Source organism: Flavisolibacter ginsengiterrae DSM 18136 (assembly GCF_059568575.1).
Window position 1 is genome coordinate 115,343 of record NZ_JCANTR010000008.1, and the last position, 57,671, is coordinate 173,013.

A 57,671-nucleotide genomic window follows, 5' to 3' on the forward strand; every position below is an offset into this window, starting at 1 on the left:
ACAAGTGTAATGGTATGGCCCAGGGTAAAAGCCGTAACAAGCACTAAAACCTGTTTCCAGTCTTTAAGCATATAAACAGCAGCAAGAGCTGCGATGAAGAAAATATGGTCGAGGGCGTCTAAATTGATAATATGTTCCCAACCAATCTTAAAATAAAAACCAAAATCATTCATGCTTGTGAAAGTAAGGGACATGAAGGAAGGATATTTCTTTCTTCATGCTTTTCGGAATCAGACTATTTAACCTTTTTTAAAGTTGAGGCTTCAAAATAAACCAGACTTTTGTAAATGAAAAATAAACTTTGCTGATGGTTGTTAAATTATTTAAATGGTTTGCCTTGAGTATTCTTTGGTGGGGTACTGCGTTTACAACCGTTCCAGGTAAGCATGAACCTGCCAATTCACCATCTGCCATCGTTTCTCAAAAGGCTGCCTACCATCCCTTTTTTGTATCTGTGACAGAGATCAACCAAAACCTGAAGGAGAAAACCCTTGAGATCAGTTGTAAGTTATTTGCTGAAGATTTTGAAACAACCCTGAATAAGGAATATAAAACTCCTGTTGAGTTTACCGAGGCAAAAAGTAAGGCTGTTTTGGATATATTAATTCCTGATTATGTAAACAGGCATTTGAACATTGTTGTTGACGGCAAACCTGTTAAACTTACATATGTAGGTTTTGAAAAGGAAAAAGAGTCCGCATTTTGCTATTTCCAGGTAGAAGGAGTGGGAGCGTGTAAGAAATTGGATGTCACGAATTCGTTGTTGCATGATTTCAATGATGGCCAGATCAACATTGTGCATGTTGTAGTAAATGGCAAGCGTCAAAGCACCAAGCTGGATTTTCCGGCCAGGCAGGCCAGTTTTACTTTTTAAGTACTAATACCTCTTTACTCGTTTAGTACTTGTTCCCCATAATAAATACTATTCATCTTCATCCATTTCGTCTGTAATTTCCTTACCTGGAATTACCATGACCTTGTCTATCCGGTGACCGTCCATATCCATTACTTCTATTTCAAAACCTCTCCATGATAATTTGTCGCCCGTTTTAGGTATTCGTTCCAGTTCATGCAGAATACAGCCTGCTAAAGTATCAAAGGAATATTCTTCATTACTTGCCCAATCGGCCTTGCCAAAGCGGCTTAAGAAGTCGTAAAACGGGATCTGTGCATCCACCAGGTAGCTGCCGTCTTCTCTTGCTACGATCTCGTAATCCTGTACACCTGTCTGCGGAATATCGCCAACAATAGCTTCAAGAATATCATTCAATGTGATCATTCCCTGGAGGCTGCCATATTCATCTACTATAAAGCACGAATGGCTTTTTGTTTCTTTGAACTTTTCCATTACCTGGTAAGCTGTATTATTCTCCGGAACAAACATGGCTGGCTGCACAACATCTTTGAATAAGGTAAAATCATCAATTATGTAAAGGTCTTTTATTGAAACCATCCCTTTAATGTTATCAATTTCTCCGTCGCAAATTGGATAAACAGAGTGAGGCTCCTGGACGATCTTTTCCCTTATGCTTTCTTCATTATCATTTACATCAAACCAGATAATGTCACTTCTGTGGGTCATAAGGGAAGTGATATTCCTGTCACCCAGGTGAAATATCCTTTCAATCATTTCCTTTTCTTCCTCTTCAATTGTGCCCGATTCCGTTCCTTCAGAAATAATAGCCTTGATCTCTTCTTCGGTTACTGTTTCATCTTTGGTTCGGCGAATATTGAAAATGGTAAAGAAAAGATTACTTGTTCTATTCAGTAACCACACGATGGGGTGGGTGAGCCTGGCAAACCCATGCATAATAGGAGCAACGATCTTGGCTATGCGTTCAGCGTTGAGCAAACCTATCCTTTTGGGAATCAGTTCACCAAATACAATAGAAAGAAATGTAACTATTATTACAACAATAGTGGTGGAGATGGTTTTAGCATAAGGTTGTATGGCATCAATTTTTTGAAGCGTTGGTTCAAGGTAAACACTAAACCGCTCGCCGGAATATACACCTGTTAAAATAGCTATTAAGGTGATCCCGATCTGGGCTGCAGACAGGAATAATTCAGGGTTATTGGATAATTTTAAAGCTACACCCGCCTTTTTATCTCCTTTTTCTGCCATGCTCTCCAATCTTGGCTTCCTGGCAGAAACCAATGCAATTTCAGACATTACAAAAACTGCATTCAATATAATTAATCCCAGCAATATTAAAATTTCCATTATGACATTTGATTGTCTAAGTTAGGGCTAGCCCATTTTTTTTGATATATCCATGCAGTCAAAAGTCCTGCCATTACACCTAATAAAGCTCCACAAAAAACATCAATAGGGTAATGAACACCCACATAGAGTTGCGCATAGATAATAAGAAAAGCCCAGAGATAAGTCAGGTAGATCCACTTGCCGGCATAACGGTAAAGTGTAACGCTGGCAAAAGTTGCCAGGCCAAAATGGTTAGCGGCATGGGAGGAGGTAAAGCTAGAACTTTGGGGACAATAACTGGCCAAAACCCTGATAGTACCTATCAATGAAGGGTCCTGGCAAGGGCGAAGGCGAAATATATGGTTCTTAATGATGTGACTGCTTAAGACATCCGTGAGAGCCGCTGTGCACACCGCAAATAATATAAACCAACCACTTTTTGGGATATTGAACAGTGCAAAAACCAGGAGAAAAAGATACAAAGGGATCCAGAAATTGGCATTTCGAACCAGTGGCATTAAGGTATCAAATAAAGGATTGCTCCATTTATTATTGATCAATTGGAATAGGTACCTGTCCGCTTCGAATACTTTCTGCATGCACTTTAACTTAAGCCGTAAAAGTAATTAATTAAATTTGACGCTTTCGAGTTATGCCTAAGTTACCACGACTGATAAAATGGATTTCGAGTGTCATTTTGCTATTCTTGTTGTTACTTACCTGTTTCAGGCTTTTTTTTTATCTCTATTATAAACCTCACCAATACTCATTTCCGGCAGATGCTTTTTTAATGGGCCTGCGTCTTGATCTGCGGGTAGCATGTGTTCTTGGCCTTTTGATCCTGCTTCTTTGTGCATTGCCGTTTTTAAATCCATTTAAGAACAGGAATGCCAAAAAATTCTGGATCGTTTTTCTTTCTTTATTGTTTTTTCTGTCCCTGTTTTTATATATCACGGATTTCTTTCATTATGATTACCTGCACCAGCGTCTGAATGCTTCAGTCCTGAATTATATGCAGGATGCCGGCATCTCCCTTCATATGGTCTGGCAAACCTACCCGGTCATGCGAAGCTTTTTATTGATCATAATATTTGTAGTGGTTATTGGATATTTATTTTCAAGATTGCTACATATATTTCAAAAGCTACCATCCAGTACTTCGGGAAAGGCAAAGCTTTGGACTATTCCATTCATTGCTTTGCTATTAGCAGCCGTTTGGGGAACATTAGGTCAATTTCCACTTCGGTGGAGTGATGTTTTCACCTTAAAGGATTCTTTTAAGGCGCAATTGGCCTTAAATCCCATGCAAAGCTTTTTTAGTACACTTTCCTTCAGAAGTTCAACTTTTAATGAGAAAAAGGCCAGGGCCAATTATAAATTAATGGCATACTACCTTGGAGTGGCACAAATGGATAGTAATACATTGAATTATGCAAGGGCTGTTTTTCCGCACGGACCATTACAACCTGGTCAAAAGCCCAATGTTGTATTAGTAATCTGTGAAAGCTTTAGTGCTTACAAAAGCAGTATGTGGGGTAATCCATTAAATCCAACTCCCTATTTTGATTCACTATGCAAACAGGGGATTTTTTTTGATCATTGCTTTACTCCGAGCTATGGCACTGCCAGGGGAGTTTGGGCTACTGTGACTGGTATACCGGATGTTGAAGCGCCAAAAACCTCCAGCCGAAACCCTGTGATTGTTGACCAGAATACGATACTCAACTCATTTCACGGGTATGAAAAATTTTACTTTATTGGGGGTAGTGCCAGTTGGGCTAATATCCGTGGGTTACTTAAATATAATATTGACAGCCTTAAACTTTATGAACAGGATGATTATAATGCTGAAAAAATAGATGTTTGGGGCATAAGCGATAAGAATGTATTCCTGAATGCCAATAAAATTTTAGGACAGCAAAAGAAGCCTTTCTTCGCTATTATTCAAACTGCAGATAATCACCGTCCTTATACCATCCCTGCTGAAGATCTGAATGAATTTAAAAAAGTCACGCTGCCTGAAGATTCGTTAAAAAAATATGGTTTTGTCAGCAATGATGAATTCAATGCTTTCAGATACACTGACTTTTCTTACCTGAAATTTATTGAAGCAGCACAAAAGCAGCCCTATTTTAAGAATACCGTATTTGTATTTGTGGGAGATCATGGTATCAGGGGTGATGCAGGTAATATGTTTCCACAGGCCTGGAACCAACAGGCTTTGACGACAGTACATGTGCCACTTTTATTTTATTACCCTGGCCTTAAGGGTTACAGGAAAACAAATACCTGTTCTCAATTGGATGTAGTTCCTTCCATTGCAGGCTTTATTTCAGAGCCTTATGTTAACACCGGAATGGGGCGCAATCTTTTTGACTCTGCTTTGTATGCTGATCCTTTTCGATCTTCAAGTGCCTTTATTATAGATCCGGATGAAAAAAAGATAGGCATGATAGGTGGAGATTATTATTTAAGAAAGACCTTAGGAAAACCAGGGATAGAACTGGCTTCTATACGTAACAATGATCCCATACCTGCCAACGTAGCTGACAGTGTAAAAGCTAAACTGGAAAAATATACCGATGCTTATTATGAAACTGCCCGGTATATGCTCTATCATAATAAAAAGAATAAATAGAGTCCAAAACCATTTCCTTATTTGTAAACTGAAGTATTCAATACAAATGGAAAGCGTGTCTTTTCCTTTCTTTCCTACATCAAGATGTTAAACATTATGACAAATGGTCTTTAACAGGGTCTATTGGACGAATATTCATTGGTTTAGCCATTAAAAATTAGTTTTTTTGCAGGTCTGTTAAAACATCACGCTGCAATGCTCTTAAAATTAAGATTGCCTAAAACTTTACATTGGGTTATAAACCTCATGGTAGTCTTTTTGTTGATGTTCACTCTTCAGCGTTTTATCACCTTTATTGCATTTAAACCAGAAGGAAAGTTGTTGAGCGATCACCTTCCATCTTTTTTGTTAGGCCTGCGCTATGATCTTCGCTGGATAAGTTTCATCCTATTGCCATTAGTGATAGCAAGTTTCTTCCGCGAGTTATCTCCTTTTTATTCTGAAAGCACCAAGAAATTCTGGACCTGGTACCTGGCGATAGCAACATTTTTCATTTTCTTCTTTTTTGCTGCTGATTTTGGATGTTTTTCTTATAATAAAACCCGCTTAAATGCCAGTGCCTTAAATTTTGCAGAAGATCCCGGTATTTCAGCCGCGATGTTATGGCAATCTTATCCAATAATGTGGATGGTAGCAGGACTTATATTATCTGTTCTGTTGATTCGTAATATGTTTCGTAAGCTTCACGGCCAGGTTTCTTTAAAAACGCAGGGGAAAGCCATTCAATATGACAGGAAATGGTTCCTGGTAACAGCATTATTTCTTGCCATGATTGCTTACGGCAGCACTGGAAGTCAACCCTTAAAATGGAATGCTGCTTTCACCTATAATGACAGCTTTAAATCTTACCTGGCATTAAATCCGCTGCAAAACTTCTTCTCTACATTAAAATTCAGGAAGCCTGAGTTTAGTGAATCAAAAGCAAAGGAGCTATTTCCTGTAATGGCTGGAGTAATGGGTCTTGACAAAGACAATTTTTCCTATACCCGGGTTATACATCCTTCGGCACAAAGCCTTACCTCAAGGCCCAATGTTGTATTGGTACTCTGCGAATCATTCAGCATGTATAAAAGCAGCTTAAGTGGTAATGCCCTGAATACGACACCATTTTTTCAATCGGTAGCAGATAGTAGCATTTTCTTTAACCGTTGCTTTACTCCGCATTTTTCTACTGCGAGAGGTCTTTTTGCCACCCTTACAGGTATCCCTGACGTACAACTTTCAAAGTTTAGCAGCCGCAATCCACAGGCGCTTGAACAGCATACGATTATCAATAATTTTAAAGGTTACCAGAAGTTTTACTTTCTCGGGGGAAGCCCTAGCTTTAATAATTTTGAAGGACTCGTGAAAAATATTAATGGTGTAGACCTGGTTACTGAGGGTAAATTCAGGTCAAAACCGGTTAACGTTTGGGGCATCAGCGATATGGATCTTTTCAAGGAAGCTAATAATGTTTTTTCCCAACAAAAGGATCCATTTTTTGCCATCATTCAGACAGCAGATAATCACAGGCCATTTACCATCCCGGAGGGGGATTCTGAATTTGAAAAAAAGACTCCTTTGCCCGGTGAACTTGAAAAATGGGGTTTTGAATCGGTGGAAGAATATAATGCCTTCAGATATTTTGATTTCAGCGTGAAGCATTTTATTGAGTCAGCAAAATCTGAAAGTTATTATAACAATACCATTTTTGTATTTGTAGGTGATCATGGTGTTTCCGGGAATGCTAAAGCCATTTATCCCGCAGTTTGGACTAATGAGCGGTTGACCGAGGAACATGTACCGCTAATTATTTATGCTCCCAGGTTGTTAAAGCCTCAAAAAAGAACAGAAGTGGTTTCTCAGATAGATGTGTTGCCAACCATTGCAGGTATTGCTGGTGAAACATACCTGAATACAACTCTTGGTAGAGATTTACTTCGGAACAAAAGCAACCAGCATTATGCTTTTACTATTGCGCATGATGAAGGTAGAATAGGCATTATTAGCGATGATTTCTATTTCAACAAAAACCTGAATTTTAAAAGGGAAGAATTGCATTGCCTTAATGACAAAGTTCATTTTAACAAGTCCCAGCTTGATTCTATTCAGGGCAGGATGAGTGAGTTGGCAACTGCCTATTATGAAACAGCAAAGTATATGCTGATCAACAATAAGCCAATCGGCAACATGAAACACAAAAGGTTGCCTGTAATTCCTAATTAATTATTGATTCGTTGTCTTTTTGCTGGCAACAATGATCATTCTGGGAGTTCCTGAAACGCTGTAAGAATTCAATTGGTAATCACCAAAGACTTCCCTAACCTGTAAGTTTTGAAATGATAGCATTTCTGTAAAATCACCAAGGCTGAATTTGGCAACTTTTTCTGTGTATTCTGAGGGACGAGGTAGTGAACCGTCCTTTACTATGATCCTTTTATAAAAAAAATCATCATCGTGCCACCTGTGGATTTCATATTCCGTACCATCAACTTTTTTTATTTCATTATGAACCAGGCGTTCCTCTATATAATGGACATTCAGGTAATCTACCAGTATTTTGCCACCTGGTTTGATACATTGAGCCATGGTCCGGATAGCGTCGTCATGTTCCCTACGAGTATGGAAATAACCAAAGGAAGTGAACAGGTTAAATACATAATCAAAATAGTTGATCCAGGAAGGCAAACGCATATCATGCTGGAAAAAATGAAGATGGCTGTTTTCAAACTGAAGGGCATAATTAATACTTTCAGCAGAAATATCAATTCCGGTAACATCAAATCCCTTGGATGCCAGGTATTTGCTATGTCTTCCCCGTCCGCATGCCAGGTCTAACATCAAACTCTCCTTTGGGGAATTAAAATGCTCTATTAACCTGTCCATGAACTGCCGGGCTTCGTTTTCATCGCGTTCAAAATAGAGTTTGTGATAGAAGGGAGAATTAAACCATTCTTTATACCATTCCTTTACGGGCATTACCAATTTTTTACAAAAGTAACCTTAGGAGGGTTCACATCTTTCAGGGAGAAATCTTAAAACCGTATTTTTGCCACCCCTGATCTCCAACTGTTGGGGAGGGGGATTAAATCCGTTTTTGTGGCATTGATCAAGAGCATTTCAGGCATCCGGGGTACTATAGGTGGAAAACCAGGCGAATCCTTAACAGCGATAGACGTAGTGAAGTTTACTGCTTCCTATGGTAATATAATAGCTGAAAGAAGACAGGATAAGTCCTTCCCTGCTAAAATAGTGGTAGGCAGGGATGGTCGTATTTCAGGAAGCATGGTGAGCCAATTGGTTGTAAATACGCTTGTCAGCCTTGGAATAGACGTGGTAGACCTGGGTTATTCTACTACGCCCACGGTGGAAATCGCCACAAAACTGGAAAGTGCTAATGGCGGGATCATCATTACAGCAAGCCATAATCCCAAAGAATGGAACGCACTAAAGCTATTAAATGATGCAGGTGAATTTATTGATGCAGAAGTAGGTGCTGAAGTATTGAGCAGGGCTAAATCAGAAGAGTTGGGATTTGCCGTGGTAGATAAATTGGGAAGCATTATTTCCAATGACAGTTACCTTGAAAAACATATAGATCTTGTATTAAATTATCCCATTATTGATAAAGATGCTATTGCTAAGAAAGAATACAAGGTAGTTGTTGATTGTATAAATTCTACAGGAGCCCTGATAGTTCCACAGTTGTTAAAGCTATTGGGAGTTGCTGAGGTGATTGTTTTAAATGGTGAAGTAAATGGGAAGTTTGCACATAATCCTGAACCACTGCCGGAATACCTAACTGCTCTTAGCAATGAGGTAGTTAAGCAAAAGGCTGATTTTGGTATTGCAGTGGACCCCGATGTTGACCGACTGGCATTTGTGTGTGAGGATGGAAGTATGTTTGGCGAAGAATATACATTGGTAGCAGTGGCTGATTATGTTTTGAGCAAGAAGATAGGGAATACAGTAAGCAATATGAGCAGCACAAAGGCTCTGAAGGATGTAACCCAAAAACATGGAGGTGAATATTTTCCTTCTGCGGTTGGCGAGGTGAACGTCGTTAAGAAAATGAAGGAATCGAATGCAGTAATTGGAGGTGAGGGCAATGGTGGAATCATAGTACCCGATTTTCATTATGGTCGTGATGCTTTGATCGGTATTGCATTATTCTTAAGCCATTTTGCCAATTTTAAAAAAGGGCTTAAATCGTTTCGTGGTAATTATCCGGATTATTTTATCTCCAAGAATAAAATTGAACTTGAAAATGGCATTGATGTGAGTGCCATATTTGATAAAATAAAAAAGAAGTATAAGAATAATCCAATTAATACGGAAGACGGGCTGAAGATAGAATTTGACTCCGACTGGGTGCACTTGAGAACTTCCAATACAGAACCTATTATCCGTATTTATGCGGAAAGCAATTTTGAGACCACTGCCAATAATATTGCGAAAAGATTGATGCAGGATATAAAAGAGTGCAGTTAGAAAGGGCACCATTCTCAAGGATTGTCAATTGCCGTTCTTAAAATAACAGATCATGCCAATGACCATTACTGAAAAGGAATTTAAAAATAATTCATTACCCATGAATGATTTCCGCATTTATTTTGATAATGCTGCAACTACAGCTTTGTCTCCAGAAGTTTTGGAAGCAATGCTTCCGTATATGACCGAGCACTTTGGCAATCCTTCTTCAATATATTCTTATGGCCGTGAAACCCGACTGGCTGTTGAAAATGCACGGAAATCCGTAGCAAAGATCCTGGGTGTAAAACCAGGTTCTATTTTTTTTACCAGTGGTGGCACAGAAAGTAATAACACCGCTATTGCTGCTTCTATCAGGGATCTGGGTTGTGATCATATTATCACATCACCTATAGAACATCATGCTGTCCTGCATACTGTGGAACACTACGGTCACACTGCCAATGTTGAAGTAAGTTACGTTGCTCTTAAAGAGGATGGGCATATTGACCTGGATGATCTTGAATTGCAACTTGCAAAATACTCAGGAGAAGGGCGTAAATGCCTGGTTAGTTTGATGCATGCCAATAATGAGATAGGAGTATTATTACCTATTAAAAAAGTAGGTGAGTTATGCCAAAAGTACAAGGCGATATTCCATTCTGATTGTGTTCAAACAGTTGGGCATTATCCTATTAACCTCAGTGAGATTCATGTGCATTTCATTTCGGCTTCCAGTCATAAATTCCATGGTCCGAAAGGAGTGGGCATTCTGTATGTGAATGAGGATATCAATATCAAACCTTTTATATTCGGGGGTGGACAGGAAAGAAACATGCGCGCCGGTACCGAAAATGTTTATGGTATCGTAGGCTTTGCCAAAGCCCTTGAAATAGCGATGCAGGATTACGAAAAAGAAAGCAGTTACATTAGGGATTTGAAACTCTACATGGCCGACCAGTTGAAGCAATATATTCCGGGGGTGAGTTTTAATTGTGGTGCAGATGCCCTGTACACAGTATTAAGCGTATGCTTTCCCCGGACCGATCGGTCAGAGTTTCTTCTTATGAACCTGGACATTAATAACATCTGTGCTTCCGGTGGTAGTGCGTGCAGCAGCGGCGCTGATGCTGGTTCGCATGTAATGAAGGCTTTGAAAAAGGACGATCGTTATGCCACAGTGCGTTTTTCCTTCAGTAAATACAATACAAAAGAAGAAGTAGATAGGGTAGTGGAGAAACTGAAAGAATTGGTGTAAATAAAATCAGTAAAATTTAGGATTATCCTTCTATTTCAAAAATGGATATTTCTTCTAAAGAGATTCCTTTTTAAAAGTAACCTGCCTTAGTATGGTTTGGCCCATGGGAACTAATTCCACTCTTTGATATTTCCTTTCTTGCGGATCATATAATTCAGAAAAGAATAATAAAGAATTTTTCCTTTCCTGCGTTATAGGCTTGTTTCCATAACGGTAGATGATCAGAGAATCTGGTTTATACTGCCAGTCATAATAACCTTTTAATGGAAAACTCCTGGTTTTTACTCCATGCGCATGTAGTGGATGTGCCAAAACCAATGGGCCGTAACTGAAATAAACTTCCTCATTATTGTCTTCGTGAGCAACAGGTGATGGAAACAACCGTATCTTAATTGTTCTTTTTCCATCCCATTTTTTCCGGATAATGATAAAGCCATTTTCTTCCTTATAGTTTTCGCTGACAACAACTTTTTCAGACCATGTGGGCTTCCTGATCTTAAGATCAAAAATGGCTCCCTGGCCAGAAACCTCAAATAGAATATCTGAACTGAAAGGGTAGCTGGTTATTTCCTTAACCTGTATTTTTTTGCCAGATAATGTAGTAGTTACAACACATGGTCCTAATAATGTGGTAACCAAATTATTACCCTGCCTTTGCCACATGTTCTGAATATAATAAGGAGTAATTCTTCCGGCATTAGGTACACAGCAAACTGCTGCATCCTGGTGGACAGGTGAATATTTATACCGCGTTTGATTCTTAACTGAGGTATCTCCGTTCAATCCCCCGGTCATATAGTAAGAATTATCAGACTTGAGATAAGCAATGCAGTTTTCTTTGGGAAGTCTTGCACCCTGGGCAGCATTAAAGAACAACTTCTCAATTTTTTCCGCATAATTGGAATTACCTGATTTGATGAGTAATTCAGAATAGCTATGTAATAATTCCTGCAAGGAACAATATTCATAACCCGCTGATGTAGAATTGGCTTTTCTTCTGCCAATCCATTCATCTCCTATTGGACCCCCGGTTGCAGTGGTTGTTATTGAGATCTTATTCAGGTAGTTCTGAAGAGCCGCATATAAGTTGGGATTGCCTGAAATATAACTGGCCGCTGCCACTGCCCTGAGATGTTCATAGACATGCACGCCGTGGCCATTTAATGCAAGGCTGGGGTCCATAAGCTTTTTGTACTGTGCATCTTCGTTGAGTGTTTGTTCTGAAAAATCCTGGTACAAAAACAGGGTGTAATCTGCATAATTGCTATCCGCTGTTATCCGGTTTAGGCCCTCTAAAACATCAATGAACATCAAGCCATGGGAAAGCCCTCCCACATTGGGGTTTGTTGTATTGAAAGGGTGTGATCTGTTTATGGGGTAATGATCCATCACATTCTTTACAGATCTTTTTATGGCTGTTAGCACTATTTGATCCTTCGAGTATTCATACCAGGCTAAAAGCCCTCTTAACACAGTCGCCTGGGCCCACAATTCCCCATTTTCATTATTGAACTGGTAGCGCAGATCCTTATCATAAATGCCAATGTATCCATCATTATCCTGGGTAGACAAAATATATTCAACATGTTTTTTTACCCGCTCCAGGTGATGTTGATCTCCGCTTAAAATGGCACTCCTGATATATCCATCCCACCAGTTGCTTTGTGTTTCACTGTTCCACCACAAAAACTGAACTTGCCAGTCACCAGTATCTCCCAGGGCTCCTACATCTTTATGCTTTATATGTTTAGTAAGCCTGTCCTTACCATATATAGAGTCCTGGACAATAAGCCCGGGTACCAGGCTATCAAGTCGGCCAGTGAAGCCATCCAGGTTTTGTTGCACCTGTTCTTTCATCCAGCCCATTGGCTTTATTTCACCAAAATGTAAAGGCTGTAGTTTTTCTGAAATGGGCCTGGTCTTTTCAAATACGCCCGGCTGGCTATAGCCATGATTTATAAAACTGCCTGCAACAGCAAAGAATAAGAATTGCCTGTAAAATATCCTCAGTCTCATAGGTCCTATTTTAAAATCCTAATCTTGATATAATATAGGGTTAATTGGACTATTAATGATCTCGCCGATCCTTGCACAAGGACACCAGGTGTTCCAGTCCAGTTCCTGGTTTTTATTTTCGGGGCGTTTAAGCCTCATATCCCTGTCCATATAAATTATGGTCATTACGCGGCGCATGCTTTGGGACATATTTGAGCCTGCACGGTGAAAGATCCAACCTGAATGAAAACTGATCTCGCCTGCGTCAAATGGCTCAATGACATGCGTGAAATCGGTCACTTTCAATCTTTGTTGCATTATCTTTTCGCTTTCATCTCCTATGGCAAGTTCCCTGCCTTCAACAATGCGGTGACTTCCTGCACTAAATTCAAGTGGTCCCATTTCCAGTGGAGTGGCCTGGAGAGGTATCCAGGCTGTAATAGTTTTGTCGGTATCTAAAGGCCAGTAATATTGATCGGCATGCCATGGGGTAATACCACCACCGCTTTCCTTGTAAAGCGCCTGGTCATGGTAAAGTCGAACTCCTTCGACTTGCATCAGCTGCGCAGCTATCCTGGCCAGGCGTTTACTAAAAACCAGTTCTTTTATATTTTGATTTTCTCTCCATAGATTAAACAGTTGTAGGAAAGCTTTTCCATAAGTATCTCTTTCCTCCAGCTTTTTAACTTCTTTATTCATTTCATCAACCTGCTCAGAAATGATTTCGCTAAAATATTGGAGGACTTCAGGTTGTAACACCTGCTTTAGTTTTATATACCTGTTGGATTGATAAAAACCGATTTGTTCCGGTGTGAGATCATATGGTTCACCAAGGAATGTAAGGATCTCCCGGGGAATTGCAGGCATTTCACTCATTGTTGCGCTTTGCACAAACCTACTGACTATATTTTATTGTAACTCTTATTCCCGATAGGGCTACAACCAAACTTCAGACATTCCATGTAAATGCTAAAGCCATAAACTCAATGAATAGAAGTAAATTATACATTCCAGGGAATATTTCTCCCTAAGATGTTGAGGTGAAATCCAACGACCAGCGCCCTGGTTAAAGGTAACGTACCGGATTTCTGCGGGCTGCCAGGATATATCTTTTGATATTCATCCAAAAAGCAAGAACCATATAGACAATAATAGGGGATCCAAGGGTTAAAAAAGAGATATACATGAACCACATACGGATACGCGAAGTTGCTATTCCCAACCTGTCACCAATGGCAGAACAAACTCCAAAAGCCTGCCATTCAATAAATGTTTTAAACCTCTTCATGTCGCTAATTTATATTTTTTTGCCATAATACACCTCTTCCATGGCTAAATTCTAACGTGGTTTTAAGTAACTTTGCACCACTTTTTAAACAGGATAGCAAAAGCAATGCCTGAACGAACTCTACCTTAAAAATCTACCTATGCTTTTTGATCTGGATCTGATAAAGAAAGTCTATAGTGAATTACCTTTCAAGGTTCAATCTGCCCGCAACCTTTTGAACCGCCCTATGACATTTGCGGAGAAAATCCTTTACTCTCACATTTTTAAGCCAGCCACTAAAACCTACGAAAAAGGCAAAGATTATGTTGATTTCGCCCCAGACCGGGTAGCCATGCAGGATGCAACAGCTCAGATGGCCTTACTCCAATTTGATACTTGTGGACGCGAAACGGTTGCTGTTCCATCTACCGTCCATTGCGATCACCTGATACAAGCTAAACTAGGTGCAGACCAGGATCTGAGTGCAGCAATTGATACCAATAAAGAAGTTTATGATTTTCTTTCATCAATATCTAATAAATATGGTATTGGCTTCTGGAAACCAGGAGCTGGCATCATCCACCAGGTAGTTTTGGAAAATTATGCTTTCCCTGGCGGTATGATGATCGGAACAGATTCTCATACACCCAATGCCGGTGGATTAGGCATGATAGCTATTGGGGTAGGTGGTGCAGATGCAGTGGATGTAATGGCAGGATTACCCTGGGAGTTGAAAATGCCCAAGCTGATAGGTGTAAAACTGACTGGAAAAATGAATGGTTGGACTGCAGCTAAGGATGTGATCTTAAAAGTTGCAGGTATCCTGACAGTTAAAGGTGGAACGGGTGCCATTGTTGAATATTTTGGTGAAGGCGCTGATAGCCTGAGTGCTACAGGTAAGGCTACCATATGTAACATGGGCGCTGAAATTGGTGCTACCTGTTCTTTGTTTACCTATGATGATAAAATGGGAGCTTACCTCAAAGCTACCGGGCGTGTTGCGGTTGCAGACCTGGCCGATGGAGTAAGGGAATATCTTCGTCCTGACCCTGAGGTATATGCGAATCCTGAAAAATACTACGACCAGCTGATCGAAATAAATTTGAATGAATTAGAGCCATATGTTAACGGGCCTTTTACACCGGATCTTGCCACACCCATCTCCCGCATGGCGGAAGCAGTGGCAGCCAATGGATGGCCTGATACAATAGAAGTGGCTTTGATAGGATCCTGTACCAACTCCTCTTATGAAGATATCAGCCGCTCCGCATCCATTGCAGGTCAGGCAAAAACTAAAGGCCTGAAGGCTAAAAGCGAATTTACGGTTACACCAGGTTCTGAACTGGTAAGATATACTATTGAAAAGGATGGCTATCTGGAAACCTTTGGCGAAATAGGAGGTGTATTACTCGCCAACGCCTGCGGACCTTGTATTGGTCAATGGGCCCGCCATATAGATGATCCTTCCAGGAAAAATACCATCGTAACCTCTTTCAACAGGAATTTTGCCAAGAGAAATGATGGACTTGCCTCTACGCATGCATTTGTGGCCTCACCTGAAATAGTTACTGCCTACGCGATTGCCGGTCGACTTTCCTTTAATCCTTTAAAGGATAAGATCGTCAATGAAAATGGTGAAGAAGTGTTGCTAGATGAACCCAAAGGATATGAACTGCCTCCCAAAGGTTTTTCTGTAGAAGACCCTGGCTACCAGGCACCTTCTGCCAATGGTAAGGATGTGGAAGTTGCAGTAAGCCCGAGTTCCCAACGATTGCAACTATTAAGTCCTTTCCCTTTCTGGGATGGTAATGACCTTACCGGGTTGAAATTGCTTATCAAAGCGAAAGGAAAATGCACAACAGACCATATCTCTATGGCTGGCCCCTGGTTGAAATACCGTGGTCATTTGGATAACATTTCCAACAATATGCTGATCGGGGCAGTGAATTATTTCAATAATCAAACGGACACAGTAAAAAATCAACTAACAGGTGAATTTGGTCCTGTTCCGGCTACACAAAGGGCCTATAAAGCTGCAGGCATTGGTTCTGTTGTTGTTGGAGATGAAAACTATGGCGAAGGGTCTTCGAGAGAACATGCAGCCATGGAGCCGCGTCACCTTGGCGTTAGAGCGATTATTGTAAAAAGCTTTGCACGTATTCATGAGACCAATCTCAAAAAACAGGGAATGCTTGCACTCACCTTTGCCAATAAGGAGGATTATGAAAAAATTCAGGAGGATGATACCATTGATATTATAGGCCTGGCAGATTTTGCTCCTGGTAAACAAGTCACCGCTGTATTAAAGCACGCAGATGGTAAAACAGACAAGATCAAACTGAATCATACCTATAATGAACAGCAGATTGAGTGGTTCAAGGCTGGTAGTGCTTTAAATCTTATCAGAAAACAGTTTGGCAAGGTATAATACATCAATATTTAAATGCAAAGCGAGGCCCGGCCTCGCTTTTTTAATGCCCTTAATTGATAGAAGTTTATTTTACCATACAACATAAATCAGTCAAAGCAACCAAAATGAAGTGGTAACGTATTTACAGAATACCAAAACCATTATAATGAAGAATTCAACCTTATTTGTCCTGTCTGTAATGTTCATTTCTATCCTGTATTATTCCTGTAGCAAAGGAGGAGGTAGCACGAATACACCTGCCGATCCATGTGCTGGTATTACAGTTTCAGTAACCGGCACTGTTACCAATGCTACATCAGGACAGAGTAATGGAAGTATTTCAGCAGGAGCAACAGGAGGGTCAGGTTTTACATTCAGTCTTAATAATGGAACCTTTCAATCATCAGGGAATTTTTCCAACCTGGCTCCTGGTAATTATAATATTACTGCAAAAAATTCCAGTGGCTGCTCCGGATCCAAAACATTTAGCGTGGTTGCTGAAAATAGTTGTACCGGTGTAACCATCACCGTTAATGGAACAGCCACCAATGGTGTGCCATGTGGGGGAGCAGGAGGTTCAATCACAGTTACAGCAACCGGTGGAACCGGTTTTACCTATAGCTTAAACAACGGAGCTTTCCAGTCTTCTAACCAGTTTGCTAACCTTGCTGTTGGAACTTACACCGTTAGTGCAAAGACAGCAGACGGATGTTCAAATTCGGCTACTGTAAAAGTTGATCCTGTTGCTCCCGGAACCTTGTTCAGTGCAGTAAAAAATATCATTCAAACCAATTGTGTCTCATGTCACAATAATACGGTTCAGAACGGGGGTATGAATTGGGCAGTAGATTGTAATATAATAAGTAATAAAGCCCGTATCAAGGTTAGGGCAGTAGACCAGGCAGGAACCGCCAACCAGATGCCACAGCCACCCAATCCGGCACTATCTGCTGCAGACCAGCAAAAAATTGTAGATTGGATCAATGCAAGTGGCGCGTATGATAATTGATCTAATCTTCTGGAATACCTGGCTGGCCCCACCGGTACGCATTATTGGTTAAGCCAACCAGGTCTATTACCCGGTTCGTAACTGTTTGTACTGCTTCTTCTATAGATTTGGGAAGGCTGTAAAATGAAGGAGATGCCGGGCATATGATCCCACCCGCAAGGGTAACTGTTTCCATGTTTCGGATATGAACCAGGTTATAGGGGGTATCACGCACCACACAAACCAGCTTTTTTCTTTCCTTGAGCATGACGTCCGCCGCCCTTGTTATGAGATCATTGGAGATTCCGGCTGCTATTCTTCCCAGCGTACCCATTGAACAGGGTACAATAATAAGCGCATCATATTGGGCAGAGCCAGAAGCAAAAGGCGCCATAAAATCCCTGGTAGAAAAATACCGCGCATTAAATACATCATATTTATCATTGCCCAATTCTGTTTGCCAAACCAATTGTGCATTATCCGTCATTACTACAGATAATTCACCAACCTGGTCTTTCAATTGAACAAGTGTTTCCAATACCAGCTTTGCATATATGGACCCACTTGCGCCTGTAATAGCAACTGCAATTTTTTTCATGAATAATGAAGATACAACCAGAAAAAGATAGTTGTACCATATGTGACCTTTAGGGTTATATGATCACCTTGAGAAACCGGTAGGATATGCAGTGTATAAAAAAAAGAGGTTCTGTTAAGACCTCTTTTTATGCTTTAAGAATTATGAATTATTTGCTAAAAAGCTTTTTTGCTATTGTTTTGATCAGTACCAAGGGGTGCAGTATTATCCCTTAAGTTCTCAAAGATCCAGTTGGTCATTTTTGACCAAAGATGAAAGCTGGTATTATCGGCCATACCTGAGATCCCATGATTTTTATTTGGATAATAAGCACTTTCAAAGTCTATATTGCTCTTTACAAGGGCCTTGATCATCTCCACACTATTTTGAAAATGCACATTGTCATCCGCAGTTCCATGGATCAATAAGAACTTTCCTTTTATTCTGTCAGTAAAATTGATGGGCGAGTTATTGTCATATCCTTCAGGATTTTCCTGGGGTGTACGCATATAACGTTCAGTATAGATGTTGTCATAAAACCTCCAGGAAGTGACAGGTGCCACTGCTACCGCTGCCTTGAAAACATCTGCCCCTTTGGTTATTGCCAGTGAACTCATGAAACCTCCAAAGCTCCAGCCCCAATGCCCTATCCTGTTCTTATCAACGTAGGGCAGGGAGCCAAGGTATTTGGCAGCATCGATCTGGTCTTCGATCTCGTATTTTCCTAATTGCAAATAGGTCTTCTTTTTAAATGCTTCACCACGGAAACCAGTACCGGTATTGTCAACACTCACTATGATAAATCCATTTTGAGCTAATAACTGGTGCCACATACTGGCGGCTCCATACCTGTTAACTACCTGTTGGGAACCGGGTCCACCATAGTTGCAAAAGAGAACCGGATACTTTTTGTTCGGATCAAAATTTCCGGGTTTCAGCATCCAGCCATTCAGTGTATCTCCTTTAGAATTAGGAATACGAAGAAAGCTGGTAGTTCCTAATTCGTATTTGGCCAGCACTTCCTTTAGCTTCTCATTTTCATTGACAGTTTTAGTTTTAACAGCTGTCAAACCTTTTTTATCTTTTAAGACTGAGTATAATGCCACTGTTTGGGGCGTGTTGATATTGGAGTAATAATCATAGAACTGCGAGTGATCCTTATTAAACTCCACACGGTGCCAGCCATTTCCTTTTGTAAGCATATAAGTATTCTTTCCTTCAAAGTCGGATGCAAATACATTTCTGTCCATAGCAGTAGGGTAGGCTAATGTATAATAGACCATACGGGCATCTTCATCAACACTATTAACATCAGCGATATCATATTTCATTTTGCTGACAGTAACACGCTTCTTTCCATCAATGCTATACAGGTACAATTGGTTAAACCCATTCATTTCACTGGTGAACAGGAAATTCTTGCCATCTTTCAGGAACCACCAGTTGTCATTGATCTCTACGTAATACTTATTGTTTTCTTCATACATGGTTTGCAGATCACCCGTAGAAGCATCTGTCAATAATAATTTCAGATCATCCTGGTGGCGGTTCATCCAATAGATGACCAATTTGTCATCCTGTTGTGTCCATTTAATTCGTGGAATATAAATGTCGCCCTGCAAGTACTTAGCCTTCACATCCTGCCCGTTTGAAACATTATATATATGAATATCCACCCTGGAATTTTGTTCGCCGGCCTTGGGGTATTTGTAGGTATACTGTTTATTGTATGCATTGTCAAAGACCGTAAATTGATATTCCTTTACCTTGCTTTCGTCGAATTTATAATAAGCTAAATAGGTTCCGCTGGGACTCCATTCAAAGGCACGGGTAAATTCAAATTCCTCTTCATATACCCAGTCGCAGTTGCCATTGATAACCTGGTTCCATTTTCCATCTGAAGTTACCTGGGTGGTTTTGGCCCCGGCTATGTCATAGACATACAGGTTGTTATCAAATACATAGGCTATTTTGGAACCATCAGGTGAAAAAGTTGGATGGAGCACCTTACCCTCATTCAGTTGTATCGTTTTCTTTGATGCTATATCATAGAGATACACTGTTGATTTTGAAGAACGGCGATATATAGGCTCACGACCATTGAAGAAAAGTATTCTTTTCTTGTCTGAACTAACAGTATAATCTTTCGTATCGATCGTTTTGCCTGAAGCATCTGTTACAGCAGAGGGATCAAACAATTTCTCATCCTCGTCCTTTTCAAATCCGGGTACATATTCACCGCGGAAGGTTGGTTTTTTATAAATGTCTTCAAGTGTGAGTTTCTGTTTCTGGGCAATCGTTAATAGGGGAATGAAAAAGATCAATAAGAATAAACTTCTCATGCTTTACAAAAATTTAGGGGTAAATGTAGGGCTTACAAAAATAATCTGGTTTATGAAGGAGTTGGAAACATAGGGCTTTTTTGTTTGGATTACGTTAAGATTCATGATTGGACATAATAAAAAAGCACCGACGCTGCGGTGCTTTTTTACAAAAATGATATTGTAGCTTATTTGGAAGACTTTGGTTTGCTGCCAAAATATTCAAACCTCTTAGCGCTGTATTCAGCCATATCAGGGATTGCTTCAACTTTATATTCCCCGTTATCCAGTTTTTTCTTTGTCTCATCAAAAGCTTTGAGGGTCTCTTCAATGTCCTGGTCAGTATGCACCGCTGTAGGTATCAGGCGGTAAATGATATGGCCTTTGGGAATAACAGGATAAACTACCACAGAAGCAAAAATCCCATAGTTCTCTCTAAGATCCATTACCATAGCTGTTGCTTCTTCCACACCACCTTTCATATAGACCGGGGTCACAGGAGTGTCGGTCTTGCCAATATCAAATCCTTTTTCTTTCAGGCCGTTTTGTAATTTCAGGGCATTCTCCCACAGCTTGTCCTTGAATTCCGGCCTTGTCCTTAGAAGATCAAGTCTCTTTAGATTTCCAATAGTTATTGGCAAAGGAAGGCTTTTTGCAAATATCTGGCTGCGGATGTTGTAGCGGATATAATCAATAATAGCCTTATCTCCAGCCACGAAAGCGCCAATGGAGGCCATGGATTTGGCAAAAGTGGAGAAGTACAGATCTATTTTATCCTGTACACCCTGGGCTTCACCAGCACCTGCACCCGTTTTCCCCAATGTTCCAAATCCGTGTGCATCATCAACCAACATACGGAACTGGTACTTATCTTTCAAACTGCCGATCTCTTTTAACTTGCCCTGGTCACCAGCCATTCCAAAAACACCTTCTGTAATTACAAGAATACCCCCGGCATTTTGTTTTTCTACCAATGTTGTTGCGCGTTGTAATTGCTTTTCCAGGTCTTCCATGTCATTGTGCTTGAAGACGTACCTGTGGCCAGGATGTAAACGCACACCATCAATGATACAAGCATGACTCTCTGCATCGTACACTATTACATCATGGCGGCTGCACAAAGCATCTATGATGCTCACCATACCCTGGTAACCATAGTTCAGTAAGCAGGCATCTTCTTTTCCTTCAAATTCAGCGAGCTCTTTTTCCAGTTGTTCGTGAAAATTGGTATTTCCGCTCATCATGCGGGCACCCATCGGGGTAGCAAGACCATATTGTTCTGCAGCATCAGCATCAGCTTTACGCACTTCGGGGTTATTGGCAAGGCCTAAATAGTTGTTTAAGCTCCATACAATAACATCTTTTCCCCTGAATTTCATTCGGCTGCTAATTTCTCCTTCTAGTTTAGGAAATGCAAAATAACCATGCGCTCTTTCGCGGTGCTGGCCAAGAGGACCATAATTTTTCACAAGACGTTCAAAAAGATCTGCCATATCAGATTTACTATTTTAAATTATGAATAACACGAATTTTTAGCGAATAACACGTTTAGATACCCATTGATATAGGGGTGGTCCGATATAAATCCTGTCTGTTAGCGGTCGCAAAAATAAGAAATTCAGCCTGAATGAGGTTTTCGAAAGGTTAAGGTTGAGCAAGAATGTAAATAGAATGTAGTCAATAATAAGTTGATTGCACTGGTTTTAAGCCCTGATGTAAAGATTAATGATCTCGTCATTGCCTAAATATTCTAGTATCGAACCACCTCCAGCGCTATTTTCCAACCTTTCTTTTCTCTCCTCCAAACGCGTAAATAATTATCGATTTTGTCTTTTAATGCAGTAGTTCCATACACAAATCCAAGGTCTCCACTATTGGATATTCCTGAATGGTCTATGGTGAACTTCATTTCAGGTGGAGTTTCCAAAATGTAATGATTTTGATCACCTATAAAAGTTGCCGGTAAATGCCCGTTCCTGTTTACAATTGCATGGTCTGAAAGGTATTGACCATAGGCTTCTGATTTGCTCTTATTAAATAGCCTGATAAAAGCATTCTCGGCTTGTAATAATGACTTTAAATCAATAGGGGAGGATGAAAGCTTTGCGGCATTGATCTCTATTGTTTCACTCGTATCTGTAGTGGGAAGTTCATTTACTCCAAGGTCTGCGATGAATTTCCATTTTCCTGATTTATCAAGTTGCCATATCGTTGCATATTGTCCTCTTGCTACCACACTATCCGTAATGGTTCCTCGTTGAAAGGTCCATGGGCCAGTTGTATATCCAAGATTGCCTGAAGCCGATATCTCTGCAAATTGGGGGTGCCAGTTCAAAACACCTGGCCGTACTTCCCTTTTATTCCAGGTGGCAATTCCATTCACAGCCTTGCCGTTTTCAAATACAACTCCTGAACTGTCAAGGTAGTTAAGAAATGCTGCTTTGGTGTTATTGGCAACTGAATAAGCTGCAAAATCTTTTTCTGCCTGGATAAGTTGCCCGATCTTTCTTTGAGCAGATGCCTGCAGGCTGTAAAAAGCAAAGAAAAATAGTATTGATCTTTTCATAATAAATAAGCGTCCTAAAGGTATTCACTTAAAATAATGTATGAATGTTCCAGGTGCTCATTCAACAACTAAATTTGCCACTTAAATAAAATTGATGAGGAAAGTAGCGACTTTGTTGATAGTAATAATTTCGTTTACCGCGCAGGCACAGACATTGAGCAGGCCCAAACTGGTTGTTGGCCTTGTTGTGGACCAAATGCGTTGGGATTATTTATACCGGTATTACAACCGCTATAATACAGGTGGATTCAAACGTTTACTCTCAGAAGGATTTAGTTGTGAGAACACTTTTATACCCTATCTGCCCACCCACACTGCTCCGGGGCATTCCTGTATCTATACGGGCAGCGTGCCTGCCTTTCATGGTATCATGGGTAATAGCTGGTACGACAAAGGGCAAAAAAAAGTGGTGTATTGTACTGATGATACAAGTGCTCATACAATTGGAAGCAGTTCAACAGCTGGAGAAATGTCTCCTTCAAATTTATGGGCCAATACAGTTACAGACCAATTGAGGCTGGCTACAAATTTTAAATCCAAAACGATCGCCATTGCCTTAAAAGACCGGGCATCCATTTTACCCGGGGGGCATTTATCCAATGCATCTTATTGGTTTGATAATGCCAGTGGAGGTTGGATTACCAGCAGCTACTACATGAATGACCTGCCATCATGGGTCAAAGCATTCAATGCCAGGAAAATACCTGATAGCTATCTCAAACAGAACTGGAACACATTGTATCCCATATCCAGCTATGATCAAAGTACCGCAGATAGTAATGAATACGAAAATAAATTAGGAGCTGAAGACATTACGTTTCCGCACAATACAGCAGCCATTGCTGCCAACCGCTATGAATCCTTTAGAACCACACCATTTGGAAATACTTACGCTTTGGAAATGGCCCGGGAAGCAATAAAGGCGGAGCAGTTAGGAAAAAGAGGCGTAACTGATTTTCTTGCTTTAAGCCTTTCCTCTACAGATTATATAGGGCATACATTTGGACCCAATTCAATTGAGGTGGAGGATACCTACCTGAGGCTGGATAAAGATCTATCAGCGTTTTTCCAATACCTGGATGCCAACATCGGTAAGGGTCAGTATCTTCTTTTTCTCACCGCCGACCATGGTGTTGCTCATAATTCCGCATTTTTAAAGGATAATAAAGTTGAGCTCGAAAGTTTTGATGAATCCGCACTTAGAGTGCCCTTGAATGATAGTCTTCAAAAGCGATTCAATGCCAGGAACCTCATAGCACGGTATATTAATTATCAATACTTTTTAAACGACAGTGTACTGGTTAAAAGCAAGCTGGATAAAAAGGAAGTAAAAAATTATATTATTGGATTGTTAGTCAGGCAACCTTCTGTAGATTTTGCGGTGGATATGACGGATATCAATCAAACTTCATTGCCCGCTAACTTAAAGACAATATTGAACAATAGCTATAATCCTGTTTTAAGTGGTGATATCCAGGTCATATTTAAACCAGCAGGCATCGATAGCTGGCGAAACGGAGCCTCTCATGGATTATGGAACCCATACGATTCACATATTCCACTGGTATGGTTTGGATGGAATATTAAACATGGCGCATCTAACAGGGAAATGTACATGACTGATATTGCAGTTACGCTGGCAGCCTTGCTTCATATTCAAATGCCCGATGCATCAATTGGCAAAGTGATCACTGAAGTGATAAAATAAATTCAACGGTATATCAGGTATTAACTATCCCAAAAAAAGAAACTTAACCTACAGGTTTCCTTAGTAAGTTGGATATGATACTTATATGATGGTCGTCGTGTTCTGCTACAAAATATAATGCATCTATAAACCGCATGCTTGTATTCAGCCTGGGATGTACAGAAGTTCTTGATAGTAATTCGGCATCCGCATTATAAATGAACTCGAGCATCCTCTGCCTTTCAATGGTGAATGCAGTTAACAACTGTTCCAGTGTTTTTGCATTATGGTGAGCCTCTTTGGTTTTTTGATTGTTCATGTCAGCCGCTGTCAATACAGCTTTATTTGCCTGGAAGTCTTCCAGTCTTTTCCACCATAATTCTTCCAGGTCCGATAAATGACCTGTATGCTCTTTTACTGACCAACCCTTATCATTAAAGCTGCACTGGTCTTCATCAGCATTGATCAGCAGGCTATGTAACCTGAAGATGCTTCCTTCCAACCTGCTGAAGATCACTGGAAAAAGGCCTACAGGAAAATTAAATTGGAAACTTCTTTCAATCCAGGGAGTTTGAGCGATCATAGCTTTAAATTAGTGTATTCTCTGCCAATTTTTTAAACTGTCCTGCATTATGCAGGGCTGCCAGGGATGCCGTATTATTAAAGTAAATAAAAGCCTCAGTTACACTAGTATTATTGCTTACCTGCCGGTAGATCTTTTCAACAAAAGATTCATCATACTCCGAATAAAAAAGTCTTGGCACGCCATGGAAGCGGTAATATGCCAGTGGCCGGTTGATGATGGCATCATCATATATAATCTTGGGAAAGCTCACTCCACAAAAAGTAACCTCATGCTGGCTTAGCATATCCATAACATCTTTTCTCCACCAGCTTTCATTCCTGAATTCGATCACATTATTGAAGGAAGGATTTAATTGTTTCAGTATCCGGTTCAAGCCTTCTTCTGAATATTTGAATTGTGGAGGAAGTTGGGTGAGCACACAACTCAATTTGTCTCCAAGTCCCTCTTTTAAAAGACAATAAAAATCATTCATCATCCTTTCTGTATCTACAAATTTTTTGAAATGCGTAATTGACCTTGGAACTTTTGCAGAAAAACTAAATCCTTCCGGGGCTTTATCAAACCATACCTGCAGTGATTTGAGCGTAGGGAAACGGTAAAAGGTAACATTGAGTTCAAGTGTATTGAAATGCTGCGTATAATGGTTAAACCATTTGCTTTGTGCAAGCCCGGCAGGGTAAAATTCTTCTTTCCATTCTTTATAATGAAATCCGGAGCACCCTATATGCCATTTAATAATTCCCATCAATGGTATTGTCCAAATAATTATACCAGTGGGTAAGAAGTTAATTGAATTTCAAGCTGGCTATTGAAGCCAAAGTTTCGCGATGGCCTTTGTAAGCTGTACCATATTGTCGAAAGTATCCGGTTTGGTAATAAAGCAATTGGCTCCCAGGGAATAAGATGCTGTTTTATCATTTTCTGAGGAGGAGGTGGTAAGTATAATAATAGGGATGGCCCTATATCGTTCATCGCTTTTGAGTTCACTTAAAATTTGCTTACCATCTTTGCCTGGCATGTTGAGGTCTAAAATAATGAGTGAGGGCCTGATCTCGTTTTGATGCTGGTCCATGAATTCCAAAAGCTTTTCACCATCTTCCAAAAAAACATAATCATGATCTTTGATGGTGTCAGTACATGCATACTTAATGATCTCCCGATCGTCTGCATCATCGTCAACAATAATTATATATTGTTTATTCATGGACAAAAATGGGTAGGGTTTGAAAATCAAGGAAGTTACGAACCGTTCCTTTTTGGGCCATATTCAATCAGTAGATCTTATTTCACTTCGTGATCAATATCTCGATCTTTCTGTTTCCTATGCCTTTTCTCCTGTGGTACAAAAAGGAAAATATTTTATCAGATGAATCAAGAAAAATTGTTCCCCCCGCCGATTTGATCTCAAGGGATTCAAGTCTTTCCGTAATGGCAGACAAAGTGTCCTTTGGCCAGGAGCCCATGCCAAAGGACATTTTAATATTGTTATAGGGTTTGTCACTTTTTAAATGAAATGCGACTGTTTTTGAATTGCTCAGGAAGAATGGGCTTAGGTAGAGACTATCAAGATCTTTTAGTTTCCAGGTAACATCTATATCATTTCCTGACCTATTCTTAATATTAATCTTTCGCATAGGACTACAATAAACTGCCATAGTGCAAACAATCAATAGTAAATAGTAGCCGTATTTCATAAAGAACAGTACATAATTGGTAATCCCGTCAATCACTAATTGAACAAGCTAAACTTTTTAAAACCTCATTTAAACCTTCTGCTTTCTTAGTCATTACCCCTGTTTGGGTCAGAATAAGGGTCTTCTTCCTGGCCTTCATGCCGGTCACCACCCAGGCTGTAATAATTATTTTCTTCATCTTCTTCTCCTATACGCTCATTCTCATCATCAAGGTCACTTCCAGGCACATCAAGATCTTCAAGGTCTTCATTGGAAATATTCTGAGGCACACCAATTTCCTGGTCTGTGGAATTAAGTACAGCAAGGTCATCGTCAGATACATCAGCTTCTGTCCCCATTTGAATATCAAGGTCATCTTCCCCCGACCCTTGTTGTGGCTGTACAGAATTACCTGCCCTTTCTCTGTCCGAAGTATTTGAAAACCTTTGATTGACGCCGGTTGCATTACGGTTTGCGGGAAGATTTTCCACATCCATGTCTACGCGATGTGCATCTGTCCGCTGATCCATAATATCTTCTTTGGCAGGGTAATGAGGATATCCCGGGAAGTCCTGGTCTATCTTTTCATCATTAGAACGTTCCACCTCTTTTTTACTGTCCATTGCTTTTGATGGATCGTTTTCAGGTATCCTGCTGTTGTCATCATTCCTGTTATTCATAATAGCTTTTTACTTACTACTGAAAATGTTGTGCCGACTCTGCCATTCATATGATAATTAAACTTTAGGTGGCCTGATTTTTACTGAATAGAAATTCATATTTTTTATGGTCACTTAAAAAGAATAGCATATGAAAGCTGCTGTGTTTCATAAGATAGGAGATATAAGTGTTGACAATGTACCAGATCCCGGTATTGAGGCGCCTGATGATATTATTCTCAAGGTAACGTCAACGGCTATATGTGGTTCCGACCTTCACATCTATGATGGATTTTTCCCTCAATTGCGAGACCAGGTATTGGGTCATGAATTTATGGGTATTGTGGAAGAGGTTGGTGCCGCTGTGAAAAAGGTGAAAAAAGGTGATAGGGTAGTTGTGCCTTTCGCTATCGCCTGTGGTCAGTGCTTTTTCTGTGCCCATGACCTTCCGGGGCATTGTGAACAAACCAATCCTGACCATTATGGGCCGGAAGGCGATATGATGAAGGGCAAAGGTGGTGGGTTGTTTGGATACACGGATCTATATGGAGGTTATAATGGAGGACAAGCGGAATATGTGCGGGTTCCAAAAGCTAATTATGGACCTAAGATTATTCCTGATGGCTTAAGTGACGACCAGGTGCTTTTCCTTACCGATATCTTTCCTACAGGATGGACCGCTGTTGATTGGGGCGAACTAAAAGGCGGAGAGACAGTGGTCATTTTTGGAAGTGGACCGGTAGGGCTTATGGCACAGAAAGCAGCTTGGCTCCAGGGTGCAAAGCGGGTGATAGCAGTGGATCCTTTAGATTACCGCTTGAATAAAGCCAGGGAGGTCAATATGGTTGAAACTATCAATGCACATGATGAGCATTTAATGGAAAAGCTTAGGGAAATGACCAATGGAAGAGGACCTGATGTAGCTATTGATGCTGTGGGAACTGAGGCCGAACGTTCTTTTATTGAAAAGGTAAAAGCAGTATGGAATGCTGAGAAAGGGACAATGAAAGTTATTGACTGGTGCACGCAGGCAGTGCGCAGGGGCGGCATCGTGTCAGTGGTAGGCGTGTATGGAAGTCCGTATGATAATTTTCCTATACACAGGATATTTGACAAAGGTCTGATCATGAAATTTGGGCAGGCGCCGGTTCAGAAATATATAGATCATTTGTTTGAGATTGTCAGGGATGGTAAAGTGGTCCTGGATGATATTATCACCCACAAGATCCCTCTTGCAGATGCGAGTAAAGGTTACGATATGTTTAAAAACAAAGTGGATGATTGCGTAAAAGTGGTGCTGAAACCATAATAATGAATACGTCATTTTCATCCCATTGGTTCAGTGTTATTAACTAAAAGCCTCCACAAGGGAGGCTTTTTGAAATATGGAATAAGTATTAATAATCGTTTGGCTTGTTCTCTTCTTTATTCTTATCCTTGCCTCCAAACAGTCGCTTGAAGAAACCTTTCTTCTCCTGCTTTTGACCTGTCTGATCCATTTCTCCAATCTTTGGATTTTTCTTCGCTGTGTCCTTTTTAGGGTTGGTATTCTTTTGAACAGGTGCGTTTTCATCTATAGGCGCCTGCGACTCGACAGGAACATTATGAGAGGTATCTAGCGTATATTCATCAGCGTTGGTGCCGATATTATCATCCGATGGAACAGTTTCATCAATGATCCTCATCATATCTGCATTATTGATCTCATTCTGCAGGTCTGCAGGTTTCACAAATTCAGCATTCCTGTCTATAGCCAGCGATTTATCATTATAAACCTTTTTAAAGAAAGATTGCCAGATAGGACGTGCTGCGGTACCCCCAAAAAAAGCTGCACTCTCAATACTGATGAAGCGATCATCACTACCCACCCATACGCCTGCCAGGAGTTGCGGAGAATAACCCATGAACCAGAAATCGGCATTCCCATTGGTAGTACCTGTTTTGCCTCCCATTTCCTTAGCTCCCAGCGCCTGCATCAAGCCTGCAGCCGTTCCCTTGGTCACCGGCCCTTCCATCATTTTACACATATTGTAGGCCGTTACCTCGCTTACTGCTTCTTTTCTGTTCATTCCCGGATCGAAACGCTTGATCACATTGCCATTCCGGTCTTCAATACGCGTGATAAAACTTGGCCTCGTAGAGAAACCATGCCCTGGAAAAATGGAATAACCCCACATCATTTCAAATAGTGAAAGATCACATGATCCCAATGCTATGGAGGGATAAGGTTCTATCTTGGTAGGAATATTCAATCGTTCAATAAAATTGGCAAATTGGGCAGGACCCACCTGCTTCATAATATAGGCCGTGGCACAGTTGCGCGACCAGGCTAATGCGGAGGCCATCGTCATGGTTCGGCCGGTACATGTTTTGCCCGTTGCCGGCACCAGCTGATCTTTTCCAAAAGACTGCTGTACATCTTCTACCATGGTTTCAGGCGTAAAGCCTCTTTCTTCCATGGCCTGGCAATACAATAGCGGTTTTATAGCTGATCCAACCTGCCTCTTGGTCTTTAGATTAGCATGGTCATACTTATATGTTTTGAAGTCAATGCCACCAACCCAGGCACGAACCTCACCGGTAACCGGATCATTGACCATAAAGGCCGTCTGCATCATTTGCCTGTGGTATTTGATGGAGTCCATGGGAGTCATTACTGTATCTGTCTCTCTTTTACTGTTCCAGGCAAAAACCTTCATTTCTGTTTTTACCGAGAAGGTCTTTTTGATCTCTTCCTCAGTCAGGCCATCATCTTTCAGATTCCTCCACCTGTCACTATTCCGCATGGCTCGATCCAATACATCCAGGTGACCTTTCCATACACTGCCAGTTTTAATGTTTTTTTGATTGTTCAATGCCTTTTGAAGCACAGGCATTTGTTGTGCTACAGCTTCTTCGGCATATTGCTGCATCTTTGGATTGATTGTAGTGTAGATCTTTAACCCATCATCATAAACATTATAGGCATCACCATTAGCGTTAGTCAGTCCTTCCAGTACATTCTCCAGTTCGTCCTTCAATACTTCCCTGAAGTAAGGAGCATAACCTGAATTCTCATCCAGCTTTTTATAATTCAGCGGTATGGGCATCACTTTATACCTTGCTGCCTCTGCTGGTGTTATGTATCCATTCTTTTCCATCTGGCCGATGACCACATTTTTACGGTCAAATGCTGCCTTCATGTGTACCCTTGGATTATACAAATAATTCCCTTTTAACATGCCCACCAGTACTGCAGCTTCCACGGGGTTCAAACGGTCAGGCTCTTTCTGGAAAAAGGTTCGCGCTGCGTACCTGATACCATAAATATTATCCCCATATGGCACCGCATTTAAATAAAGCGCCAGTATCTCTTCTTTAGTAAAATTTCTTTCGAGCCTGATAGCAACTATATACTCCTTAAATTTTTCAATGACCCTCCAGGCCCTGTTCTTGCTGCCTTGTGCCAATAATGCTTTCGCTAATTGCTGGGTTATGGTAGAGCCCCCACCTTCCTTTCCCAGGAGGAATACAGCTCTCAAAGTGGACTTTACGTCAATGCCTGAGTGATTATAAAAGCGCTCATCCTCTGTAGCTACCAATGCATTGATCACGTGTTTAGAAATATCTCTGTAATCTGAGTTGCTTCTATTGCCTCTTTCCCTATAGTATTTTCCCATCAAAGTACCGTCGGAGGCATATACCTCTGAAGATTGCAAAATACTGGGGTTCTCCAATTCTTTTAAGGACGGAAGTTTCCCAAATACACCCACCATACAGAGAAAAATAAAGAGAACAAAAACGCCAACGAAGGAAAGAAAAATGGTCCAGAAGATTCGTACGCTTTTTTTCATGAGATATATTTAAGGGACTTAAATAACAGGAGCATAAAAAATATTACATCTGCTGATTCTTAGTCCAGGGTACCGGCAAGATAAGAGAGAAAACGCTTATTTGGTATAAACCTTCTTTATCTTATCTCTTAAACCTTCAAAGCTATAAAATAGGGTGTAATGCAAGGTTAAAATTTGACCAGCACTATTTACAAAATGCTCAGGGAAAAGCCATGTAATGGAAATAGTGTATATACTTAAACCTGCACCGTATTTATTCTTTTGGTCTATAATTTACCGGGCAAGTTTTGCTCCAAAAATTTCCTGTATTGATTTAAGTCCTTCAAATTTTGCAACACTTCCAGGTTGTTTGAACTTATAATACTGAATGAATATTTTTCAGGTTTCAGCCAGGGTACAATCTCATTAGGTGCCAGTTTTTTGGCCTTTTGCACATAATCAATGGCTTTCTGGGCATTGTCAAAAGAGCCTACCAGGAGTAATTTATGAACAGAATCCAGGTCCACAACACTCACCGGCAAATCCTGGTTGTAATAATTCTCTTTATTATACCTGGCAAATGCATTCTTTGCCTCCCCGCTGAAAATCCCATCCACCTTTTCCAGCACTATCACGGCAAAATGTGTAAAGGCTGGCTCGAACTGGTAGACAGTGTTTTGTTTTTTCTGTACAACGATTGGTTTTTGGGCCAGTGTATCTGCAGGCCTCTGCGGTACGGTTTTAATAGCCGGTTGATCCTGTTTTTTAGTAAGAAGGGTATCTCTTTGTGCCATTTGGAATTTGGGTTCCTCTGGTTTGATCACAGGCTGTACAACAATTTTTGCAGTGTCCTCGGCAGGGCGTTGAATATTCAGTCGATTCAATTCATCTTCAATCTGCTGCCGGCGGCCTACCACATCAAGGAGGTTTTTAGCTTTGGCTCCAAGAGGTGTATTTGGGTTTTGTGCTATTAACGTGCTCAGTATATTTTTAGCTATGCTATCATCACGTTGGCGTATATGGTATACGGCTTCTATGTAGAGCAGTTGTGGTTGCCAGTAATTAGTTTGATATAAGCTATCAGCCCTTTTTTTGGCTACTTCAGCTTCTTCAAAACGACCTTCCAGGAAAAGATCATAAACAGCCTCATAATCCCTGGTGGATTGAGGAGAGGCGGCGGATTTGGCGGAAGGGTCCTTTCCTGAAGTGACAATTGCAGTAAATCTTGATCCGGCAAATTTCCCGGAAAGAAGGTTCTTCATCTCAGCTGCTTTTCCTGTATTTCCCGTTTTCGCATAGGCATAATACAAACCGAATAATACTTCGTCCATGCGTTGATAGGAAGGGTCGAGGCTGCGCAATCTTTCATAGGCATCAATAGCAGAAGCATAATCCTCCATTTCATTCAGGTAAATATTACCCATGTTAAATAGGGAGTTTTTGATAGAATCGTTTGAAGCTTGCAGGGCTTCAGTTGTCAACGGGACGTTTTTGACTAAGGTTTCGTAGTTCGGTGTATTGTCAACAGGGGCGGAAGTCTCACCCTGGGGGGCAGCAGGTGTAGCACCAGCTGGCACTTTGGCCAGCAACTGATTGGACACCTGCGAAAATCTTCTCCAGTTATCAGTGTTAGGCCGGTTGCCCCATATTTGTTTAAACTGTGCAGCACCACCTGTTCTTAAGCCATTATTATAGAAATACCATTCACCCTTTGTGTCTGTATTAAAAAGATCCACTGGCGGGGCATTGGGTGAAATAAGTGGAAGGTTGCCACTGGCGTATGCGCCTGAATTTTCTTCAGAAAGACCCTGTTGTTTGCGCAGTTTCTTAGCCAGTTTGGTAATCAGGTCCTTCCGCTCATTCTCCGGCATCAACGCAATACGTTGCAGGCTATCCTGCCGGGAAACTACTTTCAATTCAGTTACAAGTTTAGCAAGTGATGGTTTGCGTGATTCCACCCTTTTTACTTCTTCCTCTTTGAGTTCATTGGTACGTATGCTATCATAGAACGAAGCTGCTGTCACATAATTTTTCTGGTTATAGGCCAGGTCTCCGATCATGAGGAAGGCATTGCTGCGGGAAGCCAGGTTGCCATTATTATATTTCGAAGCTTTTAAAAGTAGCTCCTGCGCGGCTGCAAAGTTTCCCCGGTCAATTTCCATCTGTGCAGCCATATAATAGATAATGTCCCTGTAGTCAGCAAAACGATCCCTTTTTGCCATCTTCAGCAACTCCGCAATGTTTTGGTCAATATAGTTTTCTCCCCCTTCCTTATTGATGCGCACCAGGTTCAGCCGGGCATACACATCAAGTATAGGGTCTGTACCATGTCCAATAGATTTGCTGTACCAGTTACGGGCTTCGTCAATATTTCCTTTCTTTTCATATAACTGTGCAGCCAGGTATTCCCATCTTGCCTTTTCTTGTTTATTCTGCGCCACATCCAGCGCATTTAAAAGATGAACCGCGGCACTATCCCAGATGCCATGTTTATAAAACCAAAATGCCTGGACTTCTTCCAGTTGATCATGCAGCCGTTCAGGGAACCCTGGATCATTTTTCAGGGTTGCTATCAGTGTTCCTGCTTCATCCAGCTTGTCCCCGGCTATCATTGTCCTTACCTGCCATAGCAGTGCATCATTTCGGCTTGGAGAGGTTGAAAATACTTTTTTTACCAGGCTGTTATCCTCTTTGGTTGAGATACTTAACGCATTGTTTCCGTCCATGCGGCTGCCAATGTATTTATAGTAGCCATCTTTTTCCTTATCGGCAAAAGCATAATTGATAAACTGGAACATCAATGAGGCCGAATCAAATTTCTTCTGAAAATAGTAAGCTGCTCCCCAAAGCAGGTACATGTTATCCGCCCAATCGCTGCGCAGGTCATGCATCACAAGACCCGTTTGTGCTTTGTAGATCACAGAATCCAGTTCCTGCTGGTCACCAGCAGTTGCATCAAGGCTGTAATTGTAGAAGGGTAATAAAAGAGAATAATCATCCTTGTGCCCGGCCTTAGCCCTTTCTATGACCTCATTAAGCTTATTATTAGCGTTGAAATAGTAATTGTAATGCGTGGTGAGGTTTTGGAAAAAACGCTTTGTGGGCTTGATCTTTTTATCAGTAGGGGTCTTTTCTGCCTTCAAAACCCTTTCCTCGTAAGGCTTTGGCTTTTTAACCTCCAGGTTAAAACCCATTTGCGCTGATAATGTCCCAAAAGCAGCACTTCCAAGCAATCCAATAAGGCCTATTAACAATGGACGGGTAATACTCATTTTCGGTCGCAAACTAAACTGTTATAAACTGAAATTCAAAGATTTTAGTATAAATACGAAGTATTTATTTTGGTTTTTGCCCAGGTTCCCGGATTCTGTTCAAAGGCAATAGCTGCATTTTTTTGTTGCATTTACCAATACATCAAATAGAGCCATGTCTGACAAGGCTTGTTATTTCCCTATACAAATTACTAAGATACCCGCACCATATCCCAATGTTATTCTATACATAAGCCACAAATGTCCCGCCTTTATACCACCTCTTTAAAGGGGCGGCTCAAAGGCGGTTCAAAGGCGTTTCATACACGGTTCAAAGGCGGCTCATATTAGCCTGAAGTAGGTTCCTAAAAGTATGTGGGTAGGCACGAATAGTTAATAAAGCTGGAATGATGTAATAGCCATAAATGAAGCGGGTATTATATTAATGAACAATTATAAGCTCATTTTTCATTGTGGAAATGGTTGATTATCGGGTGACAGGGTTTTCTCTATCTTTAGCGCCATAACAAATTTCTATGGCAAATCTTGATGCCGGGTCCACCCTTCAGCGGTTACGCAACCGCTACCGGCTTGTGGTGATGAATGATGACACATATGAAGAAGTGGTGACGTTTCGCCTTTCCAGGATGAGTGTATATATCATGTTGAGTACCATATTTGTCCTATTAACTGGTCTTACCGTGGCGCTGATTGTCTTTACACCGCTTAAATACTATATCCCTGGTTATGGAAATGCAGGTATTGGAAGAGAGTACCGCCAGCTAAAATATGTGACAGATTCATTGGAAAAGCAGGTTAATTACCAGGGGCAATACATTGACGGGTTGAAAAAAGTACTGGGTGGAAACGCCGATTTAAAGCTCGATACTACACAATTGCAGGTTCCGAAGGAGGAAATCTCAAATGATTGATTATTTTTAAGCTATAAACCAATTCCTATGTTCAACAAAGAAAAAACCAACGGCATCTCCGATAAGATCGGTAACAGTGCTACATTGATCAGCGAAGGCACCAACTTGCAGGGTGATGTTAAAAGCGAGAACGACCTGCGCATAGATGGTACCATTCACGGTAACGTGATCTCCTCAGCCAAGGTAGTGATAGGTCCAACAGGATACGTGGAAGGAAACATCCATGGCAAGCAGGCAGATATAACCGGCAAGGTCAATGGCAACATCACCGTAATGGAAGTGCTGCAACTTCGTGGGGAAAGCAATGTAAAGGGCAATATTCATGCGGCCACCCTTCAGATAGATCCCACAGCTATATTTAATGGTCAATGTCAGATGGGTGCTGTGCCCGCAAGCGTAGTAGTAATGAGTACAGTTGATGAACAAACTGCCGAAGCCAAATAGACAGAATTCCGACCTTATGCGGTATGCAGGGTGGGGCACACAATTATTTGTGTCCCTGGGCCTGGCTGTTTTCATAGGAATGAAAATTGATAAATGGGCCAATTTTACCGTCCCACTACTGGTATGGATACTGCCTTTTTTCATATTGGTGGTAATGATCTATCAGCTGGTAAAGGATACTTCAAAAAAGAATACAGATAATGGTCAAGAGGAAGTTTAAGTCGTTTTTCCCTGTTATACTATTTTTTATTGCTTTAAATGGATTTTTCATTTCCGGCAGAAATATGTTAAGCAGGTGGGGTATGGACCAGGATGTGCTTATAATCGGAAACCTGTTGCTTTTTCTGATCACTATTGTTTCTTTTTTCCTGGCACAGAAGGGATTGAAAAATCCTAATCCTCATGCCTTTGTCCGATCAGTATATTCTGGTATGATGATCAAGCTTTTTCTTTGTGTTATCGCCGTATTTATCTATGTGTCTCTTTTCAAGACCACTTATAATAAACCGGCTTTGTTTACCTGCATGGCTTTATACCTGGTTTATAGTTTTATGGAGGTTTCAATACTGATGAAATTGTTGAGGAAGAGTCCTCATGAGTAAAAAAGAAGCACCTATTTCAACATTACAGGATTATCTTCCACCCAACACATTGGAAGAAGTGCTGGCCTACCTGCAATTTTACCATGTACACCTAACGGTAGCCCGTGACCGCAAAAGCATCCTTGGCGATTACCGGCATCGCACCCATGCCAGCAACCACCGCATCAGCGTGAATGGCAATTTGAACAAGTACTCTTTCCTGATCACTTTGTTGCATGAATTGGCGCACCTGCTCACTTTTGAAAAATATGGTAGCCGGGTTGCTTCCCATGGTCGTGAATGGAAAGCCATCTTTGGGCAGTTGCTGGCGCGTTTTATAGAACATAATGTATTCCCGGAAGATATCAGGCATGCCTTGATGCAGTCACTACATAATCCTGCTGCCTCCAGTTGTGCAGATGAATTGTTGTTGCGTACCCTGAAAAACTATGATACTAATAAAGGGCATATGGTCTTTGTAGAAGAAGTGGCCAATGGCACGTTATTTAAGACGCATGATGGAAGAATTTTCAGGAAAGGAGATAAAATAAGAAAGCGTTTCAGGTGTGAAGAAGTGGCCACAAAAAGAATATACTTATTTAGCCCGGTTTATGAATGTGTGCCTGTTCAATAATATTAATTTGCTTTATAAAATATTAAACCGGTTATGTATCACTTAGTTTCCAGGTCAAAGGTCATGAACAGGTCACAACCAAAATGCCCGGTATTGCCTAAGGCAGAATCAATATATTTAAAGCCAAGCTTCTCATATGCCTTTAGTGCCAGTCTCAATTCGGGCATGGTTTCAAGATATACCGTTCTATAGCCATTTGCTTTGGCGAAATCAAGCGACTTCTGTATAAGCAGGCGGCCTAAACCCATTCCTCTAACTTTTTTCAGCAGGTACATTTTCACCAATTCGCAAGTACCCTCTGGTAAGCCGGCAGAAGGGAAAATACCTCCACCACCTACCAGTTCATTTTTATATTCTGCCACATAATAAACTGATCCCGGTGTTTTTTCAAACAACTGGTAGAGTGCATCAGTTGTAGCATCGTAATATACAGTACCTGGTTTGTTGGCCCCGAATTCTTCCAGGGTTGAGCGAATAATGGAAGCGATTACTTTATTATCACTTATTTCGATTTTCCTGATATTGATCCCCTGGAGCAGCGCCTGTGAAAATTCCATGGCGCAATTTAATAAGAGGCGGGAAAACTAAGGGATAATAACTACGTGAAGTTAAAATTATTGAGTAGGATCTTCAATTACTTCCTGTGGATTATGGAATAATGAAAAGCAGGAGTGAAATTTAACCATCTGAGAAAAACCAACGATAGGTCCAGTGTCCTTAAAAACCGATGATCCAACCCTTTGAAAAGTCGCAGGCGTCTGACCCTCTGAAACAAGTCACTACCAACCGCCTGAATTCATTGATCCCCTGCTGAAGAGCAGGGGATTATAATGTAACTCCCACACCAGCGATCACATTCCTTTTCATCGTTTTTGTTATTCTTCTACATTTGAATGAAAGGATGACAATGGTAGGCTTAAAAGGAATTCATCATATTGCTATAATTTGCACAGATTACAAACGCTCTAAAGAATTTTATATTGATGTCCTGGGACTTACCGTCAAACAGGAAATTTTCAGGAAAGAAAGGAATTCTTATAAGCTAGACCTGTGCCTGGGTGAAAATTATATTATTGAGCTATTTTCGTTTCCTGACCCGCCTCCACGTCCTTCTACTCCTGAAGCAGCAGGGTTAAGACACCTTGCTTTTCGTGTTGAGGATATTAAAAGCGCTGTCGAACACCTTGTTAGAAAGAATATTGTTGTTGAACCTGTTCGAATTGATGAATATACAGGCAGGAGATTTTGTTTCTTCAGGGATCCAGATGATCTTCCATTGGAATTATATGAAGAGAGTTAAAATAAAACAGTAACCCGAGCAGCCGGGTTACTGTAAATTCTATGCGAATTCCTGGTCATCGGCACTTGGGCCATAACTGCCAGGGATAGGGATATTAAGCATTCTAAGAAACACACCCAGTTGCGCCCGGTGGTGAATGACTTGGCTGAAGACACCTCTCAGTACATCTAATTTGGGCTCTGAGGAAAATATTTTTTCTCCACTGCGCATGGTCCAGGTATCATTGAGTTGCTCGTCCTTTGCATTCTGCAACGCAGTCTTCCCGGCTTCCATTGACTGATTGAAATAGTTCATCAGTTCTTTATGGTTGTTGATTGTCGGACGTTTATAATCATTATTGGCAAAATCCATTTCTGAGGTATTTAATACCATTGGGATCCAGCCAGGTATTTCTGCAATATGCGTGGCCAATTCCAGGATGCTCATACTTTTCTGGTGTGGTTTCCAGCTAAATTGATCATCAGGTACCCTGTCAAGCATTTTACGTGTGGTGATGGCTTCTTTTTCCAGTTCTTTTAAAAAGTTTTGAGTGAGCGTCATATTTATTTGTTTTAAACCACAAAATAAATGGCAGCTACTGTCAACCCTATGGCAGTCTGGAAAACTTTAATAATCCACCGGCAATAATTTCATGTAATCATTCAATTGAAGATGTGTAGCCAACGTGAAGGGCAAATCTGTTTGCCGGGCATATAAGATACGGGATACTTTAAAGTCGCGGTATTGCTGGCGTTTATGGCACCAGCCTATCAGGTGCCAGTTAAATGCATAAAATACAAGGCCTATAGGTTCCACATTTCGCCTGCTTACCTGTTCTTCCCGGTTTCGATAGTCCAGTTCAAGGATCGTTTTTGCAGTAATGGCATTTTGTAAGACAGATAAATGTTCCAGGTGCAGATCGTAACAAGAGGGTTTTTGGATGCGGATAGCATTTGAAAGTATATCAAGGCTATCTTTTTGTGTAGTGCGTAAAACAGCTTTAATCTTATTCAATGCAGCGGAATAATTCTTTTGAATGGAATGATCTGCAAAGCCATAAACCAGTGCCTCTGTTAATAATAAGGCATTGGCTTCGTCATTGGTAAAGGAAACAGGAGGAAGGAAATAACCTTGTACCAGGAAATAACCTTTTGGGTTCTCATAACTAACAGGTATGCCTATCTCAGATAATGCTTTTATATCCCGGTACACTGTCCTGATGCTGATATCAAACTTGCCTGCTATTTTTTCTGCAGCTACATATTTTTTCGATTGCAAGAGAGTGACAATTCCTAACAGCCGGTCAATGCGGTTCATGTCATTGCTTTAATCATTATCGGTAAGCACAATTCAATATTCGCTGGTACAAAGCTATTGGAGACTGGCTAAAAAACCCGTTCTAAGGAAGGTAAATCCTATAGTGCTTTATGGTCATTGATGCTTCTGACCATCCATTATACCTTGATAGTGACAAGCATGACTGAAAAATGCGTAGCTCTTTTTAATTAGACGCTACCGGAACCTGTGATTCTATAGAAGAGGCCAATTGTTTTTCTATTTCTATTGCCCATGCGGGAGCTGGCATAAGTACTACCCAGGTTCCTGAGTCATCTTTTTTCATTTCAAAAGAAAAGGGATCTGACAGGTAATTATTGGCTGTTACAAAATACTTTTCGGCGGAGGGACTTTGTATCCTGGTAAAAGAAAAGAGGTATCGAATGTTATCGACGATCATAGGGATATTGAAATCGGACATAATCAAAACTATGGTTATTTTTCATTTTGCAAAGCATATTTAATTTTATAATAACTATAGTTTCACTATTAGTAATATACAAAAAAGGCTACAGGTTTTCCCGTAGCCTTTTAAACCTTATAATGTATTGTTTATGCTGCTGCAACAGCCTTGTTGACAAGTTGTGCTGCTTCGCTCAATAAAATTGCTGATTGCACCTTAAGCCCACTTTCGTCAATCAGTTTCTTGGCTTCTTCTGCATTGGTACCCTGCAGGCGAACGATGATGGGGATGTCGATGTTACCCATATTTTTATAAGCATCGATCACTCCCTGTGCCACGCGGTCGCAACGTACAATGCCACCAAAGATGTTGATCAGTATTGCTTTCACTTTAGGATCCTTCATGATGATCCGGAAGCCTGCTTCCACTGTTTGAGCATTAGCTGTGCCACCTACGTCCAGGAAGTTGGCAGGTTCTCCACCGCTCAACTTGATCATATCCATAGTAGCCATGGCAAGACCTGCGCCGTTTACCATGCAACCAACATTACCATCCAGTTTTACAAAATTCAGGTTGTGCTTACCTGCTTCCACTTCAGTTGGATCTTCCTCAGCTACATCACGCATGGCAGCAAGATCAGGATGACGCATCAGTGCATTGTCATCCAGGTTCATTTTGCAATCAACAGCAACGATCTTGTCATCGGAAGCTTTGAAAAGTGGGTTGATCTCGAGCATGGAAGCATCAAGACCGACATAAGCCTTATATAGATTAGTTACAAACTTTACCATGTTTTTAAAGGCATCACCTTTTAATCCTAGGTTAAAAGCGATCTTACGTGCCTGGTATCCCTGGAGCAAGCCAGCAGGGTATACCCATTCCTTGAAGATCTTTTCCGGAGTTTTGTGGGCAACTTCCTCTATATCCATACCGCCCTCTGTGCTGTACATGATCACATTCTCACCCTTAGCCCTGTCCAGCAATATGGAAAGATAGAATTCCTTGCGCTCGCTGGGACCATCGTAATACATATCCTGAGCTATCAAAACCTTGTTCACAACTTTCCCGGCCTCGCCGGTCTGAATAGTGACGAGGGTTCCGCCCAGGATCTTTTGTGACACTTCACAAACTTCATCAACTGACTTGACCACCTTTACACCGTTGATCCCGGTTTCCCGGACTTTACCTTTACCGCGGCCACCTGCGTGTATCTGTGCTTTCACAACAGCAAAATTGCTTCCGTATTGGGTCTTTATCTGGCGATAGGCTTCTTCCGCATCGTGGGGAGTGCTGACTGCAATGCCCTCCTGTACCGGAACGCCATATTTTTTCAGTAGTTCTTTTGCCTGGTACTCATGCAAATTCATGTATCAAAATTTTGCCGCAAAGATAGACAGGAGATGAATAGGTATGTAAGGGAATTTTAACCTGCCAAACCATTAAGGTTTAGCCCATTTGATGTACCAGGGCAGGCGATTCAGATGGACCGTTGCATAGCTTTCTTCAAGGCTTCCAAAACTGCTGTAAAAAAAGGCAAGATTTCGTATGTCGCTACCTTCAAAATCAAGAATCACTTCATTACCTGCATGATCCTTTATAATAGCATCAATTAAATAATGTGAGGCGCCAAGTGTTCTGCCATTAGGATGGTTACCTACCAGTATATAAAACCACCTGTTGTTGGAATATACAAGTGCGCAGGAGGACAGTAGTTGATCCTGCCCTGAATAGATTCCATAGCAAATAGCTTTTTTATCCTGTTCCAGTTTTTTAAACAGGGACAGGAAGTTGCAGTAGTCCTGGTCAGATGTTTCTCTTTGTTGCGGTTGGTCTTTTGCCAGGTCAATAACCTCATTAATGTCAATACCTTTTTTTACAATACAACCATAACCCTGGGCCTTTTTTATATTTCGCCTGCTATTTTCCCTATAAGCTTTGTACAGTTCATCATAAGGTTTATGTAAGGGCAGAATGTAGTTGGCTCTTTGATTCAAGTGATACCCCCTTAGGGCAAACTTGTTAGTATGATTGAGTGGCATATCCCAGTATTTGAATTTACCGGGTATGGCCAGGAAAAACTGTTGGAGCATGTCCGAAGAAATAGAGTTTCCAAACAGGCCTAACTGCGCTACAAAAGCAGGGTGGTACAGGTAATGAATACCCATTTTCTTACGCCATGGCAAAGGCATCACCAGTTCATAATTGCCCAGCACAAGGCCATCCCAGTTGTCTGCCATCCTGTCCAGGTACCAGGAATAGGCATAGATCAATCCATTCCCGGATGTGTGGATGCAATAGTCCCATTTTTCTTTATCGATCATTTCATTGGGAAGATGTTGTATAGACCTTTGTTCGTTCATCAGAATTCTACTTCCCGGTTTAGGGCTTTAAGGTCTTTATTGAAAAGATCAATACTAAATGAAATGTTTTTCCAGAAAGAAGTTTCAGGCTTGTGTGATTTGAAGTAATCACCATAGGTTTTACTATACAATAATGGAATATAAATATTCAATGTTTCAGCCAGTAATGGAATCTGGATCCCTGCATCAAAAAGAAAGCGGCTTTCTCCTGATCCGTTTTTCCATGGCTCTGAGTAGGTGCCAACATCAAGAAATAGACGTAGCGGGATCTTTATAGGTAAAACGGAGAGGGGATTAATATGATCAGGTATAGTTGTTGTAAAGTTCACAGCTGTCAGCCAGTCGTCCGTTTTGCCTGTTTTATCAGCCAACAAATCTGTTCTAACTTTAAATCCTCCATCCCTGACCATGATCTGCTGGCTTTCCAAACCTTCAAACCGATTGCGGCCAATGAAATAATCAGAGTAGGTGTAATCTTCATAACCTTTGGCCCCACTCATATTCAACTGGTAACGGTCGTTGGCAAATTGTTTTGCAATGGTCTTTCCATTCAGGTAAAGAAATTTACCTGCAAACAACCGCACATTCAACCCGCCTTTTTTGGGATAATTAAAAAAATAATTGGCGGTGAGGGAGGGCCTGATAAAATCAGTGGACTGTTCCACCAGTAAGTTAAGGTCAAACGGATAAAGTGCCCGGTAATTTTCATATACCAGTTTCAGTTGGTTAAGGTACCTGCTTTTAGCAGGAGTTGAGTACCTGGTGATCAATGCCGTATCAGTTCCCGAAATAATGCTATCATTCTTTAATTGAATTGATTCTTCATTAATAAAGAATGTTTTCCATTGAATGTACCTGGTCACCGTGCTCCGTGGATCTTTCTCTCTAAGAGTCAGTTTGATACCGGGAGTGATTTTGCGGAACTGCATCCTGATCTGTTGCCCTGCGGTATCGGTGAATTCATCCATTGAAAATCGTGAGCCGTTAACAAAGACGTCAGTTTTCCGTACAATTCCGCCTGAAGAAATAGAATAATTAATCTTTGCCAGTGCATTCAATTGTTTGGATCCCGTAGCATATAATGGCACTGCCAGGAATTGAAACTTTGAAGGAGGTAATTTGTAATTGGTGATAATGGCACCTATCATGAACTTGTCATAACTGTTAATGCCTATGGCAGGAGAGAGCAACAATGCATTCCTGGTAGGATTTAGAAGATAATTTTTTATTGAATGTTTCAAAAGAGGTGATAGAATTGTTGAACCCTTTAATTGATGATTGGGCAGAACGCCTTTTCCCAATAGTAAAGGGAAAACATCGGAGGCCACCTGTGGTGAGGCTTGTTCTATCTCAGCACGAAAATCGGAAGGCTGAGGATGCCTGAACTGCCAATTTGTAAAATAATCCTGCATGGTTTTCCGGAAGACATCCTTTCCTAATTTTTCTTCCAGGAAAGCCATCCATTCTGCTGTTTTATGATAAGCCACCAATCCATAATTAGATTCACTAAACTGCTGGGATCTGGTCTCTATTGGTTGATCGGTATGTCTTAGTGCTTTTGTCTGGAAAAAAAGTTCTTCTTCCTGGCTGGAAGGTCCATACTTGGTTTCCGTATATTTTTTCTCATAAAAAGAATTAATGCCCTCATCCATCCATGGATGATCTCTTTCATTACTGGCAAGGATTCCGTAAAACCAGTTATGACCAATTTCATGCGCAATAGTTATGTCAAGGTCTTTTGCAGAAGGCATGGGAGAAATGATGGTTATGGTTGGGTATTCCATTCCGCCTCCAAAACTTTGAGGTCCCTGCACCACGCTTACAACATCATAAGGATATTCTCCAACTTCATGAGAGTAAAAATGTATGGCATCTTTGGCATAAGATGTTGATGAATCCCAGGTTTGTTTTTCTGCAGTTGTATAGTAAGTAAAGACCTTAATACTTCTTCCGGAAGCTAACTGGCAGGTATCATGATCCACAATAAAGTTTTTATTGGCAAACCATGCAAAATCATGAACATTGTCCTGGAGGTAATGCAGTGTTTTGTTTTTGACCTGTTCAGCCGGAAATACATTTGGCTTTTTGACAACAGGTTTTACTTTGTTGGCTACAATGGTTTTTGTTTTTGGGTGAGATGCCCTGGTTTGTATGGCTGTTGCTACACCTTTCCTGGTAGTCAACCATTCCTGCTCTTCTTTATTTTGCAGGTTGCCCGTGGCTGCTACAACATAATCCCCGGGTACGGTTATTCTTACATCATAGCTTCCAAATTCACTGTAAAATTCTCCCTGGTCCAGGTAAGGCATCGGGTGCCATCCATTTCGATCGTAAACAGCTGGTTTGGGGTACCATTGAGATACCTGGAAAGTCTGGCCATCATATCCACCCCTGGAAAAATTGAACGGGAGCTTTACATGAAATGGCGTGCTGATAGTTATTTCTTTCCCGGGAGCAAGGGGTTGTGGCAGAAATAACTTGATAATATCTATATGTTCAGGATGATCCTCGGTTCTTGCACTTACTCCATTTACTTTAAAATCCAGCCTGTTGATATATCCTTTTTGCTCCTTGTCAGAGAAATAAAATTTTGTATTTCCATTGCCCAGCAATTGATCGCTGAATGCTGTTTTATCGTTTTTATAGGCATTAGGCCATAGGTGAAACCAGATATAGGAAAGCGTATCCGGGGATTGGTTCTTGTAGGTGATCTTTTCAAAAGCATCAAGGGTTTTTTCCTTATCATCAAGGGTGACATCTATAACATAGGAAACCTTTTGTTGCCAGTATTGAGAGATTCCCTGGTGGAAAGAAAAACAGGCAACCAGGATGAGAAATAGTTTTTGCAAGGAAATATGTTTGATCAAAAATAGAATTCAATTTCGCAAATCTGAAATGAAGCAGGTATTACTTGCCTTTTCCTAAAAAAATAATACGCAGGGTATGGAGTAATATCTTGAAGTCAAGCAAAAGGGAAATATTTTCAATGTAAACAAGATCGAATTGGCTACGGGCAATCATTCCTTCAATATTTTCCGCATATCCATATTGAACCATGCCCCATGAGGTAAGACCAGGTTTTACTTTCAAAAGGTATTTGTAATAGGGGAAAACTGCAACCACCTGTTCAATGTAAAACTTTCTTTCAGGTCGCGGGCCGACCAATGACATCTCTCCACTGAGTATATTCCACAATTGCGGCAGTTCATCCAGCCTCCATTTGCGCATGGTCCTTCCCCATGGGGTGATACGGGGATCGCCATCTGAAGATAATTGGGGGCCATCGCTTTCTGCATCCAGGTACATCGAACGGAATTTATACATAGAGAAAGGCTTGCCTTTAAAACCTATTCTTTCCTGGATAAAAAGAATGGGCCCGGCAGATGAAAGGCGCACTTTAATTGCAATGTAAAGGAGTAAGGGAGAGAGCAATATCAAAAAGAAAAAGGATAATATCACGTCTATGACCCTTTTAATATGCAATTGCCATTCAGGCATTAAACCTGTATGCAGATCTATTAACACCGGCCCCAGGATATTACTGGTTCTGACAGAACCAGCAAGGATATCCAGTGTATTGGCCTGGATTTTAATGGCCACATCTTTTTCGGATAGGCGGTTAATAATGGAAGCAATTAAGGACTGTTCATTTTTATCAATGGCAATAATTACCAGGTTAATTTGCTGTTCATCTATACATTTTTCCAGCTGTTCCAGTGTGCCAAGTTGTTGGATAGGAGAGGAGAACTCATTGATGTCTGCCAGAGAAATATATCCCTTCACGAAAAATCCTTCTCTCTCCAAATTCTTTTCAGATTCGCTATAAACTTTCTGTACATTTTGAAGATGACCAACGATGATGGCTTTGAACCGGATAGCTTTTGAGTCCAGTTGTTTTTTGGCATATGTTAAAAGGACCAGCCTGCCAGTCAGGGTAAGGAAGAATTGGATAAAGAATAATGCAGCAAAGGCGCTGTAATAATAAGTGTAATCTTTGTTTACATCATCTAAGATGAAAAGAAAAAATAACAGTGTACAGCCGAGAAGGCTGCAAACAAAAGTTTTAAAAGCCTCGGTAAGCCTTGATTTTTTATAAATAGAATGGTAACTGCCAACCAGTGCATAAAGTATAAGCCAACCTGCCGGAATAAAAAACACCCCTAACCAAAAGGTTACATCTGTTTCATATCCCTCATGCAATAAACTCTTACGGAAGAAAAAAAAGTCGGCCCAGGCAAGAAAGCCCATGGCATAATCTGAGAGGGCGTACCAGAAAGGGTGGATGATCCTGTTGTTGCCCATTTACTTAAGAAACAATAAGATTATAATTGATCTTGTGCAAAATCTGGTGTGCCACTTCCATTGCCCTGAACCCGTCGATTTCATTTACAATAGGCTGGGTATTATTTTGAATGGCCGCAACAAATTCCTGGAGCTCCATTTTAATGGCATTTACCTCAGGCACTGTTGGATTGGCTATGGCGATGGTTTTTGTACCCCTTGGAGTTTCAATATCAAAAGAAAATACATTTTCATCACTGTCCTGCTTTAGTTTGATCACCTCTGTCTTTTTCTCCAGGAAGTCAATGCCGATGTAAGCATCTTTTTGAAACAGGCGGATCTTGCGCATTTTTTTCATGGATATGCGGCTGGAGGTAAGATTGGCCACACAACCATTATTAAATTCAATGCGCACGTTGGCAATATCGGGCGTGTCTGTCATAACGGCCACCCCATTCGCTGAAATAGATTTTACCTCGCTTTTCACCAGGCTAAGGATAACATCTATGTCATGGATCATCAGGTCAAGGATCACGCTTACTTCTGTTCCCCTGGGATTGAATTGTGCCAGGCGGTGCACTTCAATGAACATAGGATTTAGTTCCAGGTTTTTGGCAGCCAGGAAGGCTGGGTTGAACCGCTCCACATGACCTACCTGGAATTTTACCTTTGATTCAGCCGCAAGGGCAACCAAAGTCCTGGCTTCTTCCATTGTGTGAGCCATGGGCTTTTCTACAAATACATGTCTTCCTTTTTTAATGGCTTTCTCACATATATAGAAATGGAATTGGGTAGGGGTAACCACATCAATGGCATCACAGGCATCGATCAGGGCATCCTCATCGTCAAATCGGGGAATGCCATAAGTGTTGATAATGGCTTCGGCTGTTTCATTATTAGGGTCAAAAAAACCCGCGATCTCTACACCAGGAATCTCTTTCCAATTGTTCAGGTGAAATTTTCCCAGGTGGCCGGTTCCAAATAATCCGATCTTAAGCATGGATCAAAGATAAGGGGGGTGAGTATGCGGGGGTTATTTGTTATTGGTTAATTCTTAATTGATTAGGAACTCCAATAATTTACCGGATAAAATTTCATGCTACCGGATCGCTTCATTAGCCAGGAAGGCAGGTGTGCAAAGGACGCGAGAAAATTACAATGTTTAGGACAATAGATTGAGGCATTTGGGAAGCTATAATCCGGGACGTGGATAAGTTGTGATTGGCCAATTGCAAAAAAGGGCTAAGATTTGCTAAATAATTTAGTAACTATGATCTGTCAACCTATACCATTCCTGGGAACCGTACAGGCAGGATTTCCTTCACCGGCAGCAGACTACTCGGAGGAGGAGATAGACCTGAATAAAGAGTTGGTTGAAAGGCCGGCAGCCACTTTTTATGTCAGAGCTGTAAATGATTCGATGATAGATGCCCACATTCCGCCCGGTGCTTTATTGGTGGTGGATAAATCGGTTCGGCCAAAGAATTATTCCATTATAATCGCTTCGGTGGATGGGGAGTTCCTGGTAAAATATTATGTAAAAGACAAGAACAGGCATACGCTTGTTCCTGCCAATAAAAAGTATAAGACCATGGTCATTTCGGAGGATATGGACTTTCGTATCTGGGGAGTAGTGACCGCGGTGGTGATACAAGTATCAAAATACCCGGTATGATTGCCCTTATTGATTGTAATAACTTCTATTGTTCCTGTGAACGGGTATTTAATCCCGGGCTGCTGGGCAGGGCACTTATCGTTTTATCCAATAATGATGGTTGTGCCATTTCCAGGAGCGAAGAAGCCAAGAAATTGGGCATCCAGATGGCGCAACCTGCCTTCATGATAGATGAATTGATTCAAAAAGAAGAGGTAAAAGTTTTCTCCTCAAATTATACCCTGTACGATGATATGAGCCGGAGAGTGATGCAGGTGATAAAGGAACTGGTGCCCAAGGCTGAGGTGTATTCTGTGGACGAGATATTTGCAGACCTGTCGGGAATGAAATACAAAGACCTTGAAGAATTGGGAAAAGAGATCAGGGAAATGGTGGGAAAATGTACAGGTATACCTGTTACTGTTGGCATCGGGCCCACAAAAACACTTGCCAAAATGGCCAACCGGTATGCTAAGCAGAATAGGCCGATGGAAGGCGTATTTTCAGCGTATAATGATGCACTGGTGGAAATGCTTTTATCTGCTACTAAAATTGGTGACATCTGGGGCATTGGAAAGCAATATGAGTCATTGCTAATACATAAAGGGTTTACTACTGCGCTTGAACTGGTAAGGAAGGCTCCTGAAGAATGGATACGCAAAGAAATGAGTGTAGTAGGTCAACGCTTATTGAATGAATTAAAGGGCGTCAATTGCATTCCCTGGGAAGAAGCCACCAAAGTACGCAAGAACATTTGCACCTCCCGGTCATTCGGAAAACTGATCACCAGCAAGAATGAGATATCCCAGGCAGTAGCCAAGTTTACTTCCTCCTGCGGCGAAAAATTAAGAAAGGATAACACCTGTGCCAGGAAGCTTCATGTGTTTTTGCAAACCAATCCGCACCGTCCACAGGATGCACAATATTTTCAATTTGTTACGCTTGAACTGGAAGTAGCCACAAACCTGACCACTATTTTAATGAAACATGCTATGAAAGCGCTTGATATGATATTCCGGGAGGGCTACAATTATCAAAAGGCAGGCGTTATGGTACTTGACCTTATTCCGCAAAAGGAGATCCAATTGGGATTATTTGAAATCCTTAACAGCGAAAGAGACCGTAAACTGATGGAAAAGGTAGATGAGCTCAACAAGGTTTTTGGAAAGGATAAAGTACGTTTCGGAGTGCAGGATTATGGGAAAAACTGGAAGCTCAAACAAGGCAATTTATCCCATGCTTTCACGACAAGACTCCACCAGGTCATTAAAGCCAGTTAATATGTTCAATCCATTTCATCCCTTTACAACAGAGTTGCTGGAGGCGTTGATAGTTTCAGGCAAGCGATATTTTGTCAGGCAACGATTTGAGCGGGCAAGAACAACTGGTGACCAGGGCATCAGGGGTCATTTCCTGGTAAGCCATTACGAGCTCTTAACTACAGCGCAGGACCATTTTGGTGCCATTGCGTATAACCCTTACCGTTTCCTGTATGATTGGCAGGATATTTCGCACCGTGAGAGATTACGACGGGCTGCTGCCCCGACAGGTGATTACAGAATCTATTCCCCGGTATTTCGGCCTGATTGGGAAAAAAGCATTACTGACCATATGAAGGAAAAAGCTAAGCGGTATGTTGCCGCTCTTGGCTGGACACCCAAGGCAGGTGAATTGGTGCTTACCAACTACGAGGTTCAGTTTGGGGAATTATTTGTAAGGCTTAGCTACAAAGGAAGGGAGGTAAAGGTTAAATTTGAAGAAATAGAAAAGCTTTCCTGATGTGTTATGATATTTCATTTTCCACTACCATTGAAATGGTTACTGACTATCTTCCGGGATTAGTGGTGGATCCCCAATTGGGGCTTGAGTACAACATGAATCGGCATTTCCAGATTCGGGAAGAGAAGTCTTATCCTATCATTGTTTCCCGGAATGGAAAACCCGAGCTGATTCCTTTAAAATGGGGTATAGAAGTGGCACCTGGAATAATTTCGTTTAATGCCCAATCAGAAAGGATACTGAATGATAAAAAATCAAAATGGTACAGGAGAAGAAATAGCCGATGCCTGATTCCCGTTACAGGTATCTATGAACACCGGGAAATAAAAGGATGGAAGAAAAAAGTACCCTACTATGTGAAAATGAAAAGCAGGGGAATTTTTTGTATACCAGGATTATTCAGCACCTCTCAAAATTCCTTTGTGCTGATCACCAGGCCTGGAAATGATATCATGTGCCAGATCCATAACAGTGGTGATAACCCGTTTCGTATGCCCCTTTTCCTAGCAGATAAGCAACTCGAACAAAGATGGGTAGCCGTTGACCTGGGGGAAGCAGAAATGGAAGCCATATTGGATTATGAACTTCCTTCAGATAACCTCAATTATTACCCGGTACATACTATTCGAACGCAAAAGGAGAGACCTGATAAAAAGCAAAAAGATGAGCCATTTAACTGGCCGGACCTGCCTCCGCTGGGAAAAGATAGTAATGAACTTTCTCTTTTTTAACTAAAATGTCCACTGGTATTTAGCGGAAAGTATTCATTCCTTTAATATTCCCGGTCCTTACCTTTTCGGAAAGCAGGTTCTTCCACAGATCGCCTTTCTTTTCCAGCCTTTTAAGAATGGTTGATAGCGTAAATTTCGATGGATGGAGAGTGGAACTAACTTCCTTCCATTCCAGTGGGGTAGAAACTGTTGGCTGTTTATAGGCCCGAACACAGTATGCTGCGGCTAACCTGTCGCTGTAATCATTCTGGCTGGGGTCCACATACAATTTATTTCCCCTGTTGGTGACTGATCTTTCTGTAGTAGTAATGCCTGGCACCAGATCGTGGATAGCATTACAGATATTTTCTGCAATGATCCTGGCTTCTCCGAATTGTACGGTGGAGCTGGGAAGAAATATATGCATGCCGGATTTCCCCGAAGTTTTTATAAATGATTTGATCCTGTGTTGATCCAGCAATTCTTTAGCGGCTCTCGCGGTCTCTATGACCTTTCCAAAATCATTGTCACTGGGGTCAAGGTCTATTGATATGTAGTCAGGATGGTCTGGTGTTATGATCCGGGAGCTCCATGGATGAAGGTCTATACAATTTAAATTGATCATGTAAACCAGCGTAGACAGGTCATTGCATATGAGCCAATCAATGGTGTCGCTCTTGCCAGCTTTCTTGTGCTTTCTTTCCGTATGATAGATCTTCGCCCATTTTGGATAATGTCCTCTTAAACCCCGTATAAATACACTTTCCCGAAAAGGCCCTTCGGGGCTGATGTTTAATCCCAATGGCCTGTCCTTTAGGTAGGGTAAAATAAAAGGAGCAATGGTGTTATAGTAAGTTATTACTTGTGCTTTGGTCATTCCCTTCCATAATTCTTTTTCAATATTAGTAAGCAAAATGCTGTGTCCTTCTACTTCCACAGCTTCCTGGCTAGTGATCAATTTTGGTTGAACAGTTTCCCATGCATCATCGCTGGCCTGTGAAAGTTTTCCTGCTTTAGCGCCTGCCTGGATTTCTGGAAAAATATCTTGTTTGTTTTTCTTTGTCCTGCCCGTCATAAATTTTTTTTGTGGGAAACATTGGGGAGCATCCTGTTTCCCATACCCGTGGTTTACATCTTCAAAAAGCAAACCCCGATGATGACCCAAAGCCGTGCTTGATTACATTTTATGACCAGTGAATTCCCGAAAAATCCGAAAGCTCATTGATTACCTGCCTGAATTATGATAAGTATCACTTTTGGCAATGACCCATCTTAGTAATTATGGTGATCGATGTATTTAATATTACTTATTTAAAACAGCAGAATTTATGAAACGATTATTGCCTTTTGCATCCGTACTTTTTATCCTGATGCCCATGTTGGTAACGGCTCATGAAGGTCATGGTTCCACAGATGGATTTACTGTAACCCATTATTTCGTTGAGCCCGAACATTTTGCACTGCCATTACTATTGATAGCAGGCATAGCATTCCTGGTAATAAGGATGAGGAAGGTTGTAAAAAAAGATTAGAATATGCATGAGCTTTCCATAGTGAGTAATATCGTTTCCATTGCGGAAAGAGAAGCGGCTAAGGCAAAAGCAGTTTTGATAGAAGAAATAGAATTGGAGATAGGTTGCCTGGCAACCGTTGAGATCGATGCATTGAAATTTGCGTGGGAGTATGGAGTGAAAGAGACTTTATTGGAGGGGTCGTTAATGCGTATCCATACTATTGAAGGAAAAGCAAAATGTAAGCAATGCGGGACTGTGTTTTTTGTCCAGGAATTATTTGATCCATGTCCCAATTGTAATAGTCATTCGTTAATGATTCTTCAGGGACAGGAATTAAGGATTAAAAATTTGACAGTAAGCTGATTAATTTATAATAAAACAAAAGATATGTGTGCTACCTGCGGTTGTAATGATGCTGCAAATGTTTCCATTAATGAACATGGTCAGCAGGTGCATGATCATCATACACATGGAAATGGTCATACCCATGTTCACGAGGGTAAAAGATCGATAGATGTTGAACAGGACATCTTATCAGGCAATAACCTGCTTGCAGAAAGAAACAGGGGCTATTTCCTGGGGAAAAATATATTGGCCATGAATTTGGTCAGTTCACCCGGGTCAGGAAAAACCAGTTTGCTGGAGTGTACACTAAAAGAATTGAATAAGGACCACCAATTTTATGTAATTGAAGGCGACCAGTATACTTCAAATGATGCTGATCGCATTCATGCCACAGGTACAAAAGTTACCCAGATCAATACAGGCAAAGGCTGTCATTTAGATGCACATATGATCCTTCATGCCTTGCAGGGGATAAAGCCCAAAGATGATTCTGTCCTGTTTATTGAAAATGTTGGTAACCTTGTTTGTCCTGCTATGTTTGACCTCGGCGAACAGGAACGAGTAGTGATCATGAGTGTTACCGAAGGCGAAGACAAGCCGCTCAAATATCCTGACATGTTTCATTCTTCGACGCTTTGCATCATTAATAAGACGGACCTGTTGCCGTATGTGCCCTTTGACCTGGAAAAGGCTAAAACATATGCATGGCAGGTAAATCCTGCCCTGAAAATTCTGGAATTGAGTTGTACGTCGGGACAAGGATTGGAAGAATGGTATGACTGGTTAAAACAAAGGATGCCAGTACCTCAAACCTCTTAAGATGCAAACCTGGGAAATCAATATTAAAGGTTTAGTGCAGGGAGTTGGTTTCCGGCCATTCATTTACAAACAGGCAACGCAAAGAGATATCAAAGGACATGTTTCCAACACAAAAAAAGGAATTTGCATCCAGTTCAATGCCTCAACAGATCTTGCTGAAGAATTTTATCAATACCTGGTTGACAACTTACCCGTTAATGCAATTGTTACTTCACATGCTATCAAACCAATAGAGCCCCAACATTTTTCATCATTTGTCATCCATGATAGCAATAATGCCGGTAAGGCAGATCTCATGCTTCCTCCGGATATAGCTATCTGCCAATCCTGTTTATCTGAAGTATTTAATGAGCAGGATAGAAGATTTGGTTATCCTTTTACCACGTGTTTGCAATGTGGACCCAGGTATTCTATACTCACAGGTCTTCCATATGACAGGGAACAGACAACAATGGCGAAAATGGAGATGTGCACTTCCTGCAAGCAGGAATACAGTGATATTTATGGCTTACGTCACCACAGTCAGACCAATTCCTGCCCTGAATGTACCATTCCAATGAAATGGTACAGCAAAGAAGGCGAGGAGCTATCCAATGACGCATCTGCTATAATTGCTGACATTAAGAAAGTTTTATTGGAGGGTAATATAGTGGCCATAAAGGGAGTGGGCGGTTACCTGCTTGTTTGTGATGCTACCAATGAAATTGCTGTAGACTTGCTCAGGAAGAGAAAACATCGCCCTGAAAAACCATTTGCGGTGTTGTATCCATCCATTGAATCAGCAAAGCAGGATGTGATATTATCTGAGCCCGAGATCACAGCGTTGAAAAGCACCGTGGCTCCTATAGTTCTGTGCAGGTTAAAGGATGAACCCGGAACAGGGATCTGTACAAAATTTGTGGCACCTGGTCTAACCAGGATTGGTGTGATGCTTCCTTATACCGCCTTGCTGGCCCTGGTTTCATATTCAATGGATATTCCACTAGTGGCTACCAGTGGTAATTTAAGTGGTTCACCCATCATTTACCAGGATGATGACGCCTTAATCTACTTGACACAATATGCTGATTATGTATTGACATTTGAAAGAGCAATTGTAATGCCCCAGGATGATAGTGTAATGCAATTCACATCAACCGGTCAAAAGATACTTATTCGCCGCTCGCGTGGTTTAGCGCCTAATTATCATGTAAATCCATTCAATATATCTAGGGGGTTATTGGCGATGGGTGCAGAATTGAAAAGTGCTTTCGCCCTGGTTGCTGGAGAAAATGTATACATAAGCCAGTACCTTGGTGATCAATCTGATTATAGTGCTCAGTTGAGCTATAAAAGTACATTGACTCACCTGAAAGAATTATTGCAATTCATTCCGCAGGCAATCATTGTAGATCAGCATCCACAGTATGCAATTTCAAATTTTGGTCGGGAACTGGCTGATCAACTATATATTCCTGTTATGGAAGTGCAGCATCATGAAGCACATTTTGCCGCGGTACTTGCAGAAAATAACCTGATGCAATCTGATGATCCGGTGTTAGGGGTTATATGGGATGGAACGGGTTATGGAGATGACCAACAAATATGGGGAGGAGAATTCTTTGTATTTGAATCCGGGTATATGCACCGCGTTGCACACCTGGATTATTTTGCCTGGTTGCAGGGCGATAAAATGAGTCGTGAACCAAGATTGTCAGCGCTATCATTACTCAATAATCATAAAATATTTTTTCAAGAAGCATTACAACCATTTATAGGCCCTGAAAGGGAGTATATGATTAAATTAATAGCTCAACCCCCACAGCTTTTAACCTCCAGTATGGGCCGGCTTTTGGATGGCATTGCCTCCATGCTGGGAATCATCCAGTTCAATTCATTTGAAGGGGAGGCAGCTATGAAACTGGAAGCCATGGCAGCATGTTGTGAAGACAAAAGCGGTGAATATTATCCTATCCCACGGCTACGAAACAGGATGGATTGGAATGTACTGGTGCAGCAGGTAATGCAGGAAAAACTGGATGGTATTCCCGTTAGCCGCATTGCCTATAAAGTATTTGTTTCATTGGCCCAATGCATAAGGCAGTCAGCAAAAGAGTTTGGAATTCAAAAGATCGCTTTTAGCGGAGGTGTTTTTCAAAATGCATTACTTGTGGATCTGATCCTTCAATTAATGGCACATGATCACCAGCTTTTCTTTCACCACCAGTTAAGTTGCAATGATGAATGCATTGGTTTTGGACAACTGGCCAGGTATTCTATTGAAAATACAAGCATAATGAGAAAAGAATCTCTTCACTACCAAAATTGAAATATATGTGTTTAGCGATACCAGGAAAGATCATTTCAATTACCGATCAGGATGACGTTACATTCAGGATGGGGAAAGTATCTTTTTATGGCATAGTGAAGCAGGTAAACCTCTGTATGGTTCCAGAGGCGGGTATTGGTGATTATGTCCTTGTTCATGTTGGTGTTGCTATAAGCGTGGTGGATGAACAGGAAGCCTTGCTGACTTTAGAATACCTAAGTAAAATGGATGAAGTGGATGAACTTAAATCTTCTGCCCTATGAAGCATTTTTCGGAATATAGAGACCCTGGCCTGGTGCATCAATACCTGGAGGAGCTTCACCGTATAACCCGGGGCTCATGGACTTTAATGGAGATCTGTGGCGGACAAACACATAGCCTGGTGAAGAATGGAATACTTGATATGCTTCCCGGAGGCATCACTATGGTGCATGGACCAGGATGCCCTGTATGTGTTACGCCAATAAGTGTTATTGACGAAGCTATTTTCCTGTCTCAACAACCTAATGTAATACTATGCTCTTTTGGTGATATGCTAAGAGTGCCTGGATCAACAACAAGTTTGCTGGAGGCAAAAGCTAAAGGTGCTGATGTTCGCATTTTGTATTCGCCGCTGGAGGCTGTTCAACTGGCCATGGAAAATCCATCAAGAGAAGTGGTATTCTTCGCAGTGGGTTTTGAAACCACAGCCCCTGCCAATGCTCTAAGTGTCATCCAGGCTCATAAATTAAAGCTGCCTAATTATTCCATACTCACTTCTCATGTGCTCGTACCGCCTGCTATGGACGCAATTTTACAGGATGAAGAAAATACTATTGATGGCTTCTTAGCTGCAGGGCATGTATGTGCCATTATGGGCCTGGATGAATATTTTCCAATTGCTGAAAAATATAAGATCCCCATCGTGATCACTGGTTTCGAACCAGTGGATTTGTTGCAGGGTATTTTAATGGCTGTGCAGCAATTGGAAAATGGTTTCCACCTGGTACAAAATCAATATGCAAGAGCAGTAAACCGTGATGGAAACCATATGGCAAGGGAAGCAATACATGAAGTGTTTGAGGTCAGTGACCGGACATGGAGAGGTATCGGGAATATTCCGGGTAGCGGTTACGAGGTTTGTGATGCTTACAGGGGATATAATTCAAGACTAAAATTCAATCTGTCGTTGCCTTATGTAGCTGAAAACAGCCAATGCATAAGTGGAGCAATCATGAAAGGATTGAAGAAGCCTTTTCAATGCCCGAATTTTGGCACTACATGTAAGCCGGAGACTCCGCTGGGAGCTCCAATGGTAAGCAGTGAAGGTGCCTGCGCGGCCTATTATCATTATGCGTCTGCTAAAGTAATGCAAAGCGATGCTAACCTCATTATATAATCAGAATGAAAACAGTTTGTCCCATACCCAAATTTGACTTTGATGTGATCACTTTAGGTCATGGGGGTGGGGGCCTTTTAACTCATAAACTATTGCAAAACGGTGTATTTGATCTCTTGAAGAATGATCTTCTTGACCAACAACATGACGGTGCCAGCTTTTTGTTGAATGGAAAAATTGCTTTCAGCACCGACAGCTATGTTATATCCCCATTTTTCTTTCCGGGGGGTAATATTGGTGAACTTGCAGTGAATGGTACTGTTAATGATCTTGCCATGTGTGGGGCAATACCAAAGTATCTTTCTCTTTCATTTATAATTGAAGAAGGGTTGACCATGTCGGAATTCTGGCAGGTGCTGGTAAGTATAAAAGAAGCGGCCCGAAAGTCTGGTGTTCAAATAGTGACAGGTGATACAAAGGTTGTCGAACAAGGTAAGGGTGACAAACTTTTCATTAATACTTCCGGCATCGGTATTATCCATCCGGATGCCCTGATCCATCATGATCGCATTGAGGCTGGTGACAAGATCATTGTTAGTGGCTGCATTGCTACTCACGGCATAGCTATCATG

At 41.1% G+C, this 57,671-nt stretch carries 54 protein-coding genes (2 of these 54 running past the window's edge); 26 read left to right on the plus strand and 28 right to left on the minus strand.

Features of this window, described 5'->3' with window-relative positions:
* Nucleotides 1-194, minus strand: the start of a protein-coding gene (locus tag BP74_RS10310) for a HupE/UreJ family protein (RefSeq protein ID WP_496373754.1). It extends 517 nt beyond the left edge of the window; the window shows 194 of its 711 coding nt (coding positions 1-194); its start codon is at nucleotides 192-194; its stop codon lies off the left edge, out of view.
* A 113-nt stretch (nucleotides 195-307) separates the two neighbouring features.
* Here BP74_RS10310 and BP74_RS10315 point away from each other — a divergent pair, with 113 nt between their 5' ends.
* Nucleotides 308-874, plus strand: coding sequence for a DUF6702 family protein (locus tag BP74_RS10315; protein WP_496373756.1), 567 nt, complete (start codon nucleotides 308-310; stop codon nucleotides 872-874).
* 48 nt (nucleotides 875-922) lie between these two features.
* Here the strand turns inward: BP74_RS10315 and BP74_RS10320 are convergent, their stop codons facing one another.
* Complete coding sequence (locus tag BP74_RS10320) at nucleotides 923-2,224, minus strand: hemolysin family protein (RefSeq protein WP_496373758.1); 1,302 nt, start codon at nucleotides 2,222-2,224, stop codon at nucleotides 923-925.
* A complete protein-coding gene (locus BP74_RS10325; protein WP_496373760.1) occupies nucleotides 2,224-2,805 on the minus strand; it encodes a phosphatase PAP2 family protein in 582 nt (193 codons plus the stop codon). Before BP74_RS10325 ends, BP74_RS10320 begins: the two co-directional genes overlap by 1 nt.
* Nucleotides 2,806-2,858: 53 nt before the next feature.
* Between BP74_RS10325 and BP74_RS10330 the strand changes: the two genes are divergently transcribed.
* Both BP74_RS10330 and BP74_RS10335 read left to right on the plus strand, forming a co-directional pair.
* Nucleotides 2,859-4,844: an LTA synthase family protein gene (locus BP74_RS10330; protein ID WP_496373762.1), complete on the plus strand. Its 1,986-nt coding sequence runs from the start codon at nucleotides 2,859-2,861 to the stop codon at nucleotides 4,842-4,844.
* Nucleotides 4,845-5,090: 246 nt separating this feature from the next.
* The gene (locus BP74_RS10335) at nucleotides 5,091-7,049 is read left to right on the plus strand and encodes an LTA synthase family protein (protein ID WP_496373764.1); all 1,959 of its coding nucleotides are present in this window, start codon (nucleotides 5,091-5,093) and stop codon (nucleotides 7,047-7,049) included.
* On the opposite strand, the gene BP74_RS10340 is transcribed toward BP74_RS10335, so the two are convergent.
* On the minus strand, nucleotides 7,050-7,802 hold the full coding sequence (locus BP74_RS10340; protein WP_496373766.1) for a class I SAM-dependent methyltransferase: 753 nt from the start codon (nucleotides 7,800-7,802) through the stop codon (nucleotides 7,050-7,052). It lies immediately after the preceding gene.
* A gap of 120 nt (nucleotides 7,803-7,922) precedes the next feature.
* Here BP74_RS10340 and glmM point away from each other — a divergent pair, with 120 nt between their 5' ends.
* Complete coding sequence (gene glmM, locus BP74_RS10345) at nucleotides 7,923-9,314, plus strand: phosphoglucosamine mutase (protein ID WP_496373768.1); 1,392 nt, start codon at nucleotides 7,923-7,925, stop codon at nucleotides 9,312-9,314.
* Between the two features lie 52 nt (nucleotides 9,315-9,366).
* The gene (locus BP74_RS10350; RefSeq protein ID WP_496373770.1) at nucleotides 9,367-10,551 is read left to right on the plus strand and encodes a cysteine desulfurase family protein; all 1,185 of its coding nucleotides are present in this window, start codon (nucleotides 9,367-9,369) and stop codon (nucleotides 10,549-10,551) included.
* A gap of 54 nt (nucleotides 10,552-10,605) precedes the next feature.
* Here BP74_RS10350 and BP74_RS10355 read toward each other — a convergent pair whose 3' ends face one another.
* The 3 genes from BP74_RS10355 to BP74_RS10365 all read right to left on the minus strand — a co-directional run bounded on the left by BP74_RS10355 (nucleotide 10,606) and on the right by BP74_RS10365 (nucleotide 13,834).
* Nucleotides 10,606-12,567 carry a beta-L-arabinofuranosidase domain-containing protein gene (locus tag BP74_RS10355; RefSeq protein ID WP_496373772.1) on the minus strand — a complete coding sequence of 654 codons (1,962 nt, stop codon included), beginning with the start codon at nucleotides 12,565-12,567 and terminating at the stop codon, nucleotides 10,606-10,608.
* An 18-nt stretch (nucleotides 12,568-12,585) separates the two neighbouring features.
* Nucleotides 12,586-13,422 carry a phytanoyl-CoA dioxygenase family protein gene (locus BP74_RS10360; protein ID WP_496373774.1) on the minus strand — a complete coding sequence of 279 codons (837 nt, stop codon included), beginning with the start codon at nucleotides 13,420-13,422 and terminating at the stop codon, nucleotides 12,586-12,588.
* A gap of 190 nt (nucleotides 13,423-13,612) precedes the next feature.
* The gene (locus BP74_RS10365) at nucleotides 13,613-13,834 is read right to left on the minus strand and encodes a PspC domain-containing protein (protein ID WP_072833831.1); all 222 of its coding nucleotides are present in this window, start codon (nucleotides 13,832-13,834) and stop codon (nucleotides 13,613-13,615) included.
* Nucleotides 13,835-13,973: 139 nt separating this feature from the next.
* Here BP74_RS10365 and BP74_RS10370 point away from each other — a divergent pair, with 139 nt between their 5' ends.
* Both BP74_RS10370 and BP74_RS10375 read left to right on the plus strand, forming a co-directional pair.
* Entirely contained in the window at nucleotides 13,974-16,241 is a 2,268-nt protein-coding gene (locus tag BP74_RS10370; RefSeq protein WP_496373776.1) for an aconitate hydratase, read from the plus strand.
* 148 nt (nucleotides 16,242-16,389) lie between these two features.
* Nucleotides 16,390-17,232, plus strand: a complete 843-nt coding sequence (locus tag BP74_RS10375) for a c-type cytochrome (RefSeq protein WP_496373778.1) — start codon at nucleotides 16,390-16,392, stop codon at nucleotides 17,230-17,232.
* Nucleotide 17,233: 1 nt separating this feature from the next.
* Here the strand turns inward: BP74_RS10375 and BP74_RS10380 are convergent, their stop codons facing one another.
* The 4 genes from BP74_RS10380 to BP74_RS10395 all read right to left on the minus strand — a co-directional run bounded on the left by BP74_RS10380 (nucleotide 17,234) and on the right by BP74_RS10395 (nucleotide 22,675).
* Nucleotides 17,234-17,809, minus strand: coding sequence for a UbiX family flavin prenyltransferase (locus BP74_RS10380; protein WP_496373780.1), 576 nt, complete (start codon nucleotides 17,807-17,809; stop codon nucleotides 17,234-17,236).
* Nucleotides 17,810-17,964: 155 nt separating this feature from the next.
* Nucleotides 17,965-20,130, minus strand: coding sequence for a S9 family peptidase (locus tag BP74_RS10385; RefSeq protein ID WP_496373782.1), 2,166 nt, complete (start codon nucleotides 20,128-20,130; stop codon nucleotides 17,965-17,967).
* Nucleotides 20,131-20,297: 167 nt separating this feature from the next.
* Nucleotides 20,298-21,602 carry an aminotransferase class I/II-fold pyridoxal phosphate-dependent enzyme gene (locus BP74_RS10390; RefSeq protein WP_496373784.1) on the minus strand — a complete coding sequence of 435 codons (1,305 nt, stop codon included), beginning with the start codon at nucleotides 21,600-21,602 and terminating at the stop codon, nucleotides 20,298-20,300.
* 257 nt (nucleotides 21,603-21,859) lie between these two features.
* Entirely contained in the window at nucleotides 21,860-22,675 is an 816-nt protein-coding gene (locus BP74_RS10395) for a nuclear transport factor 2 family protein (RefSeq protein WP_496373786.1), read from the minus strand.
* Between the two features lie 94 nt (nucleotides 22,676-22,769).
* On the opposite strand from BP74_RS10395, the gene pafA reads away from it, so the two are divergent.
* The gene (gene pafA / locus BP74_RS10400) at nucleotides 22,770-24,383 is read left to right on the plus strand and encodes an alkaline phosphatase PafA (protein ID WP_496373788.1); all 1,614 of its coding nucleotides are present in this window, start codon (nucleotides 22,770-22,772) and stop codon (nucleotides 24,381-24,383) included.
* 43 nt (nucleotides 24,384-24,426) lie between these two features.
* Here pafA and BP74_RS10405 read toward each other — a convergent pair whose 3' ends face one another.
* The 5 genes from BP74_RS10405 to BP74_RS10425 form a co-directional block, all read right to left on the minus strand.
* Nucleotides 24,427-24,945: a DinB family protein gene (locus tag BP74_RS10405; protein ID WP_496373790.1), complete on the minus strand. Its 519-nt coding sequence runs from the start codon at nucleotides 24,943-24,945 to the stop codon at nucleotides 24,427-24,429.
* Between the two features lie 4 nt (nucleotides 24,946-24,949).
* The gene (locus BP74_RS10410) at nucleotides 24,950-25,693 is read right to left on the minus strand and encodes a DUF72 domain-containing protein (protein ID WP_496373792.1); all 744 of its coding nucleotides are present in this window, start codon (nucleotides 25,691-25,693) and stop codon (nucleotides 24,950-24,952) included.
* 60 nt (nucleotides 25,694-25,753) lie between these two features.
* Nucleotides 25,754-26,152, minus strand: coding sequence for a response regulator (locus BP74_RS10415; protein WP_496373794.1), 399 nt, complete (start codon nucleotides 26,150-26,152; stop codon nucleotides 25,754-25,756).
* 82 nt (nucleotides 26,153-26,234) lie between these two features.
* Nucleotides 26,235-26,582: a hypothetical protein gene (locus BP74_RS10420; protein WP_496373796.1), complete on the minus strand. Its 348-nt coding sequence runs from the start codon at nucleotides 26,580-26,582 to the stop codon at nucleotides 26,235-26,237.
* 146 nt (nucleotides 26,583-26,728) lie between these two features.
* Nucleotides 26,729-27,301 (minus strand): hypothetical protein, encoded by a 573-nt coding sequence (locus tag BP74_RS10425; protein WP_496373798.1) that lies wholly within the window; start codon nucleotides 27,299-27,301, stop codon nucleotides 26,729-26,731.
* Between the two features lie 130 nt (nucleotides 27,302-27,431).
* Here BP74_RS10425 and BP74_RS10430 point away from each other — a divergent pair, with 130 nt between their 5' ends.
* Nucleotides 27,432-28,589, plus strand: coding sequence for a zinc-dependent alcohol dehydrogenase (locus BP74_RS10430; RefSeq protein WP_496373800.1), 1,158 nt, complete (start codon nucleotides 27,432-27,434; stop codon nucleotides 28,587-28,589).
* A gap of 88 nt (nucleotides 28,590-28,677) precedes the next feature.
* On the opposite strand, the gene BP74_RS10435 is transcribed toward BP74_RS10430, so the two are convergent.
* Together BP74_RS10435 and porW are read right to left on the minus strand one after the other, a co-directional pair.
* Nucleotides 28,678-31,113, minus strand: a complete 2,436-nt coding sequence (locus BP74_RS10435) for a penicillin-binding protein 1A (RefSeq protein WP_496373802.1) — start codon at nucleotides 31,111-31,113, stop codon at nucleotides 28,678-28,680.
* Between the two features lie 266 nt (nucleotides 31,114-31,379).
* Nucleotides 31,380-34,364: a type IX secretion system periplasmic lipoprotein PorW/SprE gene (gene porW / locus BP74_RS10440; RefSeq protein WP_496373804.1), complete on the minus strand. Its 2,985-nt coding sequence runs from the start codon at nucleotides 34,362-34,364 to the stop codon at nucleotides 31,380-31,382.
* Between the two features lie 515 nt (nucleotides 34,365-34,879).
* On the opposite strand from porW, the gene BP74_RS10445 reads away from it, so the two are divergent.
* The 5 genes from BP74_RS10445 to BP74_RS10465 are packed head-to-tail and all read left to right on the plus strand — an operon-like array spanning nucleotide 34,880 to nucleotide 36,934.
* Complete coding sequence (locus tag BP74_RS10445; RefSeq protein ID WP_496373806.1) at nucleotides 34,880-35,275, plus strand: hypothetical protein; 396 nt, start codon at nucleotides 34,880-34,882, stop codon at nucleotides 35,273-35,275.
* Nucleotides 35,276-35,302: 27 nt separating this feature from the next.
* The gene (locus BP74_RS10450; protein WP_496373808.1) at nucleotides 35,303-35,719 is read left to right on the plus strand and encodes a bactofilin family protein; all 417 of its coding nucleotides are present in this window, start codon (nucleotides 35,303-35,305) and stop codon (nucleotides 35,717-35,719) included.
* A 16-nt stretch (nucleotides 35,720-35,735) separates the two neighbouring features.
* Nucleotides 35,736-35,939 (plus strand): hypothetical protein, encoded by a 204-nt coding sequence (locus BP74_RS10455; RefSeq protein WP_496373810.1) that lies wholly within the window; start codon nucleotides 35,736-35,738, stop codon nucleotides 35,937-35,939.
* Nucleotides 35,920-36,321 carry a hypothetical protein gene (locus BP74_RS10460; RefSeq protein WP_496373812.1) on the plus strand — a complete coding sequence of 134 codons (402 nt, stop codon included), beginning with the start codon at nucleotides 35,920-35,922 and terminating at the stop codon, nucleotides 36,319-36,321. Before BP74_RS10455 ends, BP74_RS10460 begins: the two co-directional genes overlap by 20 nt.
* Complete coding sequence (locus BP74_RS10465) at nucleotides 36,314-36,934, plus strand: SprT-like domain-containing protein (protein ID WP_496373814.1); 621 nt, start codon at nucleotides 36,314-36,316, stop codon at nucleotides 36,932-36,934. Before BP74_RS10460 ends, BP74_RS10465 begins: the two co-directional genes overlap by 8 nt.
* Before the next feature lie 38 nt (nucleotides 36,935-36,972).
* On the opposite strand, the gene BP74_RS10470 is transcribed toward BP74_RS10465, so the two are convergent.
* Nucleotides 36,973-37,491 (minus strand): GNAT family N-acetyltransferase, encoded by a 519-nt coding sequence (locus BP74_RS10470; protein WP_496373816.1) that lies wholly within the window; start codon nucleotides 37,489-37,491, stop codon nucleotides 36,973-36,975.
* A gap of 350 nt (nucleotides 37,492-37,841) precedes the next feature.
* Between BP74_RS10470 and gloA2 the strand changes: the two genes are divergently transcribed.
* Nucleotides 37,842-38,234 carry an SMU1112c/YaeR family gloxylase I-like metalloprotein gene (gene gloA2 / locus BP74_RS10475; RefSeq protein WP_496373818.1) on the plus strand — a complete coding sequence of 131 codons (393 nt, stop codon included), beginning with the start codon at nucleotides 37,842-37,844 and terminating at the stop codon, nucleotides 38,232-38,234.
* A 39-nt stretch (nucleotides 38,235-38,273) separates the two neighbouring features.
* On the opposite strand, the gene BP74_RS10480 is transcribed toward gloA2, so the two are convergent.
* The 8 genes from BP74_RS10480 to BP74_RS10515 all read right to left on the minus strand — a co-directional run bounded on the left by BP74_RS10480 (nucleotide 38,274) and on the right by BP74_RS10515 (nucleotide 47,592).
* Nucleotides 38,274-38,774: a DinB family protein gene (locus BP74_RS10480; RefSeq protein WP_496373820.1), complete on the minus strand. Its 501-nt coding sequence runs from the start codon at nucleotides 38,772-38,774 to the stop codon at nucleotides 38,274-38,276.
* 66 nt (nucleotides 38,775-38,840) lie between these two features.
* Nucleotides 38,841-39,530, minus strand: coding sequence for a helix-turn-helix transcriptional regulator (locus BP74_RS10485; protein WP_496373822.1), 690 nt, complete (start codon nucleotides 39,528-39,530; stop codon nucleotides 38,841-38,843).
* A 184-nt stretch (nucleotides 39,531-39,714) separates the two neighbouring features.
* The gene (locus tag BP74_RS10490) at nucleotides 39,715-39,969 is read right to left on the minus strand and encodes a hypothetical protein (RefSeq protein WP_496373824.1); all 255 of its coding nucleotides are present in this window, start codon (nucleotides 39,967-39,969) and stop codon (nucleotides 39,715-39,717) included.
* A 131-nt stretch (nucleotides 39,970-40,100) separates the two neighbouring features.
* Nucleotides 40,101-41,318 (minus strand): ADP-forming succinate--CoA ligase subunit beta, encoded by a 1,218-nt coding sequence (sucC, locus tag BP74_RS10495; protein ID WP_496373826.1) that lies wholly within the window; start codon nucleotides 41,316-41,318, stop codon nucleotides 40,101-40,103.
* Between the two features lie 72 nt (nucleotides 41,319-41,390).
* Complete coding sequence (locus BP74_RS10500) at nucleotides 41,391-42,311, minus strand: GNAT family N-acetyltransferase (protein WP_496373828.1); 921 nt, start codon at nucleotides 42,309-42,311, stop codon at nucleotides 41,391-41,393.
* Nucleotides 42,311-45,160 carry a M1 family metallopeptidase gene (locus BP74_RS10505; RefSeq protein WP_496373830.1) on the minus strand — a complete coding sequence of 950 codons (2,850 nt, stop codon included), beginning with the start codon at nucleotides 45,158-45,160 and terminating at the stop codon, nucleotides 42,311-42,313. Before BP74_RS10505 ends, BP74_RS10500 begins: the two co-directional genes overlap by 1 nt.
* Nucleotides 45,161-45,218: 58 nt before the next feature.
* Complete coding sequence (locus BP74_RS10510) at nucleotides 45,219-46,613, minus strand: sugar transferase (protein WP_496373832.1); 1,395 nt, start codon at nucleotides 46,611-46,613, stop codon at nucleotides 45,219-45,221.
* A gap of 4 nt (nucleotides 46,614-46,617) precedes the next feature.
* Nucleotides 46,618-47,592 (minus strand): Gfo/Idh/MocA family protein, encoded by a 975-nt coding sequence (locus tag BP74_RS10515; RefSeq protein WP_496373834.1) that lies wholly within the window; start codon nucleotides 47,590-47,592, stop codon nucleotides 46,618-46,620.
* 270 nt (nucleotides 47,593-47,862) lie between these two features.
* Between BP74_RS10515 and BP74_RS10520 the strand changes: the two genes are divergently transcribed.
* Genes BP74_RS10520 through BP74_RS10535 form a run of 4 tightly spaced genes read left to right on the plus strand, consistent with a single transcriptional unit; the run spans nucleotide 47,863 to nucleotide 50,756 of the window.
* Nucleotides 47,863-48,267 (plus strand): LexA family protein, encoded by a 405-nt coding sequence (locus BP74_RS10520; RefSeq protein ID WP_496373836.1) that lies wholly within the window; start codon nucleotides 47,863-47,865, stop codon nucleotides 48,265-48,267.
* Nucleotides 48,264-49,526: a Y-family DNA polymerase gene (locus BP74_RS10525; RefSeq protein ID WP_496373838.1), complete on the plus strand. Its 1,263-nt coding sequence runs from the start codon at nucleotides 48,264-48,266 to the stop codon at nucleotides 49,524-49,526. The genes BP74_RS10520 and BP74_RS10525 overlap by 4 nt, the downstream gene beginning before the upstream one ends.
* A 1-nt stretch (nucleotide 49,527) precedes the next feature.
* Nucleotides 49,528-50,025, plus strand: coding sequence for a hypothetical protein (locus BP74_RS10530; RefSeq protein ID WP_496373840.1), 498 nt, complete (start codon nucleotides 49,528-49,530; stop codon nucleotides 50,023-50,025).
* The gene (locus BP74_RS10535) at nucleotides 50,025-50,756 is read left to right on the plus strand and encodes an SOS response-associated peptidase (protein WP_496373842.1); all 732 of its coding nucleotides are present in this window, start codon (nucleotides 50,025-50,027) and stop codon (nucleotides 50,754-50,756) included. The genes BP74_RS10530 and BP74_RS10535 overlap by 1 nt, the downstream gene beginning before the upstream one ends.
* 19 nt (nucleotides 50,757-50,775) lie before the next feature.
* Here the strand turns inward: BP74_RS10535 and BP74_RS10540 are convergent, their stop codons facing one another.
* A complete protein-coding gene (locus BP74_RS10540) occupies nucleotides 50,776-51,810 on the minus strand; it encodes a DNA polymerase domain-containing protein (RefSeq protein ID WP_496373844.1) in 1,035 nt (344 codons plus the stop codon).
* A gap of 253 nt (nucleotides 51,811-52,063) precedes the next feature.
* On the opposite strand from BP74_RS10540, the gene BP74_RS10545 reads away from it, so the two are divergent.
* The 7 genes in view from BP74_RS10545 to hypE are tightly spaced (at most 24 nt apart) and all read left to right on the plus strand, a layout consistent with a single transcriptional unit that may run on beyond the window.
* Nucleotides 52,064-52,267 carry a hypothetical protein gene (locus BP74_RS10545; RefSeq protein WP_496373846.1) on the plus strand — a complete coding sequence of 68 codons (204 nt, stop codon included), beginning with the start codon at nucleotides 52,064-52,066 and terminating at the stop codon, nucleotides 52,265-52,267.
* Between the two features lie 3 nt (nucleotides 52,268-52,270).
* Nucleotides 52,271-52,612 carry a hydrogenase maturation nickel metallochaperone HypA gene (gene hypA / locus BP74_RS10550; protein WP_496373848.1) on the plus strand — a complete coding sequence of 114 codons (342 nt, stop codon included), beginning with the start codon at nucleotides 52,271-52,273 and terminating at the stop codon, nucleotides 52,610-52,612.
* A gap of 24 nt (nucleotides 52,613-52,636) precedes the next feature.
* Nucleotides 52,637-53,413, plus strand: coding sequence for a hydrogenase nickel incorporation protein HypB (hypB, locus tag BP74_RS10555; protein ID WP_496373850.1), 777 nt, complete (start codon nucleotides 52,637-52,639; stop codon nucleotides 53,411-53,413).
* Nucleotide 53,414: 1 nt separating this feature from the next.
* Nucleotides 53,415-55,721 (plus strand): carbamoyltransferase HypF, encoded by a 2,307-nt coding sequence (gene hypF / locus BP74_RS10560; protein ID WP_496373852.1) that lies wholly within the window; start codon nucleotides 53,415-53,417, stop codon nucleotides 55,719-55,721.
* A 5-nt stretch (nucleotides 55,722-55,726) separates the two neighbouring features.
* Entirely contained in the window at nucleotides 55,727-55,984 is a 258-nt protein-coding gene (locus BP74_RS10565) for a HypC/HybG/HupF family hydrogenase formation chaperone (RefSeq protein ID WP_496373854.1), read from the plus strand.
* Nucleotides 55,981-57,099, plus strand: coding sequence for a hydrogenase formation protein HypD (hypD, locus tag BP74_RS10570; protein WP_496373856.1), 1,119 nt, complete (start codon nucleotides 55,981-55,983; stop codon nucleotides 57,097-57,099). The genes BP74_RS10565 and hypD overlap by 4 nt, the downstream gene beginning before the upstream one ends.
* Before the next feature lie 5 nt (nucleotides 57,100-57,104).
* A protein-coding gene (hypE, locus tag BP74_RS10575) for a hydrogenase expression/formation protein HypE (RefSeq protein WP_496373858.1) crosses the window boundary here: on the plus strand, nucleotides 57,105-57,671 show its 5' portion. The gene runs 471 nt beyond the window's last position; only the first 567 of its 1,038 coding nucleotides appear in the window; its start codon is at nucleotides 57,105-57,107; the stop codon falls past the right edge of the window.

Bases quoted from the DNA above. Each gene is read 5' to 3' on its own strand.
- BP74_RS10315 (WP_496373756.1), top strand. From the start codon at position 308: ATGGTTGTTAAATTATTTAAATGGTTTGCCTTGAGTATTCTTTGGTGG.
- BP74_RS10320 (WP_496373758.1), bottom strand. From the start codon at position 2,224: ATGGAAATTTTAATATTGCTGGGATTAATTATATTGAATGCAGTTTTT.
- BP74_RS10325 (WP_496373760.1), bottom strand. From the start codon at position 2,805: ATGCAGAAAGTATTCGAAGCGGACAGGTACCTATTCCAATTGATCAAT.
- BP74_RS10330 (WP_496373762.1), top strand. From the start codon at position 2,859: ATGCCTAAGTTACCACGACTGATAAAATGGATTTCGAGTGTCATTTTG.
- BP74_RS10335 (WP_496373764.1), top strand. From the start codon at position 5,091: ATGGTAGTCTTTTTGTTGATGTTCACTCTTCAGCGTTTTATCACCTTT.
- BP74_RS10340 (WP_496373766.1), bottom strand. From the start codon at position 7,802: ATGCCCGTAAAGGAATGGTATAAAGAATGGTTTAATTCTCCCTTCTAT.
- BP74_RS10350 (WP_496373770.1), top strand. From the start codon at position 9,367: ATGCCAATGACCATTACTGAAAAGGAATTTAAAAATAATTCATTACCC.
- BP74_RS10355 (WP_496373772.1), bottom strand. From the start codon at position 12,567: ATGAGACTGAGGATATTTTACAGGCAATTCTTATTCTTTGCTGTTGCA.
- BP74_RS10360 (WP_496373774.1), bottom strand. From the start codon at position 13,422: ATGAGTGAAATGCCTGCAATTCCCCGGGAGATCCTTACATTCCTTGGT.
- BP74_RS10365 (WP_072833831.1), bottom strand. From the start codon at position 13,834: ATGAAGAGGTTTAAAACATTTATTGAATGGCAGGCTTTTGGAGTTTGT.
- BP74_RS10370 (WP_496373776.1), top strand. From the start codon at position 13,974: ATGCTTTTTGATCTGGATCTGATAAAGAAAGTCTATAGTGAATTACCT.
- BP74_RS10375 (WP_496373778.1), top strand. From the start codon at position 16,390: ATGAAGAATTCAACCTTATTTGTCCTGTCTGTAATGTTCATTTCTATC.
- BP74_RS10380 (WP_496373780.1), bottom strand. From the start codon at position 17,809: ATGAAAAAAATTGCAGTTGCTATTACAGGCGCAAGTGGGTCCATATAT.
- BP74_RS10385 (WP_496373782.1), bottom strand. From the start codon at position 20,130: ATGAGAAGTTTATTCTTATTGATCTTTTTCATTCCCCTATTAACGATT.
- BP74_RS10390 (WP_496373784.1), bottom strand. From the start codon at position 21,602: ATGGCAGATCTTTTTGAACGTCTTGTGAAAAATTATGGTCCTCTTGGC.
- BP74_RS10395 (WP_496373786.1), bottom strand. From the start codon at position 22,675: ATGAAAAGATCAATACTATTTTTCTTTGCTTTTTACAGCCTGCAGGCA.
- pafA (WP_496373788.1), top strand. From the start codon at position 22,770: ATGAGGAAAGTAGCGACTTTGTTGATAGTAATAATTTCGTTTACCGCG.
- BP74_RS10405 (WP_496373790.1), bottom strand. From the start codon at position 24,945: ATGATCGCTCAAACTCCCTGGATTGAAAGAAGTTTCCAATTTAATTTT.
- BP74_RS10410 (WP_496373792.1), bottom strand. From the start codon at position 25,693: ATGGGAATTATTAAATGGCATATAGGGTGCTCCGGATTTCATTATAAA.
- BP74_RS10415 (WP_496373794.1), bottom strand. From the start codon at position 26,152: ATGAATAAACAATATATAATTATTGTTGACGATGATGCAGACGATCGG.
- BP74_RS10420 (WP_496373796.1), bottom strand. From the start codon at position 26,582: ATGCGAAAGATTAATATTAAGAATAGGTCAGGAAATGATATAGATGTT.
- BP74_RS10425 (WP_496373798.1), bottom strand. From the start codon at position 27,301: ATGAATAACAGGAATGATGACAACAGCAGGATACCTGAAAACGATCCA.
- BP74_RS10430 (WP_496373800.1), top strand. From the start codon at position 27,432: ATGAAAGCTGCTGTGTTTCATAAGATAGGAGATATAAGTGTTGACAAT.
- BP74_RS10435 (WP_496373802.1), bottom strand. From the start codon at position 31,113: ATGAAAAAAAGCGTACGAATCTTCTGGACCATTTTTCTTTCCTTCGTT.
- porW (WP_496373804.1), bottom strand. From the start codon at position 34,364: ATGAGTATTACCCGTCCATTGTTAATAGGCCTTATTGGATTGCTTGGA.
- BP74_RS10445 (WP_496373806.1), top strand. From the start codon at position 34,880: ATGGCAAATCTTGATGCCGGGTCCACCCTTCAGCGGTTACGCAACCGC.
- BP74_RS10450 (WP_496373808.1), top strand. From the start codon at position 35,303: ATGTTCAACAAAGAAAAAACCAACGGCATCTCCGATAAGATCGGTAAC.
- BP74_RS10455 (WP_496373810.1), top strand. From the start codon at position 35,736: ATGCGGTATGCAGGGTGGGGCACACAATTATTTGTGTCCCTGGGCCTG.
- BP74_RS10460 (WP_496373812.1), top strand. From the start codon at position 35,920: ATGGTCAAGAGGAAGTTTAAGTCGTTTTTCCCTGTTATACTATTTTTT.
- BP74_RS10465 (WP_496373814.1), top strand. From the start codon at position 36,314: ATGAGTAAAAAAGAAGCACCTATTTCAACATTACAGGATTATCTTCCA.
- BP74_RS10470 (WP_496373816.1), bottom strand. From the start codon at position 37,491: ATGGAATTTTCACAGGCGCTGCTCCAGGGGATCAATATCAGGAAAATC.
- gloA2 (WP_496373818.1), top strand. From the start codon at position 37,842: ATGGTAGGCTTAAAAGGAATTCATCATATTGCTATAATTTGCACAGAT.
- BP74_RS10480 (WP_496373820.1), bottom strand. From the start codon at position 38,774: ATGACGCTCACTCAAAACTTTTTAAAAGAACTGGAAAAAGAAGCCATC.
- BP74_RS10485 (WP_496373822.1), bottom strand. From the start codon at position 39,530: ATGAACCGCATTGACCGGCTGTTAGGAATTGTCACTCTCTTGCAATCG.
- BP74_RS10490 (WP_496373824.1), bottom strand. From the start codon at position 39,969: ATGTCCGATTTCAATATCCCTATGATCGTCGATAACATTCGATACCTC.
- sucC (WP_496373826.1), bottom strand. From the start codon at position 41,318: ATGAATTTGCATGAGTACCAGGCAAAAGAACTACTGAAAAAATATGGC.
- BP74_RS10500 (WP_496373828.1), bottom strand. From the start codon at position 42,311: ATGAACGAACAAAGGTCTATACAACATCTTCCCAATGAAATGATCGAT.
- BP74_RS10510 (WP_496373832.1), bottom strand. From the start codon at position 46,613: ATGGGCAACAACAGGATCATCCACCCTTTCTGGTACGCCCTCTCAGAT.
- BP74_RS10515 (WP_496373834.1), bottom strand. From the start codon at position 47,592: ATGCTTAAGATCGGATTATTTGGAACCGGCCACCTGGGAAAATTTCAC.
- BP74_RS10520 (WP_496373836.1), top strand. From the start codon at position 47,863: ATGATCTGTCAACCTATACCATTCCTGGGAACCGTACAGGCAGGATTT.
- BP74_RS10525 (WP_496373838.1), top strand. From the start codon at position 48,264: ATGATTGCCCTTATTGATTGTAATAACTTCTATTGTTCCTGTGAACGG.
- BP74_RS10530 (WP_496373840.1), top strand. From the start codon at position 49,528: ATGTTCAATCCATTTCATCCCTTTACAACAGAGTTGCTGGAGGCGTTG.
- BP74_RS10535 (WP_496373842.1), top strand. From the start codon at position 50,025: ATGTGTTATGATATTTCATTTTCCACTACCATTGAAATGGTTACTGAC.
- BP74_RS10540 (WP_496373844.1), bottom strand. From the start codon at position 51,810: ATGACGGGCAGGACAAAGAAAAACAAACAAGATATTTTTCCAGAAATC.
- BP74_RS10545 (WP_496373846.1), top strand. From the start codon at position 52,064: ATGAAACGATTATTGCCTTTTGCATCCGTACTTTTTATCCTGATGCCC.
- hypA (WP_496373848.1), top strand. From the start codon at position 52,271: ATGCATGAGCTTTCCATAGTGAGTAATATCGTTTCCATTGCGGAAAGA.
- hypB (WP_496373850.1), top strand. From the start codon at position 52,637: ATGTGTGCTACCTGCGGTTGTAATGATGCTGCAAATGTTTCCATTAAT.
- hypF (WP_496373852.1), top strand. From the start codon at position 53,415: ATGCAAACCTGGGAAATCAATATTAAAGGTTTAGTGCAGGGAGTTGGT.
- BP74_RS10565 (WP_496373854.1), top strand. From the start codon at position 55,727: ATGTGTTTAGCGATACCAGGAAAGATCATTTCAATTACCGATCAGGAT.
- hypD (WP_496373856.1), top strand. From the start codon at position 55,981: ATGAAGCATTTTTCGGAATATAGAGACCCTGGCCTGGTGCATCAATAC.